The sequence below is a fragment of the Streptomyces sp. NPDC043861 genome (assembly GCF_056435905.1).
The window spans coordinates 8,322-65,992 of sequence record NZ_JBWKDP010000015.1 but is presented as its reverse complement, the minus strand read 5'-3'; the positions used below and the strand labels follow the sequence as shown (position 1 = coordinate 65,992).

Genomic DNA, 57,671 nt, shown 5'->3' with positions numbered 1-57,671 from the left:
GCGCATCGTCCCCGACGAATCCGGTCAGTCGCTGCGCCTGGGCCCCTCATCTCTCACTGGTGCGGACATCGACGGCGCCGAGGCCCGGATCGACCAACAGAACGCTCTTGGCTGGTTCGTCAGCGTCGACTTCAAAGGAACAGACACCGACAGGTGGGCCCATTTGACCGGCAAGGCCGCCTGCGCCCCCGTCGGCGATCCCGCCCGACGGGTTGCGATCGTCCTGGACGACAAGGTCATCTCCTCCCCTCAGGTCGATCCCACCGTTGCCTGCCGCACCGGCATCACCGGCGGCTCCACCCAGATCACCGGCAGCTTCAGCGCCGAAGAGGCCCGGGACCTGGCCCTGCTCATCAACGGAGGTGCTCTGCCCGTACCTGTCGACACTGTCGAGCAGCGCACGGTCGGTCCCACCCTGGGCGCGCAGGCCATCGCATCCAGCGCCCAGGCCGCCGTGATCGGCACCGTGCTCACATCGCTCTTCATCATTGTCGTCTACCGGCTCATGGGCGGCCTGGCCACCCTGGCCCTGACCTGCTACGGGCTCATCTCCTACGCCGCACTCGCCGCCCTCGGCGCCACCCTCACCCTCCCCGGGCTGGCCGGATTCGTCCTCGCCATCGGCATGGCCGTCGACGCCAACGTGCTGGTCTTCGAACGCGCCCGCGAGGAGTACACCGCCCGCCGCCACAAGAGCCTGCGCTCCGCCCTGACAGCCGGGTTCCGCAACGCCTTCAGCGCCATCGCCGACTCCAACATCACCACCCTCATCGCCGCCGGGCTGCTGTTCTTCCTCGCCTCCGGGCCTGTCCGCGGCTTCGGCGTCACCCTGGGCATCGGCGTCCTCGCCTCCATGTTCAGCGCGCTGGTCATCACTCGCGTCCTCGCCGACTACGCCGCCGCCCGCCCCGCCGTGCGACGACGCCCCCACCTCACCGGCGTCGCAGGCACCGGGGCGGTCCGTGACTGGCTCACCCGCCGTAATCCCGACCTGATGCGCCACCGGCGGCGGTGGCTGGCCGCCTCCGCCGCCACCCTTGTCCTCGCCGTCGCGGGCATCGTGATCCGGGGGCTCGGCTTCGGTGTGGAATTCACCGGCGGCCGGCTGATCGAGTACTCCACCACCACACCCGTGAATACCGACCGAGCCCGCGACGCCCTGGCCGATGCCGGCTTCCCCCGCGCAGTCGTCCAAACCGCCGGCGACGGGAACCTGACCGTTCGCACCGACCAGCTGTCCAACGCCGAGGAAGCGAAGATCGGCGAGACGGTCAGCGACCTCGGAGGCAAGGCCGAGAAGATCCGCGACGAGCTGATCGGCCCCACGCTCGGCGAAGAGCTGCGCCGAGGAGCAATGGTCGCCCTCGCGGTCGCCCTGGGCGCCCAACTGCTCTACCTCGCCGCCCGCTTCCGCTGGACCCTCAGCACATCGGCAGTCGCCGCAATGACGCACGATGCGCTCATCCTCATCGGTGTGTTCGCCTGGCTCGGCAAACCCATCGACGGAGTCTTCCTGGCTGCCCTGCTCACCGTCATCGGCTACTCCGTCAACGACTCCGTCGTCGTCTTCGACCGCATCAGGGAACTCGGCAGGCGCGCCGAGAGCCGCAAGACAACCTTCGGGCGCATCACCAACACCGCGATCGTGCAGACCATGCCGCGCACCATCAACACCGGTATGGGCGCCGTGTTCATCCTGTCCGCCCTTACCCTGCTGGGCGGAGAGTCCCTGACCGACTTCGCCCTTGCCCTGCTCATCGGCATCGTCGTCGGCACCTACTCCTCGATGTTCACCGCAGCGCCCCTAGCCATCGAACTCCACGCCCGAAGCACCCGTCCACCCCGCACCGCACCCCGGACCACTCCACGCCGCGCGGAAGCCGGCTAGAGGGCAGCAAGCCCCGCCCGACGCCACAGCAGATCCCGGCCCTGCGGCGGCGTCGGGCCCGTAAAGCCAACTGTGTTTCTGGGGTGGTTGGGGAGCGGCGGGCGGGAGCGACTGTCGGTGCGCGTCAGGAAGGACGCGCGGTCGCGGGCGGGAAGGAAGCGGGCTCCAGGCGGACGCAGCAGTGACCGGGGCTGGGCGCCAGGCACGCTCGGAGGCCGCCTTCGTCGAGCCCTTCAAGCACGCCGCGGAGCAGGTGGAGATTCATGCCGCACACCGTCTGGGTGTGTTCGCGGGCGAGCGCATGGAAGGGGCAGTTGCCCAGGACGATGGCTTCACCGTCATAGCGGGGCTCGAATCCGTACCGCTCCAGCAGGTTGAACACGCCTGCCTGGTCCTGTCCGGCGAGCTGTGTGCCCAGCTCGTGGGCCTTTCGGTGCAGGACGGTCCGCACCGGTTCACTCGTGGCTTCCGATTCCTCCAGGGCCTGGGCGAGGAGCCGTCCGGCCAGTTCGTAGCGCCGCTCGGGCAGGCTGACGGTGACCTGCTTTGTGGAGCGCATGTAGAGCTTGGCGGGCCGGCCCGCTCCCGGACCGGTGCGTCCGCTGCGCCGCTCGTAGACGACATCGAGCAGCGATTCGTCGGCCAGGCGGTCCAGGTGGAAGGCAGCAGTCTGCCGGGCAAGGCCCAGGGCCTCGGCGGCTTCGTCGCGGCTGACCGGTCCCGGCTGGCGCACGACGTGGTCGTAGAGCCTCCTGCGGGTCGGCTCGTCCAGAGCGGCGACGGCGGAGACGTCAGTGCGGGGTGCTTCCTTCGAGTGGTCCACGAACGTCAGTGTAAAACCCACAGCCATTGACTAAAGAGAGATCAAGGCGCTTCTATTACTAGTGAGAGTTGTCGATAGAAGGAAGCGTGTCATGTCGTCCGCACCCACAACCGTCACAGCACAGCGGGCCGCACTCACCGATCCCGCCTACCAGGCGTTCGTCATTCTGCGCACCGGGTTCACCGTGGCGCCGATCCTGTTCGGGCTGGACAAGTTCACCAACCTGCTCGTGGACTGGCCCACCTACCTCGCGCCGTGGATCAACGACGTTGTTCCAGGCAGCGCCCAGGCGGCCATGTACGCCGTGGGTGTCATCGAGATCGTCGCCGGCCTCGTCGTCGCAGTCGCCCCGCGCTTCGGGGGCTGGCTGGTGGCCGGATGGCTCGCCGGCATCATCGTCAGCCTGCTGACCATCCCAGGACACTACGACATCGCGCTGCGTGACTTCGGTCTCCTGCTCGGGGCGGTCGCCCTTGCCCTGCTGGCCCGGCGCTACCACGGCAAGCGGCAGCCGCACTGACAGCCCGTACACGGCGCAGACTGCGACAAGGCGGGTGAGCGCCAAGGGGCTCACCCGCCTCGCACCTGCCCGAAGACCCGCCCCGCGGCGTTGGCAGCGAGAGAACCGGCGTGCGGGACTCGGCAAGTCCGTCGGAAACCGCAGGTAGGAGCTGTGGACCCGTTCCGTCCAGGCGCCGCACCCAGGACAGACCGCACTTGGCGGCGTGCACCGGGCCTCGATGTGTATCGCATCTCCATCGGCATCCACGGTTACGGCTGCGATCCCGGACGCCGACGGGAAGAACAGGTCCGGCAGCGAAGGTGACTCCTCGTTCACGGCGACCGAATGTCGGCCGTACCACCGAGACGAGGAACGATTTCAAGGCAACTTCCCCGCCGCCTGCACGACCCTCAACTGTCACGCTGCGTGTCCGCGTGACGGAACTTGTGCCAGACCCCACTTCACACCGTTGACGCCGGCAGCAGGGACCACGGTCCCGCCACTGCTTCGGTCACATGCTGCGGCGCTGCTCCTGGACGGCCTTCATGAGGTCCTCGATGGCGGACTGGGCGTCGCGGTCCTGCCCGTCATCGATCGCTTCCAGAGCGGCGGCCGCGGCCTCACGAATGTGGTGGGGAAGCCCGTCGGCGGCCGTGACGTGGTAGGCGGCCTTACGGCGCGCCATACGCTCGGCGGGGTCTATTGCGTCGGGGCTGGACAGCGGAAAGGCAGAGGCCTTGTATGCGGAGATCCCCAGCACCACCATGTCCGTGATTCCGTCGGCGTACCCGAGAGCGGCGGCCTTCCCCTGGCCTTCCCGCATGGTGGCGACCATTCGACGGCGGGACAGGACGGTGCCGAGGGCGGCGCCGCCTCCCAGGGAAAGGGCACAGGTGACGGCGAGGAACGGTCCGTCCCAGGCCAAGCCGGTAAACCCTCCGAGGACCGCGAGCGCGACGGTCCATCCGGCCGCAGTCCGGGAGCCTATTTGCTCGGGTGAGGTGTCCATGACGAAAGTGTCCCAGCCGGTACCCACAGCACCGGCGCGGGGTGAACCTCCGGCCTCGGGCCTCCCATTGACGCGCCGTGAGCGGGGCGTGCGCGGGATCTTCGTGGCTCGACGGCGTGCTGAGGGGGCAGAGCGGCGCATTCGACACCGATGTTCCGTCGATGCCACCTCCGGCGTTGGCGAGGGTCTGGCGTTGTCGCCCGACCACAACATGTGCCGCATGTGGAATGGTCCTCCACGGCCCAAGCGTGCTCGTCCTCGCCGAATGCCCCCGCTGAGCGGGGCACTGCGCCGAGTGCCTGACCGACGAGCCGGACCCTGGTGTGCGGCGGTCATGGACCCCATGAGCATGACCGCACGACGCCTGCTCAACCCCCTGCCCAGGCTTGCCATCACGCGGTTGAGTCGGCCCGAGACGACGCTGGGCGGTGGTGTGCGGCGGTCAAGGGCTCGGAGCGCAGTTGCCACGACCTCCTTGGGGGACTGGCGTCTGGAGCCCCCGTCCTCGGTGTGGTGCCGATGACGTCGAAGAACTCGGTGTTGGTCGCGCCCGGAGACAGTGCGAGCACGCGCGCCACTCCGAGGATGCAGGCCGTCCCGCCGTCATGGACGGCCGCTTCCCCGGCTGTGGTCGCATCCAGGTCTACGCCCACTCGCGGCTTCACGAACTGTGCGGCAGCGGCGACATGAGGCCGCTCTGCAACCGGCGCCCCCCGGCGTGAAGACATACTCGAACAGCAGATGGCAAATCAGTAACGACTGTACGTAACTGGTTGGTAACACAATACTCTCGGCCTCTCTGTGTAGTAGCCAGGAGTACGGCGGGCCGAAGCAGGCTCTGCGCAACACCAGCCTCCCGATGTCGTGCAACCCGTGAAAGGGCCCTGCTTCATGGAAAATTCGCGGCGCTGGGCCTATCCGGTCGCGGCTACTGCGGTGCTCGGAGTGGCTGCGGCCGTGTGTGTGGCCGCCTACGAGCACCGGCTGGGAGCCCTCTACTTTCCTGACGCCGGAATCTCGGTCTCGTTCGCCGCAGTCGGAGGGTTGCTCGCACACCGGCTGCCGCGCCACCCGCTGGGATGGCTCATGCTGTTGATCGCGGAGAGTGGCTCTCTGGGCGCACTGATCCACCAGCTGTGGCCCCTCGCAGTCAGGGCGGACTGGCCCGGCACCGCAGTTCTGGGGTGGATCACCGCGTGGGTGTGGTGGCCGGCCTTCGGTACGCTCCCGCTGGCCTTGCTGCTGTTCCCGACCGGACGACTGCCAACACCGCGCTGGCGCCCGGTCTGCTTTCTCTTCACTGCTCTTGTGATCCTGCCGACACTCGCCCTCTCAGTGGTCGGCGCCATGCATCCGACCGCCGGCGTGGTCGATCCCGCCGACATCGAGCAAAGTCCCCTCTTCCCTGTCAACCGGGTCGCCTTTCTGACTCTGGGGGCCTGCACAGTGATCGCCCTGGCAGCGGTGATCGCTCGCTGGGGGAGAGGTACGCGACTCGAACGAGACCAACTGAAATGGCTCACCTTCGCGGTGCTGTTGGCTGTCGTGTGGCAGACGTTGCTGCAGGACGTGCTCATCAACGCGCCCGTCGTGCTGAACGTCGCGAGCATCGGCATCGATGCAGGCGTTCCGATCGCCGTGGCAATCGCAGTGCTTCGCTATCGACTGTGGGCAATTGACACCATTATCCGCCGTTCCCTGGCCTACGCCGGACTGACCGCGAGCGTGATCGTCGTGTACATGGGGGTGGTATGGACGATCAATGCCGTGTTGCAACGCCAGGCGACATTGGCGGCCTCCCTGGTGGCGACCGGCACCGTTGCGGTCGCCCTGCAGCCCCTGCACCGACGATCGCAAGGGGCCGTGAACCGCATCTTCTACGGTGACCGGGACGAACCCCACACGGTCATCGCCCGATTGGGCGAACGATTACGCTCGTCGGTTGAGCCGGATTCGGCCCTGCCGATGGTTGCTGCGACGGTCGCCGACGCACTGCGCCTGTCCTACGTCGTGATCCGGGCCCACGGAGGCTTCCACACCCAGTGCGGAGAGCCCACCAGCGAATCGGTGATCCTCCCTCTCAATTACCAGCATGCAGTCGTCGGCGAGTTGGTGGTCGGCCCCCGTCTGCCCGGCGACGACTTGTCCTCCGCCGACCGGCAGTTGCTCGATCAGGTCACCGTACTTGCGGCCATGGCCGTTCAGACGGCTCGCCTGACCGCCGATCTGAGACTGTCCCGCGAACGCCTGGTACGGGCCCGGGAGGAAGAGCGGCGCAGACTGCGCCGTGACCTGCACGACGGCGTCGGGCCGGCCCTGGCCGGACTCCGACTACGGCTCGCGGCCGTCGAATACCTCGCCGCCGGCAGCCAGCCGGCCCTGCACCAGCGGCTTCACGCGCTGAAGGACCTCGTGGACGGCATCACCGCAGACGTCGCCCACACCGTGGAAGGCCTGCGCCCGGCGGTCCTGGACGACAAGGGTCTGATCCAGGCGCTCCACCTGCATGCCGATCGCCTGTCGTCCCACGACGGCGTCCGCATCACCGTCCACGCTCCCTCGGCCACCCCCGAATTGCCTGCCGCGGTGGACGTGTCCGCCTACCGCATCGCCACGGAAGCCATGACCAACGTCGTCAAGCACGCGTCCGCCACCACATGCACCGTAACCCTCGAAGTGACCGACGTCCTCCGGCTCTCGGTCACCGACAACGGAACGGGCCTGCCCCAGGATCCCCCACCGGGAGTCGGACTGACATCCATGCGCGAGCGCGCCGAGGAACTCGGTGGAAGCCTGGAGCTGGAAACCACCTCGGCGTTCGGCCTCACCGTCATTGCGCGACTTCCTCTCAGGAGCCCCGAGTGACTCCGATCCGGTTGGTCGTCGTCGACGACCATCAAGTGTTCCGCAACGGTCTGCGTGACTATGCGGAGGTCACCGGAATGCAGGTGGTCGGCGAGGCCTGCAACGGCCACGATGCGGTGGAAGTCGTCAAGGATGTCCGGCCCGACGTCGTCGTGATGGACCTGGAGATGGAGGACGGCGACGGCCTGACCGCGATTCGGACCCTTTCCCAGAACCGGCCCCATGCACCGATCCTCGTGGTTTCGGGCTACGACGACGCCGCACGGGTGACCGAGGCCCTGTGCACGGGCGCCGCCGGTTACGTGTCGAAGAAGTGCTCCGCCGAAGCCCTGTTGGCTGCGATCACTGCTACCGCGCACGGGCTCACCGTCCTCGACCGCAGCGTCCACGACCACGTGCGAACGGCAGTCGCCGATTCCGCGGCACGCCGGCCGACAACCACATACCCATTCCCCTCTCTCAGCAAGCGGGAACGACAGGTCCTGGAACTCCTCGCCCAGGGCAAGGAGCCGGCGCGGATTGCCCGCGAACTCGTGCTGGAGTCCCACACCGTGCACAACTATGTGTCGTCCATCGTGCGCAAACTCGGTGCGGAAAGCCGCGAAGTCGCCACAGCCCTCGCACGGAACCAGGGCCTCGGACTCTGACCGTCCCACTTCGCCGACCAGAACCAAGGACGACAGAGGAGGCGGCGAGGAGTCCTCCCGGGATACCTGGGAGACCAGGATGGAAGGCACCAGCCCAACGAGAGCCGGTCATTACAGCGGTTCAAGCGCCGCCTCGCGATGAACGCTCGCCAGCTCCGGGAGATGACCGCTCGGACACGTGAAAAGGAGTCGCCATGACGAAGCGATCGGTCCGGCGCCATGCCAAGGCCCTGTTGATTGCCCTCACCGTGGTGGGAGGCATGGGCGTCGCCGGCTCGGCCCAGGCGTCCCCGCACCCCACTGCCGCTCCTGTCGAACAGGCCGCCCACCCCAAGGCCAAGGCTGCCCCGTTGCGCGCCACCGCCGGGCCCGCCTACCTGCCCTACTACGGCAGCAACGCCGACTTCCCCACCTGGTTCTTCGGAGCGACTCGTCTCTGCGTGAAGAACCTGGGCACGCAGTACGGCGAGGCGCGCGTACAGACCAGGCTCAACGCACCGCCCGAGTACGTACCCGTGCAGGCCGGCCGGACGCTGTGCGTAAGCCGGTGGTGGGGCGGGGTTCCGATCAACGTCAGGAACAACGCGCAGGCGCCGCTGTCCGTCACCGCCAGCTAGAGCATCCCTGAGCCGGCTCCCCCTTGCAGGCGCACAGGCGGGCCGGACATCCCTCGGAGCGGGCAGGAGCGAGCCGATCGCCGACTCGCTCCTGCCCGCTCCGCAAGCGAGCGATACAGGAGGAGACATGACAGCAGTGCGGAAGAGGGCCAGAGCCTTGGCCGTCGCCGTGGCGCTCTTGGCGCTTGGCGTGGTGGTAGGCCCCTCACAGAATGCCAGTGCCGATCCCGCTGGTGTGCAACGCACGCTCGACTGGGAGCAGTCGGCCGACCGCACCCTTCCCGCCGCAGCGCCGCCCAACCTGAACAAGCAGTGGGCGACATCGTACGGCGCCACTAACGTCACCAGCCCCACACGCGACGGTTCCTACGCAGCCCGCTTCGAGCTGAGGAAATCCGACCCGGTCGTCTCCGGCAGCAAGCGCGCGGAGATATCGCAGCGCGACGAGCAACCCCCAGGCGCTGAGCGCTGGTACGGCTTCAGCATCAATCTCGCGACGACATGGGCCTACGACACCTCGGCCGAGATCGTGAGCCAGTGGCACCAGTGCGACGTCGGCTGCCCGGGCGGCTCACCACCCCTGGCACTGCTGACCGATGAAGGGCGCTGGAAGATCGACTTCCGTGGCGAGTCCATCGATCTTGGTCCCTACACCACGGGGGTCTGGGTCGACTGGGTCTTCCACGTGACCTGGCGTACCGACAGCACCGGCCTGCTGCAGGTGTGGAAGAACGGCGAGCGCGTTGTGCACCGGAGCGGCGCCACCCACGGCGGGGGCCCACGATCCCCCTACTTCAAGCTCGGGATCTACAAGTGGGACTGGAACACCGGAGCCCCCTCCAGCACCACGCAGCGAGTGATGTACCACGACGCTCTGCGCCTGGGTGACGAGCGGGCCGTCCACCGGGACGTCGCGCCCCAGCGGGCCTGTACGCGAGCAGCGTCGGTGGCGTCCGCGTCCGCCACGACGTACGAGCCCACGAACCCGCCCGCCAACGCCATCGACGGCAACCTGACGACCCGTTGGTCCGGCCAGGGATTCGGCGCCGCACTGATCCTCGACACCGGCGCGCTACGCCAGCTGTGCGGCGCGACGGTGGCCTGGCACCGCGGTGACCTGCGGTGGAATGACTACACCATCCATGCTTCACAGGACGGCGTCTCTTACACGAAGGTGTGGGAAGGCCGCAGCTCCGGGACGACCACGGCGCCCGAAACCGTGCTCTTCACCACGGGATCCACGGAGGCCCGCTACCTCAAGATCTCGTTCTGGGCGAATCCCGAGAACGACTGGGCCAGTATCACCGAAGCCGGGCCACTGGGCCTGTAGCCACAACCGGGCGAGCAATGGCCTCGGGGCGCAGCCGACCGGCTGCGCCCCACCCCTGGTGCCGAGGCCGGCGCCCTGCACCTCGCCCGGCCGGGGACCGTGACGCGGACCTTCATCACCGTTGCCGCCGGCGACACCGTGCTCGCCATCACCGGAGCCCTCCAGCTCGAGGCCGGACACCTTCCCGCACGGCGACCACGCAGCGCCTGACGGGTCTCGCCGTGCCCGGCAACGCCCTGTACGTGCCCGTCGCCTCCAACGTCAAAGCCGTCGTGGGGCCCGTGGAGTCGGCGCGGCTGCCTGAACGGCTCTTGGAGTTGGGGGCGCCGGCCGTCCCGCTCGCGGGTGACGAGGTCCTCGGCCGCCTCTCGTACCCGACCGGATCGGGCACAGGATGTCGGGTCCGGCAGGGTGGTTCCTTCCTAACGTGAGTGATCGAAAGGGAAGGAGGCCGGGGTGCTGGAGCGGCTGAACGAGGCCATGGAGCACATCGAGTGCCACCTTGATCGGCAGATCGAGGCAGCCGACCTGGCGCGGATCGTGGTGACTTCGGAGTACCACTTCCGGCGGCTGTTCTCAGCGCTGGCGGGAATTCCGCTGTCGGAGTACATCCGGCGCAGGCGGCTCACGGTCGCTGGCGCTGAGGTACTGGCCGGGGACCGGACGCTGTTGGAGATCGCGGTGCGGTACGGCTACACGTCGGGGGAGGCGTTCGCGCGTGCGTTCCGCGTCATGCACGGCGTCGGCCCCGGCGAGGCCAGACGGTCCGGCGCGAGTCTGCAGTCCCAGCCACGGTTGTCCTTCCGCCTCACCGTCGAAGGGAGTAGCAGTATGCGATACCGGATCGTGGAGAAGGATGAGTTCCGTGTGGTCGGCAGGAAGGCGCGCGTCCCCCTCGTGTACGAGGGGGTGAACCCTGCCATCGCCGACTTCATCCGGGGCATCGGGCAGGAGACGCTGCAACGCATGCAGAGTCTGTCTGATCAGGAGCCGCAGGGGATCGTAGGGGTGAGTGAGAACCTCGACCCGAGTCGGGCTGAGGGAACCGAACTCGACTACTACCACGGGGTGGTGACCCGAGTCGCCGTGCCCGAGGACATGGATGCGCTCACCGTGCCGGCCGGGACGTGGGCCGTCTTCGAGAGCTCCGGGCCGTTTCCGCAGGCGCTCCAGTACCTCTGGCGGGACGTGTTCACGCAGTGGTTCCCGTCCAATCCGTACCGGAGCCGGCCGGGACCCGAGATCCTGCGGACCCGGCTGTCGCAGGATGCCACGCAGGCGGATGCCGAGCTGTGGATCCCCGTGGAGCGGACTGCGGTCTGAACGACAGCGTGCGGCGGCTCAGGGCCGCCGCACGCTGGTGACGTTGGTCTAAGCCGTGAAACGATCTCGGAATGGTTCGCGGGGGCTCGACGTGGCCCGGAACCGGTCTGATGACACAGTGGCTCACCGATCCCGGCCAGGCTCCCGACGCCTCCGAAGTTGTCGCAGGTCTACGCGCCTTCACCGGCATTGTCGACGTTCACGAGTAAAGGAGACGTAGCACATTGGGGTGGTGGAGGTCGCCGTAGGGGAGCCGGCTAGCCGACGGCTGGCCGCGGCGATGGCCGTCCGGTGTGAGCCCTTCTTCTTCAAGGCCCTCACGTGTGAGCGATCGACCGCCGCGTCGTCCAAGTCCAGAAGGCCGGCCCCGCCGCAGCTGCATCAGAAGGGCCACGCGCAGGCGGGCCAGACGCCTGCCTCAGCCCAGTTCCGCAGGGCAGCCCGCTCGTCCACCGGCAACCGCCCCGGGTATCGCCAGCGCCGCGGTGGACGGGTCAGCAGCAGCGGAGCGACACCCCACAGTTCATCAGGCACAAGAGCATTCGACACTCGCAGAACACTGCCGTCGGCAACCTCAACCGCCAACGCTCTGCACGCAACTCATTCCGAGATGATCAGTTGGCCAAAAGAGTTGGCTTCTCACTCTCAGGGTGAGTCTCCGTAGCGCGTGGCAATCGCGGCGGCGCGGTTGTGTAGGCAGGTGCGCAACGACTGCGGGGCCAGGGCTTCCGCGTCCGTGCTGAGCTGCCACAGCGCCCATTCGGCGTGTCGGGAATCCTGGAAGGTCACCTCGAGACGCAGCCAGCCGTCTGCGTCGGGTTCTTCTGCGCGGACGGCCAGCGCGGTGTCCAGCAGGTCCTCCCGCCGCGCCGGGTTCACCCGTACCAGGACGGTGATGTGGTCGCCGCCGGAGAGGAACTGCGCGGAGCGTTCCCGCCAGATCCGGTCCAGATCGACCCGGTTTGGTCGCTGTGCCGTTTCGGGGAGTTCCTCGGCGGCCAACACCCGCGACAGCCGGTAGGTGCGGTCCGCGCCGGATCTCGTGGCCAGCAAGTAGCCCCGGTCGCGTACGGTGACCAGGCCGATCGGATCCACCGTGCGCCACTGTGGTGTCCGGCCTGTGGCCGCGTAGTGGATGCGCAGCTTGTGTCCGGCGAGCACCGCACGCCGGACCTCGATCATGGTGGTGTCGGGTACCTCCTCAGTGACCAGCCGCCGCGAGAGCAGGTCGGTCTCCGGGTCGACGAGAAATCGCTGGGCCGCGTCGCTCGCGGAGGCCCGGTGGCTTTCGGGCAGGGCATCGACCACCTTCCGCATGGCCGAAGCGAGCGCCGAGCCGAGGCCGAACACCTGCTCGCCGCGTCCCGATCCGGCGGTCAGCAATGCGAGGGCCTCGTCGTGGTTCAGTCCGGTGAGCTCGGTCTGGAAACCGGGCAACAGCGCGAAACCGCCGTGCCGGCCGCGTTCGGCGTAGACCGGGACGCCGGCTGAGGACAGCGCTTCAATGTCGCGCAGCACGGTGCGGGTGGACACCTCCAGCTCGCGGGCCAGCGTGTCCGCTGTCAGCCGACCGCGCTGGCGCAGCAGTAGCACCAGTGAGACCAACCTGTCGGCACGCATACGGGAACGCTAACGGAATACATGACTGAGGGTGTCGTGATTTGTTGGGAGGCTCGTTGACGCGACGTCAAAACCGGCGGCTACCGCGCCGATGGACGTACGCACTACCGATGAATCGAATGGAGCTGATGTGGCAGTGGAACGAATGGCGGTCAACCCGGTTACGTGGTCGGTGGAGATGGGATTCAACCAGGGTGAGGTCGTCTCCGGGCACACACGGACCCTGTACACCTCGGGGCAGACCGCGATGAGCGGCGACGGCAAGCCCCAGCATGACGGTGACATGGCGGGGCAGTTGACGCTGAGCATCGACAACGTGCAGGCCGTGCTCGGCGAGGCCGGCATGTCTCTCGCGAACCTCGTCCGGCTCAACGTCTACACGACCGACGTCGATCTGCTTCTCCAGCACTACGGCGTGCTGGCGGCGCGGTTGGGTGCCGCCGGGGTGGCGCCGGCCTCCACGATGCTCGGGGTGACGCGACTGGCGATACCCGGCCAGATGGTCGAGCTCGAGGGGACCGCCGTCGCGTGATGCGACCTCGCCGCCCCTGCTGCTCGTGCCGGTTGAACCGGCGCGAGCAGCAGGCAGCTGGCGGCGATGCTCCATGTCCAGGTAGGGCACCTCAAGCCCGGTGGCGGGGCCTTCGGAGGCCATGGTCCGGGCATCGACTGGGGAATTGACCGCCGCTGCCTTGGGCTCGGATCGAGGCCGGCTGCCGGGACTGGGCCTTGCTGGCAGCCGAAGCAGCCGAAAAGGTTTCGGATCGAGTGGCGACCATTTGCTGGATCGACGCATCGGACCTGCAACGGTCCCCGGCCCCATCGACAGCCGACGCCAACTCAGTGGGCCGGAAGGTCAATTGCACCACCGCGGATGGCCGTGAAGCATGCCGCTGCCGAGGGCGCACGTCGGGCCTGGGCGACCGGCGAGGCGGCCGCGGGCTACCGAACTCGTCAGGCACGCCCGTGACATGGCGGGCATAGGGGCCACTGTCGAATGGGCGCCCGGACCGAAATGACTGCAGGCACCCCGCCGGTCCTCGCCTCTGATCGACCTGGACAATGTCACGGCATGAACTCTCAGTCCCTGTGGGGCCCTCTGGACGGACTGCTGCGCGCTCTCCGGGGGTATCCGCGCCGTGCGCCGCTGACCCTCGCCTATGTCTGCCTGCTCCTGGTCGGCCACGCCTGGGTCGGCAACGGGTTGTCCGCCGACCGAGCAGCCACCCTGTTGGGCTACGTCAGCACCAACCTGGACAACCTGCAGGACCATCCGGTCACCGCGCTGCTCGGCAGCGTGCTGTTCTTCGACGGCACGCTCACGGATGTCACCTCGCTCGACTTCGTGGGTACCTTGATCACCCTGGGCCTCGGTGTCTGCTGCTTCCTGGCCTGGGCGGAGCACCGGTGGGGAACGCTGCGCGCCGTGGCCCTGTTCCTCGGCGGGCATGTCGCAGCCACCTTGCTCACCGCTGCCGTCGTCACCATCGCACTGGACAACGGCTGGTACCCAGCAGCCGTGCGACATGCCTCGGACTACGGGGTCAGTTACGGCGCCCAGACCCTGCTGGCGGTGGGCACACTCGCCCTGCCGCGTCAGGGCCGCATTCCCTGGGCGGTCTTCGTGCTCGCCTGGCCCCTCGGCGGCGCCGTCTGGACCGGGCCGCTGCCGGACTTCACCACAGTCGGCCATCTCATCGCAGCGGCCCTTGGCTTCGCCCTGTTGGCTGTCCCGGCCTTCAGGCGGCAACGGGGCCGTGCCGGCGGGTCGTCCTTTGCTGCTCGCGGCGTCGGACCGGACCGAGACGGCGTTCCGGAATCGACGTCACCGGCGCCCGAAACAGAGACACCCCCATTGGTCTGACCCCAGCGACGACGAGAGTGAGGCCGTCCTGTGACGGGTGTCCAAGCCCGCCGACGCCGCTGCCGGAAGAGGGTTGCACCCGAGTTGCCTGCACAGTTGTCTGTACTGGGGGATCCACGGTTGCACCGGAGGTACTACCGGAGGTGTGGGGGTTCTTGACGATCCCTGCGGCACCCGGGCGGCCCCGCAGGGCGATCTTCAGAGAACGAGGTTGTTGACCGTGAGGACGTGCGCCCGGTGACGCGGCCCGAAGGTCCCCTGAGCTGTCAACCCTGACGATCGTCGGGGTCCGGTGTTGCCGTTCGGCCCGGGTTTTCGGCTGTTCCCGCTTCTACGTTCAGGCCTCATGGAACGAGAATCGCGAAAGAAGACCTGGACCGGTCGAGTGCTCGGCGCCTTGGGCGCCCTGGGTGCGGGGGCAGGAGTCGTCGTTTGGCTGTCCCCCGGGGGGCTGGGCGAGGCTGGTGCGGTCGAGGTCACGAGTGGAGCTTCGGCGTCCGCGTACCGTGCGGTGACCGGGGCGGTGGCGGACGCACCCTCGTGGATGGGCCCTCTCCTGGAGGTGGCAACCGAGGGCACTCTTGTGATCTTGGGGATGTCGCTGGTCTGGATGTGGTGGACAGCGATCCGTCGCCATGACACACGAAGGGTCGCCGGATCCGTACTGACTGGCCTCGGCACCGTCGCAGCCTATGCAGTGAGCGAAGCGGTGAAGCTGGTAGTGGACGAGCAGCGGCCTTGCCGTGCGATACGCGCAGGGGCGGGCCTTGTCGCGGAATGCCCCGGAGCGGGGGACTGGTCGTTCCCGAGCAACCACTCCACCTTGGCCGCCGGGCTGGCGGTCGGTCTGGCCGTGATGTGGCCTCGCCTCGCTGCGCTCACGCTGCCGCTGGCCGGGGCCGCTGCGCTGCTGCGCGTGATGGTGGGGGTCCATTACCCGCACGATGTCCTCGCCGGCGCGATGCTCGGCAGCGCTGTGGTGGTCGCCGTGCTGCTCGCGTTCATGCCACTTGCTCAGTGGGGGGTATCACGGCTGAGGAGGCGGAGGGACGATCCCAGCCTCGTGGGCCACGACCGCGGCAGCAGCCCGGTTGTCCACTTCCAGCCTCGCCAGGATGGAACTCACGTGGGCTTTGACCGTTCCCTCCACCACATGCAGCCGCCGGGCGATCTGCCCGTTGGACAGGCCGCTCCCGAGAAAGGCGAGTACCTCCCGTTCCCGGGCCGTGAGGGCGGCGACCCGGTCACGGGCGGCGGAGCGCCGACCGGCCAGGGCGCCCGCACCCGTCGCGGCGAAGTGTGCGACGACCCGGGCCGCGACTTTCGGTGACAGGTAGGCGGCGCCTTCGGCAACCGCGCGGACTCCCGCGATCAATTCCTCGGGTTCGCCCGACTTGACCAGGAAGCCTGCTGCACCACCGCCGAGTGCCTGAAGGATGTAGTCGTCCTCACCGAAGGTCGTCAGCATGACGATGCTCGTGCCCGGCACTGTGCTGCGGATCTCCGCCGCCGCGTCGATGCCGCTGATCCCCGGCATGCGGATGTCGAGTACGGCCACCGTGGGACGGTGGCGCCGGACCAGTTCCACGGCGTTCTGCCCGTCGACGGCCTCGGCGACGACTTCGATGTCCGGAGCGGTGGCGAGAACGGCACGCACCCCCGCGCGGATCATCGGCTCGTCGTCGGCGATCAGCACCCGGATCATCGATCACTCACGAGGTGAGTGTGTCCAGGGACACCAGGGTGTCCTCCCGGAAGCAGAGCCGGTAGGCGTCCCCGGACCGGTCGTCGAACCGGTCGGCCGTCATCGCGTAGTACTCGCACGTTATGCCCTCTCCTGTCGGCTCGGGGGTCAGCGGTCGGTAGTTCGCCTGCCGGTCCGGCAAGAAATGCTCCACCTCGGAACGATCTTGCCCCACGTACAGGCGGGCATAGTCGCCCGGGTCCAAGACCGACTGTGACGCCGACAGCATCTCCCACCCCATGAGCGCTCCGCTCAGCAACGCTCCCGTCACCAGGGGCACCATGACCGCGGCGACCAGGGCCCAGCCGACGCGGCGTCGAGCACGGCGATGTTCCTGCGGCAACTCGGCACCGCGAAAGGCCGCAGGAGCGAGCGGCGGTGGCGGGGATGTGTGCGGGATCCGCGCGACGACTGCGTAACCTCCGTTGCGTGGCCCGTGGTCGAACGAACCGCCGGCCAGCCGCGTGCGTTCCTCGAGGCCGATCAGGCCACGCCCCCCGCTCCGGTGCCGGGGGCGCCGGATGGCGGCGGACGAAGGCGGGCCGTTCTCCACCACGACACGTGTTTCTGTTTCCGTATGCGTCACGTGCACAGTGGCTGCTGCGCCAGGTGCGTGCTTGGCGACGTTGGTCAGCGCTTCCTGCACGACCCGGTGAGCCGCCTGTTCGACCACCGACGGCAGGTCGTCTGCGGTGCCATCGATGCGCAACTCCACCGCGAGCCCGGCCGTGGAAGCCTCGGAGGTCAGGCCTGTGAGGCTGGAGCCGCTGGGGCCCATCGGAGTGTCGTCGGTCTCCTCCTCCCGCAGGATGCCGATCACCTCGCCGAGACGCTCCACAGCGGCCGCAGCTCTGGCCCTGATGTCGCCTGCGGCGCTTCGATGGTGTTCTTCAAGGCCCGGCGCGAGTTTGAGAGCGCCGGCCGACAGGGCGATCAGGCTGAGGTCATGGCCGAGTACGTCATGCATGTCCTGGGCGATACGCGCCCGCTCGCGCAGCCGGGCGTGATCAGCGATCAGCCGCTGCTCGCGTTGCAGTTGCTCGGCACGCTCCCACCCGGCCCGGACAAGCTGCTGATACTGGCACCAGAACCGGCCCGCGAACCAGGGCAGCATCGTGGCGACAACCACCACGGTCACAAACCGGCTGGCCAGGAGGAGCCAAGCAGGCACGACGGAGAGCGCCACCACGCCGGCGGCGAGAATCGCGACCAGCGCGAGCGCTGTCGGTGCGGTCCTTCCAGGCCGCCGCCCTGCCAGGAACGAGGCGATGGCAGCCGGGAAAGCCCACCACAGGTTCACCATGCACAGGCCGGCGGCCACCGCAGCGACCGCTGTCAGCATGGTCCCTGGATCAAGTGCCCGTCGCAGAACAGGTGTCCCGGTCGCCGTCCCACTGTTGATCGTTGTGCTGTCCACGAAGGCGACGGTACGGACTTCGGGAGCCGTCCGACACTGCCGGAAGCCCGAGGCCGCGCTGCGTGCTGGTGGGCCATAGCGGTCTCCTGGGCGGGCATGGATGCGGGCGGATCGCCTCCGAACGAGGCTCACCAGAGCACCGCTGCGCCCGGCCCGTCCAGGCGCTGTGCACGTGTCGTTGTCCGCTCCCAATGCCCGGCACGGGGTGACTGTGCTGATGCCCATTCGCGCGACCGTCGGCGGACGTGGAGGGCCGCGGTCCCGGCCCCGGGCCAACAGGCGATGGTCGGCCGCCCAGGGGTCAGGAGGGGTCAGGCAGGTGACGGGCGACGGGGTCCGTCGTCGGTGCCGAATGCGACAGCGGGTCCGAGCAGGCGGTGGGCGTCGAGCGCGAGGGTGAGTCGCACCAGGTCGCGAGGGCGGGCGAGTGCGAGGCCGGTCATCTGCTCGAAGCGGCGCAGACGGTTCAGCACGGTGTTGCGGTGGCAGAGCATACGCCGGGCAGCCTGGACGGCGGAGCCGCCGTTCTCGATCCAGACGTCGACGGTGTCCAACAGCGTTTCGCGGTCGGCGGGTTCCAGGTCGTAGACGGGCCGCAGCACCCCGTGGGCGAGCTCGGCGGACAGATCAGGCCGTGAGATGAGCAGACCTTCCGGCAGGCGGGAGTCGAGCCGGGCGATCTCACCGTCGCGTCGGCAGGTGCGAAGGGCGAGTGCGGCCATGTCGCGCGCCCGTGCGAGGCCCTCCAGACCCTGGACGACCGGACTGATCCCGATACGGAGCCCCGGACCCGCGTCCAGGCCGGAGGCGAGCACGTCCAGTGGGCGGTCGCCCAGGTGGGCCACGAGTACATTGCGCTGTCCGCACTCCTGCCGCAGGATCCGGATGCCGCCGACCTCGGGAGTGGTCCGGGGCATGTGGCCGTACGGCGGTGTGGCGCCCACCAAAGCCACTGCGAAGCGTCCGTCGAGCGGCAGATCGAGGATTGCCGCCGCGTTCCGGGTGAACTCGGGTTCGCTGCGTGTCTCCAGCAACGCGGCGAGTATCAGACGGACGCGTTCGGAGTGCCGGCTGGCCACGCCTTCGACCACCTGCCGGTAGGCGTCGGCGACCAGGACGGCGTCGCGGTCGTTGGTCTTCCACACCAGTTCGGCGACGTGTACCAGCCGGCGAGTGTCCAGCCCGTCCCGCTCGGCCACGCCGATGATCCCGCTCCAGACCTCGGAGCCGGCGACACGGAAGGCGTGCAGCACCTCGTCGAGGGGGCGGCCCTGCTCCGCCCGGCGTATGCCCAGCTCTCTGGTGTACCGCTCGACGTCCACGATTCTGCTCGGATCGACCCCGGCCTCCAACGCGTGGCGGATGCCGGAGGCCACGGTGCTGCGTACGTCGGGCGGAGCGAGTACCGGGTCGGCGTAGTACGGCACTTCGGCACGGATCCTCTCCACGACCGAGTCCGTGAGCTCCGTGCCGAGTCCGAGCAGGCGCCGGCATGCGCGGACGAAGAGCTCGGGAGGTGAAGGGTCCGCGCCGCCGCAGGGCAGCGGAGTGCTGATGGCCGCGTCACGGCCGCGAGGCCGGACGCTGCCGGGGGCGGGACTGTCGGACATGGACCCTCCACGTGGACGGGGCGTGCGGGAGCACCGCGCGAGCCGCCAGGTGTGAGCCACCGGCGCGGTGAAGTTCCTCCCCCCCGTTCGGGCGCAGGGCGTGGAAGGCGCGCCGACGCATTTCCCGGGGATCGCCATGCTAAGCAGTCGCTTATGGATGGGTGTGGTCTCAGCCAAATCGTGATGTTTCCGGCCAGTAGGGATTGCGCACCGTCCGCGCGCGGCGCCGTGGTTGTTCCAACGGTCTCCGGCGGCCGCCCCACGGCGGGCGATCACCCGCTCCGGTGTCACAGAGGGCCTCGGGGTATTTCTGCGCACGCCAGGCCAATGCAACATCGCGTCGAGATCCACGGCGACGTCGTGCCGTCCACGGAGCGGCACTGGATCGGCACGGTCGACCTGCCCATCGCGCGTCAGCCGGCTCCCCAGACCTGCCCACACTCGGCCTGAACAGCCGAAACGGCCCGCCGAACACCCGACGGACCGCCATGAAATGCCGAGGTCAACGTGCGCTTACGTAGGTGAAGTAGGTGGTTTCACCGATGCGCCCGGACGTTGCTCTGCGAAAGCGTGAGGGCGTTCTGGGAGGCGTGAAATTCCGAGGCTCTCGTCGTGTGACGTGACGGTGGAGCCGAGGACTTCGCGTTCCCGCGGAAGTCAATCTCACAAGGTGAGACTTCCTCAACTAGCCTCGTGGAGACGAATCATGCGCTTACCTGCCCTGTCTGTCACCGTCGCGGTCGTGGTCGCGACGGTAGCGGGAGGAACGGCTCCGGCCGCTGCCGACACCCTGGTCAGCATGGTCAACCTGGACGCCGGTGCCGGCCTCCACCACAGTTCCGCGACTGTGACCTACGAGCACGTCGACGGCGCGGTGAACTCGGTCAAGATCATCTCGCTGGAGGCCTTCTCCAGCGAGCGCGACTGCGTCTGGGTGGAATGGAACGACCCGAAGGACGTGGGGGACGGTTGGGCCGCCCTCAACTCCGAGCCCCCGTGTTACGGCGGCAGCATGGGGGAGACGCTCAACCGGATCATCAAGGCACCCAAGGGCCATCAGCTCAAGGTCCGCCTGGCCGCCTACCACGACGGCGGGATCGAAGTGATCCACAAGGACATCGCAAAGCTCTAGCCGGACCGTGCGGCGACACCGGATACCGGAGGTGATCCGGTGTCGCCGCGCCACCGGAAGACACGGCCTCCCCCCCCCCGACGCCCAAGCGCCGATATGCGGACGCCCTTTGAGGAATCCAGCGCCAGCGCGTACTCCAGGCGATCCGCAACACAGCCCGTGGCCATCGAGGTCGCGGATCGCAGGCATCTCCCGCACAACCTCGCGGCGACGGTGGAGAGGATCTCCCACCAGCACCGCGTCTGCCTGCGCGAACACACCGAAGATGCACAGTCCCCACCACCGGAGGCCGGTCGTGATCGAGCTGCCGCCCCCATGCCATGACATGGTCCCCGCCGGCGTCGCCGTCATCAGGCATCGGGCCGCTGTTACATGCGGCGGGGACCGCGTCCCCGAGGCAGCCCGGCGAACACCGTCCCGCACCCACTCCGACCTCGCTGCACTCCCGGCTCGCAGGCTGTTGATCCGCCGGAATGGACGACTACGGCCGGAGTGCTAAGCCCGATGAAGGGGCACGCCTCGGTCCTTGGGCTGATGGCGGCACATCAGCGCGCGGTTAGCGTCAGGTCTCATGAACATCGACGGCACGCTCGACGAGGCTTACGAGAGGTTGCACCGGACGGGACCGGAGTTCGAAGGCTGGCTGACAAATCATGGTCCCATGGCGGTTGAATCCATGGTCAGGCGCGGACACACGCGCGAGGTTCATCGCTGGTTGGACCGCTACATGCGTCGGCTGGACGATCTGCCACGCGGCACCTCGCCCATCACCGCCGACGGATGGCGCGCGGCGCTTGGGGACCCTCATCGTCTCGGCGACTGGCTTGCGTTCTTCGAACGCGAGGTGACCGAACAACCCTGGCGTGCCGTGCTGGAAACCTGGTGGCCACGGCTCCTGCCCGGCATCGCGGCCGGCGCCACCCACGGAGTGATCCGTACTGGTCACGCGGTCCATGCTCTGCTGGACCGCCAGGACGGGCCGCGCTTGGCCGAGTTGGGCCAAGCCCTCGGCTACTGGGCGGCGCGCTGGCAGCAAGTCCCGTTCGTCATCCCCTCCGGAACCGCTGACCCGGCGTCCGCCATCGCCGGCGTTCCGCGCGTCCTCGACCAGAACGCGGGCATCAACCATCGACTCGACCAGCTCACCGAACTGCCCAGTTGGCCGAATGCCCTGGCCTCGCTTAGACCACCCACAGACGCCGAGCAGGCCCGGGACCTACTGGCCGATCTGACGTCCGCCGCCGCCGTGCACTACTTCCCGAGTGCGCACGGCTCGGCCGTCATGCTGGTTCACGCCGTGACCGCACCCATGGCCGTCCTCCGCACCCTGCCTGCACTCCCCGCCAGCCAGTGGGTCATGAGCCTGCACGCGGCCTGGGCCGCCAGCGCGGCGGTGACCGCGGCCTACGCCCCCGCCACACCCGCAGCCCCGCACAGCCTCCCCACCGCCCCCGAGTCGGCGGACGAGGTGTTCGCCCTGGCTGTCCGTCACCAGGACGAACATGTCATCAAGCTCGCAGACACCTGCCTCGATGTTCACCACCGCACGAGCCGTCCCGACGCGCTCGCCGCAGTGATCCGCGCGATCGAGCTGATCGACGAGCCTTGACGACACACCCCAGGAAGGGACCCTGGACGGCCCGCGCCAGGACCGGATCCTCAACGACGCGTTCCACTCCGCATACACGCTCTGCATGCTTCCGGCTCGTCCGCCACGGCAACTGCGCTCCCATACCCGAGGAGTTGGTGCCGAATGCGACGCACGAACAAACACCTGCGCGGCGCCTCCCCCGAGTGCACCCGTCGGGGGTGGCACGGTGTGTTGAGGAGTTGCCTCACCGGTGTGTCGCGGTCGTTTTCTGCGACAGGGCGCGGGCACGCTGGCGTGGCGGCCTGCGGTGAGCAGCTCATTGGGTTGTGTCACCGATGTGACCTGGCAGCAGAGCTGGGTGCCCGCGAACGGTGTCTCGTCGTTGAGGTGTTCCCACAGTGGCATAGGCTCATGTGTGTCGTGGCGGAGCCTCAGTGGGGGAGGGGGAAACAGTGGCGTTGACCGGCCGATGGAGTCAGGACGCGGCCTGCGGGAGTAGCGACCCGGAGGAGCTGTTCGCCGACGCTGAGGGGCAAAGGCGCGCCAAGGCCGTATGCCTGGGGTGTCCGGTGCAGACCGAGTGCCTGGCCGAAGCTCTCGACAACCGTATCGAGTTCGGCGTGTGGGGCGGCATGACCGAGCGGGAACGGCGGGCACTGTTGCGCCGCAGGCCCGATGTGACGTCTTGGCGGCAGGTGCTGGAGACAGCCCGCGGCGTGCGAGAAGACCAGCGTGCCAGCTGACGATGTGCTCCATGACCGCAGTCACGCGCGCGGCGCGGAACTCGGTTCGCCGGCGGCACCCGCGCCAACCGCACAGGCGAACGGGATGCGCGCCGCGGTGCACATCGGCGGCTCCTGGAACGGTCAGCCAGGCCCGAGGGTGGGACAGGGATGCCGAGCCGCACCCGACGCTCTGCGAGGACTGCGAGCGCACGTCCATGGACAGCGACCGTCTCCAGACCGAGGCCTCGAAGCGCGGACAAGCAGAAGAGCCTGACCCTGCGGGGGGCTGCATGCGGGAGACCTGTCCGCAGCTCCTGTTACGCGATGTGGCCTTACGTACTATGTATGAATTCAGGTGGGTCATAGCGTGGCAGCGTTGGCGGCGGGCCGGCCGGGGGTGACGCTGGTGGTATGACCAGCCAGGCGAGACAGGGTGACGCTGCGGGCCCGACGGGTGCGGCCGGGACTGCGGCAACGGAGGGAGTCACGGTCGACGGGCAGGGCAACGGGCGCACGCTTGATTTGTTCCCGGGTGCGATCCAGAACGATTCGGCGCGTTGGGCGCTGGAGTACGTGGGCGAGGGCGCTGACGTCGGGCAGATTCTCGCCATCGCGAATGACATGAGGGGCGACGACGACGGGGCGTTCTACGACGCCTGGTACGGTGCCGCGACCCGCTATGCGGGGTACGCCAGGGACGCCGAGCGTCAGGGAAAGAGGGACACCGCTCGCTATCACTATTTGCGAGCCACGGTCTACGCCGGGGTGAGCTACCGTCCGCTGTACGGGAAGCCGGTCGATCCCCGCCTCGTGACCGCCTTCAACACCCAGTTGGGCTCGTTCGGCAAGGCGATGGCCCTGAGCGACCGGCCCGCGGAGCCACTCGATGTCTCCCTCGACGGCCATAGGATGACGGTGGTGTTTCTGCCCGGTGCGGGTACATCGACCGCCCGTCGCCCGGTCGTGGTCATGAACAACGGCTACGACGCTGCGGTGCCGGACATGTACTTCGCCATGGGCGCGTTCGCGATCGCGCGGGGCTACCACGTGGTTCTCGTGGACGGCCCCGGCCAGGGGGCACCGTTGATCTGCGACGGGTTGCCCCTGATCCCGGACTGGGAGAGGGTCATCCGACCCGTGGTCGACGCCGTGGTCGCCCGCCCCGACGTGGACCCCACCAGAGTCGTCCTGCAGGGGTGGAGCCTCGGCGGCCACCTGGCCTTGCGGGCAGCGGCGGGCGAGCCCCGTCTCGCCGCGATCGTGTTGGACCCTCCCGTGTGGTCGATGCTGTCCAACATGCCTTCGGCCTCGGCGCTCGGCGTCACGTCCGAGGCACTGCAGCGCCTCCCGGAGGTCTCAGACGCTGACCTGGCCGCGATGCAGGCAGCCATCGAGACGAACCCCCGCTTGAAATGGGGCCTGGTCGACCGCGGGTTCTGGGTCAATGGCGCCCACGACCTGCGCGACTACTTCCGGAAAATCGTCCCGTTCACCCTGGAAGGACACAGCGACAACATCCGCGTTCCCGTACTCGGAACCATGGCCGACGCCGACCCCCTCGCCCGCAACGCCGAGGCCACCCTCTCCCGCCTCAAAGCCCCCACCACCGTCCGGAAGTTCACTGCGGCCGACGGCGCCGGAGACCACCAGGAACAGCAGAACCGCGCTCTCGCCGAAACAGTCATCCTCGACTGGATCGATGACACCCTCGCGGACTCCTCCCGTTGACCGTGTCACCGGTCAGCGAAACTCAGCAGAGACCAGGGGGATGATCTCGGGTGACAGGGCGAGATGACGTCGTCCTCGAGCACTGCCAAGCCGCCCCACACCGATGGGCTGCGAAAACCTCGAGAGGACACCACCACGGACCTGGCACCCTGGTGAGATGCTGCTCAAACTGACCGGCTCCAGCTGTTCGGGCAAGACCACGCTCGCTTACTCCGTGGGCGAGCGGGTGGGGCGACTCGCCGTGCACGACTTCGACGAGCTCGGCGTACCGGAGGGCGCCGATCGCCGGTGGCGCAACCGCATGACCGAGATGTGGGTGCGTCGTGCGCTGGAGTACCAGGACCGTGGAGTCGACCTCCTGCTGACCGGGCAGTCCCCGCTGGGAGAGGTCCTGGCCAGCCCCTCCGCCCCGTTGCTGGAGGGAATCGCGGTATGTCTGGTCGACGTGTCCGACGAGCTCCGGCGCGGCAGGCTCACCATGCGCTACCCGGGCCGCTGGGACGCCCCGGCGGTCGACGCCTTCCTCGGCTGGGCAGCCTGGCACCGCAAGCACGCCGAAGATCCCCGATACCGGCCCGACGTCATCACAGACAACAGCGGGCCCGAGATGGCATGGCGCCGCTGGACCGGGTGGACGACCGACGACCGGCGATGGTCCACCCACCTGCTCGACACCACGGACCAATCCATCACGGACTCCATCGGCCAAGTCGAACAATGGATCGCCGACCAACGCGAAGCCCTCAGGGCAGGCCGCCTCGCCCTGGCACGTGGATGGCCGGATCAGATGCCAACGTAGACACCTCACGTTGCTGTGCCGTCAAGTAGGGGACCCTTGGCCCGTGTAGCGTGACCTGCCAATTCGAACGTGTGGGGTGGAACGTTGGTCGACGTGGTGCGTGTCATGGAGGCGCTGGCCAAGCAGGGCGTCACGGTGTTGTTCAAGGCTGATGCGGAACGCATGCGTGACGGAGTCAGGCCATGGACCTTCGTCGCAAGCGGTGCCCCCATCCATGAGGACCTGCTCGTGCGTACTGATGCGGCCTCGGTGCAGGCATGCCTGGAGATGTGTCTGCCGCAGCTGCGTGACCGTGGTCTGGTCATCCCTGAGTGAAGGGGAGACAATCCGGGCCCGCCCACCCGAGGCCAGAGACACCCCGGAGGGCCCGGTTCAGGCGAGGCAGCCCATCTGAGGCAAGGGGGACACAGCCGTGGCTCCCGTCAGGTCTGGCACGCTGCTGCCATGACTGACGATCTGATCGGCACGCAGACACCAGTGCAGCGCATCACACATCCGGAGCAGGCGATCGAGGCACTTGAGCGCGCTGTTTCAGGGCTGACTGATCACCGCCGGCCAGAGCGTGCCGTTATCGACTGGGCAGTGCTCGAAGACGGCCTGAGCACTGCCCTGCCAGACGATTTCAAGCGCCTCGCAGAGAGATACGAGGCCTTCGCCATCGGGGACTTTCTGCTCGTGGGCCTCCCTGATCCGGGCGGAGAGCATGACAGCCTTCGCGGTATACGTGATGATCTAGAAGGAGTCCTTCAGGACTGGTGGGAGGCAGACATGTCGATCGGGCTGCGGCCCCATCCGGCACCGGGCGGTCTCCTGCCGTGGGCCGAGTCGAACGAAGGCGATAAGTTTCTTTGGAACACCACGGGTGACAGCCCGGAACAGTGGCTCGTCACCATCGCCTCCCGGAACGGAGGCTGGTGGCACTACGACGGCGGTGCTGTCCAGTTCCTCGCCGAGTACTGCAACGGCACTCTGGCCCCCTGGGGATTGCCTCCGATCGACCCCGAAGTCACTCCTTGCTGAGCGCGGCTCGGCTGGCCGGTCTATGCGGCAGCGGCTTCTGCGACTCCTGATGAGGCCGGAAAGGCCAGGCTCTCGTCAAAGCGTCGGCGGTGCTGGAGGCAGTTGTAGAGCTGGCTGATCATGCGGTTGAAGAGGTTCGTCGGTTGCGCGCGACACACAGCACGGCCAGGATCCCAGTCCGCCCCCGCGCTCCGACTACGGTCTCGCCCTCGACCGCACGTCGAAACAGGGGTTCGGCACCCTCCTGGCTCGCCTCCCAGGGCACGCTCCTGGATCCGGCGCCCCGGGAGGGGCGCGTCGCCGAAGGTCAGCCGGCCGGGGCAGGCTTTGCGTCCGGTGCCTCGAGGAGAGAGCACGGCAGAGCGATGTACGCCGTGACTCCGCCGGGCCGGTGACATGCAGGCCGGCTGCGCTGCAGGTACACCCGCTCATCAGCCGCCGCTGGGGCCCGTCAAATGGGGCCCGACCGGCCCTGCCGACCACGCCCCCGGACGGTCCCGCGGCGGACTGCCCATCAAGATCCAGCTCGCCGCCAACAGCCGCTGCCAGCAACTGGCCTTCGTCATCCCGCCCGGCCAGGAGCCGTCTGCGTCCAATGACCGTCCGGCTCCTCACGGCCGGGCTGAACCTCTGAAGATCCTCAAGTCCCTTGGCAGTAACAGAGCGTGGCATTGACGATGACCTGCATGGCATGGATCAAGGGACAGGACTCGAAGCACAACTTCGTACTGATGATCCGGGACGCGGACACGGTCGCGGCGTCCCTGCGTGGGGCGTTGACAGAGGCGTCGCCCGAGGAGCATCCGGGTCTGGAACGCGCCATCGAACTCGTCGAGTCGGCAGCCGCTGCCACCGAGATCCAGATGCGCGCCAGTTGGACCCGCTCCCGGCTCGCCTCTGTCGGCTTCACGGGGGACATCGCCTCGGTCGCAGCGGTGAAGGCGCTGCGCGAGGCGGAGCCGAAGCTGAGTCTGCTGGCAGCGGTGCAACTGCAGAAGGACGCGGTGGCCCATCCGGAGTGATCCACAGCGGCCGTCGCCCCAGGTGCGAGTGAGGGTCGTCGCACGCCACCCAAAGCCTGTGACCGTTCCTGGGTGGTGGCAGCGCTGAACCGCGCCAGCGTCACCGACGTCCGCCGGGACTCCTTCGCCCACAGCGCCCGCGCGGAATACCAGGAGCTGGCGGGAGACCACACCGTCGTGCCGACTCGCACCATGGCTCTCACCCAGCAACGACCTGGAGACGGGCAGCCTCTACCATCCGCGAAACCTTCGGTGTGCTGCACCGGTTGTGCCCCTCCTGATCGGCCAGGTCTGCCCGGCCTGCCGGATCTGGTCCCCCTTCCGCGCCGACCGTGTCCCCAAGGTGCGGTTGTCTCCAGGAGCCTCGAGCACGGCCGTAGTTCGACGACACATCTCCTGACACGCGCCGTCTGTTGAGCCACGTCGGTCTCGTGCGAGATCGCAGGCCAGGCGGTTGTGCGACAGGCTGACGGGCAAGCAGCTCGGCGGCCGGGCCAGGCCCTCGTGGGTCACGGCTGGCCGTACGAGGGCGTTGTCCTGCCCGTCGATGAGTGCTGCTGGTCGTCCCTAACGAAGGCGCGTCGTGGAGGTACGCTGAGCGGGACTTGGCCGTTGTCGAGGAAGGGGCCTGGCCTCATGGAGCTCGTCTTCGCCAGCCGGGTGATCGAATGGCGTGGGCCGTCGCCGTACTATTTCGTCCCCGTGCCGGACGAGCAGTCCGCCGACATCCGCGAGGTGGCCGCGATGGCCACGTACGGTTGGGGTGTCATCCCGGTCCAGGCCCGGATCGGTGATGTCGCCTTCCCGACGTCGCTCTTCCCCAAGGACGGCGTCTACTTGCTGCCGCTCAAGAACGCCGTGCGCAGGCCGCAGGGCCTCTCACCGGGTGACGATGTGACGGTGGAGATGACGGTCCGCCTCTAGAACTGGGAGACTCCCTCGTGACCGGACCACACCGCACGGCCGGCATACTCATCTGCTTCATGGCGGTCGGTGTGGCGGGCTGCACATCCCAACCCGATGCGGACCCGGCACCGCCCGTGCACTCCAGCACCCCGACCACCGCACGACCCACGGGCAGCGCGGACGAGGCCCAGGTACGCCTGGCGCTCGGTGACGGTTCAACCGATGACGATCCGAACTTCGTCGCCATGGCTTTCGAACGACTGACTGACGGTGCGCACACGCAGACCAGCCTCGACCGCGGGAAAGCCTACAAACTCCAGGTCGTCTGCGTCGGCCCCACGACCGTAAAGATCACAGGGACCGGCTTGAAGCCCTCCACCACCGCATGCGACGGCACGGTCGTCAGCCAACACATCACCAGCGCACCAGCGGTCTTCTCCCTCACCGTCGAAGCTGCAGGCAACGAAAGCACGAGCGGGGCGATCGGCTGGCGCCTGAATCGCCGCAGCCACTGACAGCCCCATGCCGAGCCAGGCCGCAAGGCTGTGCTGTGAAAGTTGGCCCCGCTCCTCATCGCGCAGGGTGATGATCTCGATGCGGGACGAGGAGATCTCGCTGACGAGCAGTGGGCGGTGCTGGAGTCGTTGCTGCCGGTCACTGTGTTGGGCAGGCCGGCGGCGGGCCGGAGGAGACTGATCGACGGGATCCGGTGGCCGAGTGCGGCCGGCCCGGAAAGCGAACCAGGCAGACACCGACTTCCGGCCCCGCAGGCAACGTTCGCCTCGGTCTCGCCGACGGGCGGGGCCTGGGTCGGCACCCGTTGTCGCGGGGCGCGTAGTCTCGCGGGGTGCACTCTCATCTGCGCTTTGAGAACCCTCCCGCGCTGCCTCATCCTCGTCGCCAGTCTCGGCGTGGGTGGCGTTGATCCATACCGCCTGGTGTGCTCTCGCTGACACCGCTGTACCAGGCGTTCCGTCGTGAACTGACGCCGGGGAGGACTGCGCTTGCCGGAGATGAGCGGGCGGCGCGGAACTCTGGGAGAACCGCCCAACGCGAGAAACCGAGGCTCTGGAGCTTGTCCGCCTGGCATGCTCGAGCCGCCAGGCGGGTCCGGATACCGGATCCCGGTGGATGGCCTGCTGCACGAATGTGGTGGCAGCCCAGCCGGTCTGGGGAAGCGGCTGTAGGGAGACAGGGAGTCGCCGTGCGCCGTACAACAGGTGGCGACACCGATCAGGATTCGAGAAGCGCTTGTCACCGAGCCGCAGCTAGCGTGAAGCCATGACTTCCATCGAATGCATCACCCTCGAGGTGGGCGACCCCACGGCCGCCGAGCGCTTCTACACGGACGCCTTCGGCCTGGACAAGCAGGTGCGCCTGCGGCCCTCGCAGGCGCCGTCGTCTGGCTTCCGCGGGTTCACAGTGTCGCTCGTGGTCTCCCAGCCCTCGATCGTCATCGGTCTCGTCGGCGCCGCCCTGGACGCCGGCGCCAAGGTGCTGAAGCCCGCAAAGAAGTCGTTGTGGGGCTACGGCGGCGTCATTCAGGCCCCGGACGGGACGATCTGGCAGGTAGCGAGCTCGTCGAAGAAGGACACCGGCCCGGACAGCCGACAGATCGACGAGGTCGTTGTTCTGCTGGGCGTCTCGGACATGGCTGCGACCAAACGGTTCTACGTCGACCGGGGCCTCACGGTGGCGAAGAGCTTCGGCAGCAAGTACGTCGAGTTCGACGGTACGTCGAGTCCCATCAAGCTGTCGCTGTACGGGCGTCGCGGACTGGCCAAGGTCGCAGGTGTCCCCCCGGAGGGCAGCGGATCGCACCGGATCACGATCGGCAGCGACGCCGGCGCCTTCACCGACCCGGACGGATTCACGTGGGAGCCCGCAGCATGAAGTTCCGAACCCGTGGAACTCTCGGAGCCCATGAAGGGCCTGGAGGCCCCGCCCGAGGTGGCGGAGGCGCTCGGCGACGGTAAGCGGCCGCCCGTCGAAAGCGGCGACGAGGTCGGGCTGGGGCTCGAACCCGGGCCCCGTGTCGTGGTCGGGCCCGAGGACTTCGCCCGCGCGCCCCGGCGCCGACCCGGCCGCCCCCGCCGCCTATGACCACCTTCCCCAGGGCCGCAGGCAGCGCGTGCTCGTCAGCGACAGCGTGAAGAAGCCCAAGACGTACGTGCGGGCGAATCGCGAATGCCCTGGCGACGCTCCGGGATGAAGCCGTCCAGTAGCCACTGATCGGTCAGGTCCGATCCGCGATCGTCCATAACCGGTTGATCACCAGATGGGTCGAACCCGCCGCACCTCCAGGCCTGCGGACGAGCACTCGCTCACGTGGAGCAAGAGCGGTCGACCTCGTGCGGCGGCCGGTCAGACGTGGTGGACGGGGGCGGACGTCTGGGGCGACACACTTCCTGGCGCCCGTCGGCCTCGCCGCTGCTCTGATCGGCTACCGCCGTCTTGCAAGGTGGAAGGCCCACCAGTTCTTCAGGATCCCGTTGCAGAGAGCCGTTCTGCTAATAATCATGGCTGTCATGGCGCGACCGAGGCAGATCATCGAGTGCCGAGACTTCGTCCTGCGAAGCTGGCGGGGACAGAGCGATTTCGCTCCGGCATTTACGTTGATCGAGGAGTCTTTGGATTACCTGCGCCCCTGGGAGCCGTGGGTCGCCCGTCACAGCGAGGAGAGCACGCGAGACTTCCTGTCGAAGTCCGAGTCGAAGTGGGCAAACGGTGACGTGTACAACTACGCCATCGTCAAAAACGGCGCCCTCATCGGCATGTGCCAGACCTACCGCTGGGCTGAACCTTGGGGCCGACGCATGGGGTACTGGCTGCACCCTGCCGCCACTGGCCAGGGCATCGCCACGAGAGCGACAGCGGCCATGGTCACCGAGATGTTTGCCCTGCCGGATGTGGAGTACCTGGAAATCGCGCACGATCTGGCCAACACCTCCAGCGCCTCTGTACCGCGCCGGTTGGGCTTCACCGAAGTCCGCCGTGAACAGGCAACACCGCCCGCAGCTCCCTCTGGCAGCGGGATCGACGTGGTCTGGCGCCTGAACCGCCCTGCACCGCCTGGCAACGTCGCTCTCGCTCCATGAACATCTGGACCGAACGGTCTCAGCTCCTGCTCCTTGAGCAACAATCGAGACGACGCCTCAAGGAGCGTTCTGTTCCGGTGTGGGTGTTTGGTATCGGGGGTGCCGCCATGCGGTTGCGGCAGCGACACCAGAACCCCATCCGGACCATCCCGGGCCGTCCGCTTCCACCGCACCTCCTAGTCCGCCCCTCGTGTCGACGCCCAGGGCGATCAGCACGTCGGCACGTTCTGCTGCTGTACTGCAGGTATGGCGTCATGCCTGAAAGGGAATATGAGCACTGCTTGACCTGTGGGTTCCGTTCAGGGAGCTCGTGGAGGCTGTCGAGTTGCAGAGTCAGCAGCCTCTTCGCGTCGTCGGTATTCCACTGGATCGTCGCCCACGGCCCGTGGCGAACCAGGGCGGTCGGCAGCCAGGCGGCGGTCGCGGGGCGGATGTCGTTGTCGAGCCGGTCACCGACGTAGAGGACTCCTCGACCGGGAAGGGGACGACCTGGGCCACGCGGACGAAGAATTCGGGGTCGCGCTTGCTCGCGCCCCAGTCGTCCGAGGTGCCGATCAGATCGACGCCCTTGGTGACAACTCGCGCAGCAGTCCGCCGACGCGCACCGTCTGGTTTCCGGCGGTGCCCAACCACAGGCCGGCCCCTCGCAGTGCGGCGAGCGCCGGGCGGACGTCGAGGTGGAGGTCGTCCTCACCGAACCACTCGGGCTGGTCGGCCGTGGCGCGGGCGTCGCGCTGCTCGGAGAGGTCGAACCCGGGCTGGAACTCCTGGAAGGTCTCGAGACAGTCGCGGCCTTGGGCGATGACGGCGCCGAACATGGCGGCGAACGTGTGCCTGGGGACCTGCAGCCAGTCGGCCCAGGTGCCGTACTCCCGGGTCTCGTCTACCCGGACTCACCGATGTCGAAGACCACTGTGCGAATCACGGCCCTGACCGTAGGTGCGGGCACTGGCGCGACGGCAGGGGGTTGTCAGATGTGGCCGATGTCAGCCGGTGCGCACTGCCGTAATGGTGAACCGTTCGACGTCGGCGATGTGTCCACCGGTGGACGCGACAACCGTGAGCACCGGGTCCCGGGCGCCGGAGAACGGAACCGTCACGTGCCAGGGCTGCTTGTCGCCGCCCGCCGATGTGCAGCAGGGTGAGGTGCCGAGCGGCGCGGTCGACGACGGTTGGCGCACCTGCACGCGGATGCTCTCGTCCACTCCGGAGATCCGCCCGCCCGTCTCGAGCGGCGAGCGACGCACGAGCGATCCGTACGCTGGTGTGGTCAGGGAGAACGTTGTGTCGTCGGTGCCCACGACCTCCCACGGGGCATTCTGCCCGTCGCCGAACCGCACGAGGTGAATTACAGCCGCGGTACCGCCTTCGGGCCCCGTCGATGCGACGCCGATGCGGGCGTGCCGACCGCTCACGGTGCGCGAGGTGATCCGGTCGATCTCCGTGAAGTCCAGGTAGTCACGGGTGAAGGACAGCGCGGTCTGGGCTGGGTCGAGATGCCAGGGTTGGTGGCCGCCGGAGCGGTAGGCACGCTCCCACGCCTGAGCTTGGGCGAGCGTGGTGAACGGCCACACGGGCTGGAGGCTCCAGGAGTCCAGCGGTGGTGTGCCGCTGGGCGTGGCTGGGGTCTGCGTGGCCGAGGTGGCCGGAGTCGACGGCGCGGGTGCGGGCGCTGTGCCTGCAGGTTTGGGTGTTGCCGACGTGGCGGGCGGCGATCCTGCTGTGCGCGTGGATTCGCCGGAACCGCTGCAGGACGTGAGTATCAGGCCGGCCAAGGTGGCTGCGGAGAGGATTCGGAATGGGAGCCGGATGTTCATGGGTGCCCCAGGAGAGGTGAAACCGACCGCCAATCGGCCCGTCCGGCTATGGTCCCACCAGTCCGGCCTGTGTCGCAGGGGCTGCGTCGTGGTTCGCCAGATCAGCTGCACAGCCGATCGGGCGTACGATCACGTGGCATCGCCGCCTTCGGACCTGCTCGAGCGGGGAGCCGTACGAGCTGTGGACCGCCTACGTCCGCCGGCGCAACACCCGCGCCGAGCCGAAGACGAACCTCGCCCCCGACTCACCGATCCGCACCTGGACCGAATACGCGGCCCGGGCCGGGTGAGCGCGTTCACGCCCCGGGTTCCTCCACGATCACCAACGTGCCGTGGCTACCCGGGCCGACAGCGTGTCGAGCGCCCGCCGGCACCCGGTACATCTCGCCTGTCTCCACGGTGACCTCCATGCCCTCCACCAGCAGTGCCAGTCGCCCGTCGAGCACCAGCAGCACCTCATCGGCCCCGTGAGCCTCTTCCTGGACCGGGCTGCTGTCCATACGCAGGACTTTCACACAGGCCGCCCCTGCCTTTCCCAAGGAGGAGGAGTTCCACGCAGCCGGCAGCGAGGCTGCTGTCTCCACGACTCCGGCTCAAGGCTGTGCTCACCGAGCACCAGGGCGGACGGCTACCACCGTGGTTCGATGCCGTCCGCCAGGACGACCTGCCCAGCCTCCCAGACTCTCGCGGCAGGCATCGACAGAGATCGCGACGCGGTCATCGCCGGTCTCGCCCTGCCGTGGAACTCCAGCGTCGTCGAAGGGCACGTCAACCGCATCAAGATGCTCAAGAGACAGACGTTCGGGCGGGCCGGCTTCGCTCGCTTACGCAAGCGAGTCCTGTTGGCCACTGAACGATGTCAGATGCCCGCTGTAACTTCCCCGTATGGGTGTGTACCTGGTGAGCGTCGGCGCGGAGGAATGGTTCGGTGAGGAGGAAGGTGGATGGGGCGAAGTTGCTTCAGCGCTCAATGCTGAACTCAGGCGGCGGGGCCTGCAGCCCTACGAGGACGTACCCTCGGAGACGGACTTCGCAGCCGGCTCAGGGCAAGCCTTCGAGGAGAAGCTGGCCCCTTCGATGACCGGGTTCCTCGCCCTGTGCGAGACGCACCTGTCACAAGAGGAGTCGGAGACCCTTTGCGGCTGGACCGTGCTCGTGCCCTTCTCGCTCGATGAGGAGATCTGCTTGCCCATCGACTCCGGCTACTGCGAGTCGACCACGGTCGTCGGTGCTCCCCAGGTGCTACCGCTCGCGGAGAAGCTGGCGTCTGTCATCGAATTGCCGCCCGAAACCCCGGCGACATGCGGCAACCTCGACCTGAGCATGTGGTTCAGGGACCAAGCAAAGAAGCTGGCCACTATGCGAACAGGACTGTGGGTCACGGACCTGGACACAGCCTTCTACGTCGCAGTGTTCCTGCGCGCTGCCCAGCACTCGATTCGGCGTGGCTGCCCCATCATCTACAGCTGAGACCCATCCTTCGATCCGGCTGGTCTCCCAGCGGATATCACTCACCGCGCACGCGTCACGGGGGGCCGAGCCTGAGCCGAGGACGGGACAGCATTTGTTCACTGGTTCAGGAGGCAGTCGTCAGAAGCGAGTTGAACCAATGTGATCTTCCTCGGCCTTGGACAGGACCCTCGTCAGCTCGGGGTGGGGTTGCCTCGTCGGCTGTTCATGCGTGACTGGACCGGTTGGGTCTGCCCTGTTGAGAGAGCTGTCGCTCCCGCGCCCGTTTGGTTGGCAGGGTCCGTGTGAAGTCCGAGGCAGAGCCGGTTGAATGCCAAGAGCACCGCTGGTGCGACTGCGTCGCGCGCGCGTGCGGGGGGTTCGCCGGACATGACGCGTCGTTGGATCTCGCGCAGGGCTGCCCGGTGCGTCCCGGCGATGGCGCCCGCGAGGAGTTCGAGCATCAGGAGGTCCGCGTTGTTCGGCGTACTGGCGGTGCGCGGCGGATGCTCAGCCAGGGCAGTCGCAAGTGCGGCCTCGGCGTGTTCGCCTATCTCGCGTTCGCGTGCGCGCAGTGCGGGACTGTCGTGGATGACCTTCCAGAACCTGAGCGCGCCGGGGTGGAGTCCGAGCATGGGGTCGTCCTGTTGCAGGGCAGCCAGCAGGTCGTCGCGGATTGTCTCCACCGGGCAGGCGCCGGGTGCGCGGTCGCGCACCAGTGTGGCGAGATGGCCTTCGGCCTCGGTCTGGCGGTCGAAGAAGAGGCCTTCCTTGGTGGGGAAGTAGTTGAACACGGTGTTGGTGGACACGCCCGCGTGCCGGGCCACCTCGGCGACGGTGACCTGATCGAAGCCGTGCTCCTGGAACAGCTCCAGCGCCGCGTCGGCGATCGCGGTACGGGTCTGTTGTTTCTTGGTCTCTCGAAGGCCCACCCCTGCATGATAGTGTCACTCCAAATTTGGAGTGACACCAAGTTTTTCGGGGGAGCGACGACCATGGCCTTCACCTTCGGCATCTATCCCGGCGGACTCCTGGGCGATGACAAGGGGATCGTCCACCCGGTTCGACCGGACCTGCCGGACCGCATCATCGAGGCGCTCGACGCGCTGCAGGGCGACACCGCCACATTGTCGGTCCGTGCCTACCGTCCGTTCGCCGCCACGGTCATAGCGCAGGAGCCGCCAACGCCCGCCGCCCCGGAGGCCTACCTTCAACGTGGACGTAAACTCGACCTCGTGTTGCCGTTCCGCGAGCCGTCCGGCCGACTGGAGGAGTGGCTGGAGTTCGTCCGCGAAACCGTCCGGACCGGCGGACCGCATCTGGCGTCGCTCCAGATCTGCGAGGAGCCCAATGTCGACCTTCCCGTTCTCGACGGCAGCACCCCCAACATCCTGAACGCGCTCGTTCAGGGAGTCATCGCAGCCAAGCAGGAGGCCCGGGCCCTGCGCCACAATCTGGCGGTCGGCTTCAATGCCGTGCCGACCTTCAGCCCGGCCGACACCTTCTGGTCCGACCTTGCTGCCCTGGCCGACGCGCGCTTCTTGCAGAGCCTGGACTATGTCGGCCTGGACTTCTTCCCCGACGTTTTCCGTCCCATCGCCGCCGACCAATTGGCCGGAGCGGTTACCACAGTCCTCACAGCCTTCCGGCGTACCGACCTGCCGAAGGCCGGCATCCCAGACACCGTTGCTATCCGCGTATGTGAGAACGGCTGGCCCACCGGCCCTGACCGCACCGAGCAGCGACAGGCCGCGACTGTTGAGACCGTCGTCCGGACCGTGACCGCACTCGCCGCCGAACTCAACATCGATGGCTACTCGTTCTTCGCCTTGCGAGACGCCGACAGCGGCGCTGAGGGCCTCTTCCACCGCTTCGGTCTCCTGCGCGACGACTACACCCCCAAGCCGGCCTTTGAGACGTACCGGCAGCTCATCAACGAACTCGGCAACCCACCGGTCGTCTCAGCAGGCTGAGGCCTCCGCCCGCGGATGCGAGGGAGGCGGCGCCGAGCCCTGCAAGCCGGTTCCGGCCCTGCCGGATGGCGAGGATCTACTGGACCGCCACGCCGACGACAAGCTGGACGAGGGCCGCCTGACGGTCCGCGAGGTACGAGTCCTTCGGCACTGTTGGACACGCGGGAGCACCGCCCCGGCCCCCGCCGGGGGCGGCTCAGCCGCGAATTCCGGCTTGCCCCCAGGCGCGGCTGGGCCCTCGCCCGGAACCGGCAACGTGAAACCATCGAGAGATGACCGAAACGAGCAGCGAAGAGGGCCGCACCTTCCGGCGCGATACCGAGCAGGTCGTCAACGAGATTGCCCAAGGTCTCCGCACGCTGGACGCCGGTGCGGCCTGGTTCTCCGGCCTCGCCCCGGCACGCCAGCAAGAGGTATTGCGGGAAGTCGCCGGTTACGCGATGCAGGCGCACGTCACAGCTGCGGACGGCCGCGCCGGGGTGGCGCGATCCGGGGTAAAGCCCACGGCCAACCCCTCGGTAATGATCTGCATGGACCCACCCCGCTACGGGTTCGCAGGCCTCCCCACCGCCGAATTCGTCAGGGCATTCCGTGTCCTCGTCTCCGTATTCGCTGTCGCCGACACCCGCCGCCGCGAGGTGTATTGCAAAGGCACCTGCGGACATGCATGGCACAACCTGCCAGCGGCGAGCGAGCGGTCGTGGCATCAGCCGCTCGTACCCGTGAGGCCACCGGAAACCGGTAGGAACAGCAGGACGCGGGCCAAATAGGTTGCCTGGGCGGCCCTTTCCAGGGCACCCGCGGCGGCGTCCCACCGACCGACAGTTGGTCGACCACCTGCGCAACGAGCACCCGCTCACGCCACTGTGGGGGATGGTTGCCGTCCTCAGTAGCCTCGGTACGCTCTGCCTCGGGGTCGCGCTTCCGTTCGCCCTGGCGGACGGCGCCGTACTGGCCGGTGTACTCCTGGGGACCGGGCTCGCCGTATCCCTGGCCACCCTCGCCTTGGCAGTGTTTGGTATCCGCCGCGCTGCCCGCCAAGGCTCCGAGGACCGAAGGCGGCGTACCGAGCTGTGGTCCCTGCCCACTGCCGTGGAACGCCGACTCACGATCCCCCTTCTCGGTGCCGGTGACGGGGCACACCCCGGTGCCTGAACACACGGCATCCGCTGCCCCCGCGACGAGTACGCACGGCGCCGCGAAGGCGCAGCGGGCCCAAGGCCCAGATCACCGAGATCCGGGCCAACGCCTGCTGGGTTCTCGTGGCGGCCTCCGCGAGTTGTGTTGGGCTCCGATGCCATTCCCGACGGGTGCCCCTCCCGCAGCACGGAAGTGAGCGCCCAGTTGGCCCGTGAGTGTTCTGGTTGGCCGGGTTTCGGGCAAGGTCGCGCCCGGCGAGAGGGGCGAGTTACGGGTGGGCGCGGACGTGGGCGACGGGGCCGGTGCCGAGCGTTGTTGGGGATGAGAACCGGGCGTGAGGCTTCGGTGCACTTCTCCTCGCGGGTGCCGCGTGGCAGGGTGGCGGCCATCATGTCGCTGGGGGCGTCCAATGCGAGGCGGTGCCATCGGCCTCGTGGCACGATGGCCGCGGTTCCAGCACCCAGTTTGATCTCCTCCTCGTCGTCTCCCGGCTGTTCCGGTCGGAGCCAGCGGTCGAGCAGGAGGATGCAGAGGCTCTGGCGCCATCCTCAGAGCCTGTCCCAACAGCTCCTCCAGGGCCGCATCCGCGCCCGAAGGGATAGTGTCATTGGCACCTTTACGGCGTGGGTTGATAAGAATTTCCCGCCGGGCGGTAGGTGAGGTACGAGGACATCCCCTCCGGGCTTACCCCTGGATCGAAAACTGCAGGTCATCCTCGAGCCGGCCCTCACACAATGGGACGCTCATCTCCACACAGCAACGCCCTACTTACGCAGACCGCTCAAGTCCTGGCCGTGCCGCGCCGAACGACGTCTCCGGCCTCGCCCCGTCGTGGAGAGCGGAGGACACGGGCCAGCATGAGGGCGATGTCGTCGCCCCGGTGCGCGGGCCGCCAGACATCCGCCAGGAGTCGATCGGCCAGAACCTCAAGGTCGGCAGTCGAGGCTCCTGTCAATCCGTTCAGAAACACTTCGATGCCTGCATTGATGTCTCCGTGCGCTGCCTCCAGGAGACCGTCGGTGGTGACGGCCACGACGGTGCCAGGGCTGATGGGTACCAACTGGCTCGCGTAGTGGGCGTGAGCGTCCACCCCCAGCGGCAGGTCGGCGGGAACGTCGAGAAGGCGGGGATGTTTGCCCGGAGGAACTACGACCGGAGCCGGGTGGCCGGCCGTGCAGACCTCGAGCGTCCCATCGGCAGGGCGAATCAGCAGATAGCAGCAGGTGGCAAACATCGCTCGGTCCGGGTCGGGACCGAGTTCGGCCATGAGCCTGTTGGTTCGTGTCAACACGGCTGCCGGGTCGTGCCCTTCATACGCATAAGCGCGGACGACCATGCGTAGTCTGCCCATGAGAGACGCGGCGTTGACGCTGTGGCCCTGAACATCACCGATGACCAATGCCACCGTGCCGTCTGCGAGGTGGATTGCGTCGTACCAGTCCCCACCGATCTGCATTCCTGAGTTGGCCGCCCGGTAGCGAGCGGCAATGGTGAGTCCGGGGGCGGTGAGAGGGCCTGGGGGTAACATACCGTGCTGCAGTTCGGTAGCGAGGGCATGTTCTGCCTCGTACATTCCCGCCCGTTCCAGGGACTGGGCCAGGAGGCCGACGACGGCGACCAGCAACGCCCGCTCCTCATGTCCGAACTCCCGGGAGGTGGGAAATCCAATGAGGCAGACTCCAGCCGCCCCTTGGGAATCAGCCATGGGAATGGCTGCCAATGCATGGCGATGCAGTGATCCGGTCGTCCGGGTCAGCTGTGGGTACGCGGAAGTCATAGCGGCGGGGGACCCCAGGAACACGGGAACCTGGCGGGCAAAGGCGTCTTGCACCGGCGAGCGCACGGCTGGAACTGGACTGCAGAGGGCGGCTACTTCTTCGGCGGGATATCCGCACGAGGCCACGCATGAGACTCCGCCCGGCCGGGGCCCCATGACGGCGAAGCCGTCCGCGCCGAAGTCTTTCAACCCGAGCTGGGTGGCAGCCATCATGTCCTTGACTGTTACAGCCGCTGCCAGGGAAGCCGTGAGCCGCTGCATTCGCCGGTTGCGTTCCGCCCCTTCACACAGCCGACGCTTTTCTTGTGCCCGACGTTCATGTGCAGCCGTGGTGTCCATTACCACCCCCACCATCTGGGTGGGCGTGCCCGTCGCATCAGCCAGTACCCGCCCGCGTGCTTCCAGGGAGCGCCACAGCCCTTCGCCGGCCGCGACCCGGTAAGCGATCTGGTAGTTGCCGCCAGAGGCTGCCATCGACTGAAGGGCGGCGGCAAACTGCGGCAGGTCCGCCTCTGGAATGCGCGACAGGAAGGTGTCCAGATGGGGCGGGCTGTCCGGGGAGAGCCCGTGGAGCTGGTAGGTGAGGGGATCGCAGTAGATCTCGCCGGTGGCGACGTCCCAGCAGAAGAATCCCGCCTGCACCGCGTCAGCGCTCGGCCGGAACGGGAACTGCGAGCCTGGATGCCCGTTCACGCCCTCGTCCGTGGGCGCGGTGATCTCCCGGGAGGCCGGTCTGGAGCTGGGGCCGTGCTCGATGCTGCTGTGAGCACCGAGCCAGGACAGGAACCCGACCTCTGTCACTGGTCACTCCTCGCTGTGCGCAACGACGTCTCATGTGAGTGTGCCGACGGCGTGTGACGAGGGATCCACGTTAGATGCTCGACGTTCCCTCCGGCTGGCGTGAGGCAGTTGGCCACCTGAAAGTGTGACCAGGCCAACGAACGTGGACCCCGTCCTGCGAGAGCGCTCGGGTGCCCTGCCGGTGCCACCATGCCCCTTGGTTGCCTACCTGCGTCAGAGCTGTTCGAGCGTCAGGAGGCGTCGTGCCGGCGCCTCTCGCATCTGCGCCTGACCGAGCAGCAGGGGCCGATGCACCGGCCCCTGGCCGCGTACGGGATTTTCTGGTAGTGGTATCGGCGGCTAACGGCAGGCCTGTCCGCGGGCGCAGGAATTTGGTAATCCAACACGAAGATCCAGGGCTGACGAGGGTGTTGCCATGCAGGAACTGTTATTCGATCTTCCGTTTCCGTCGCGGGTAAGTACTTGCGCGGAGTCAGCAGCAGTGCATCATCTCAACTGGATTCAACGGCACGGGCTGCTGAGCCGGAAATCGCTTCGCGAGTACGCGCGATGGGACGTGCCCGGAGTCGCCGCCCGCTTCTGGCCGCATGCACAAGAATCGGATCTGGAGCTGGGGATGGACCTCGCAGGGTGGTTCCTCCTGTTTGATGACCAGTTCGATGGGCCCCTGGGGCTGCAGCCACGACGGGTGGCTCGAATAATCCAGCAGCTCATCGATGTCGTGCAATCAGCCCCCGCGGCAGCACCACCACACAGTCTTACGCCTGCCGCGAGCGGCCTGGTGTCGCTCTGGAATCGCCAAACCAGCGGGATGTCTTCTACTTGGATAGGGCGCTCGGCCCGAAACTGGGCAGATTTTCTCAGCGCCTACATCAGTGAGACGTCGAACCGCCATGCCGGCAGAATTCCCGGGATGGAAGCCTATCTGAGCCTTCGTCATAAAGCAGGACTTGAAAATGTGCTGATCGACTACGCCGAACGCATCGGGCGCTACGAGCTCCCTGAAGCCGTCTTCAATATGCCGGAGATCTGCAGGATGCGCAACGCAACGGTCCAGGTCGTCAACATCGTTCAGGATGCCTTCTCGGTAGAGAAGGAGGAGGCTCGAGGAGACTTCCATAACCTCGTTCTCGTGCTCGAGCACCACAGGGACTATTCCCGACAGGAAGCACTTGCGGAGACCAAGACGATAGTGCGCCACCACACCGATGAATTCCTTCACTTGAAATCAAAGCTCCCGAAACTCTTCGACGCCACTGCTGTGCCGCCGCCCCACAGGGATAGCGCCTACGTATTCGTCGACGACCTCCAGTCGCAGATGAGAGCATGCTACGACTGGTGCCGTACCTCCGACCGCTACTCCCGGGTGATCTATGCGCAGCCCGACCAGCCCACATATCTCGAAGACATGCGTCTAGACGGCGAAGAATCATGGTCAGGCGCTGACGTGAGGGCTTAGTACTCCAGTGTGACTTCGCGATCTACGGGCTGGAGGGGGCGGAGAGCCGCTGCCGGTAATGGCTGCGACGTGCCGAAGCTTGGTGGCTTCTGCGCCAGTTCGACCAGTGCAGGAGTGCGTTCAGGGCTGTGATCGGCGGGCTGAAAGTGCGCCGATCAGGCGGCGGATCTCCGGGACGGTCAGGTCGACCGGATCTCCGCTTCGGGCCGGGCAGTTCGGATCCGCACGTCCGGTCGGCCTCGCGTCATCGACTGCCGCGGCAAGGAACGCGTCGCGTCGGTGCGGCGTTGCTCCGTTGGCTGTTATGCGTGGCGCCTGTGTCACACCAGTGCCGCGCCGCCGTCTATCGCGAGTGTGGTGCCGGTGACGTAGGCGTTGGACAAGACGAAGAGATAGGCCGCCGCGGCTTCCTCGGCAGTGCCGACACGCCGCGTGAGCAGCTCGGACCCGGCGCTCTGGAGGAAAGCCTCGGGGTTCGGGACACTGCCGTCCCACAGCTCGGTGCGGATCACACCGGGCTGGATCACGTTGACGCGCAGAGGGGCGAGTTCGACGGCGAGTGCCCGGGACAGGGCCTCGATGCCGCCGGTGATACCTGCCGTGAGCGCGGTTCCGGACAGGGGGCGGATCGCGAGGACGCCGGAGCTGAAAGTGATCGAGCCGCCGTCGCGCAGTCGCGGTGCAGCGTACTTGGCGGAGAGGAACGCGCCCCAAAACCGGCGCTCGAAGACGGCCTTGGCCTTCTGCGGGGTGGTGTCGACCAACGGCTTGATCAGCAGAGATTCGCCCGCGGTGTAGACGAGGTGGTCGAACTCCCCGACCTGCTCGAAGAACGCGGCGATGGCGTTGCCGTCGGCGACGTCCAGGCGGCGGCCTTCGGCTGGCTCGCCCAACCGCTTCGTCGCAGCGTCCACGCGGTCCTGATTGCTGGAGGCGACCACGACGTCCGCGCCAGCCGCCGCGGCCTGTTGGGCTACCGCGAAGCCGATGCCGGAGGTTCCACCGATGATCACGATCTTCTTGCCGGCCAGAGACATGGGATCCATTCCTTCGTCGATGCAGTGCCGGGGTTCGGCAACCGCCATGGCAAGAACGTACGCCTCCATATCGAGACGGTGAATGACTTGAAATCTCGATTCCCTGTCATATCGTCTCGCCATGCAGGCACTAGAGTGGCGCTATGGACATCCTGAGCGACACCCTCGAAGTCCTGCGCACGGGACGCCCGATGGTGACTCGCACCGACGCGCACGCCCCGTGGGCCCTGAAGTTCCAACCCATCTCAGGAGCCGGATTCCACGTGGTCGTGGAAGGACACTGCCACCTGCTGCCACCGCACGGCCCGCCGCTCGCGCTCGGACCCGGCGACATCGTGTTCCTGCAGCGCGGCAGCGGACACACCCTGTGCGACGTGCCGGGCCGCGATCCGGTGGACTTCGTACCGGAGCGCGTGGACCGTTCCTCGCCGATCGGCCAGGTCACCGTGGACGGACCGGGGCCGCACACGGTGCTGGTGTGCGGCGCGTACGCGATCGATGTTGATCGCCCGCATCCGCTGTTCAGCGATCTACCGGAGGTCATCCACCTCCCCGCGGTTCCGGGCCGCCACCCGGTGCTGCGCTCGGCGGTCGATCAGCTGTGCGCCGAGTTCCACGCGCCGCAGCCGGGCTCGGACGCGGTCGTCACGGCGCTCATCGATCTGCTGCTGCTGTACATCCTCCGGTCGTGGTACGCCGAACTGCCGAAGGAGCGGACGCGGGGTTGGACGGCCGCGCTGACTGACCCGGCAGTCGCCCCGGCCCTGAAAGCGATCCACGACGATCCCGGCCATCCCTGGACCGTGGAGTCGCTGGGCACCCGCGCCGGGCTGTCCCGCGCGGCGTTCGCCCGCCGCTTCGCCTCGGTGGTCGGCGAGCCGCCGTTGACCTACCTGACCAACTGGCGGATGGCCACCGCGGCGCGGTTGCTGCACCAATCGCCGGCCCCGCTGAGCACAATCGCGCAGCACACGGGGTACACGTCGGAGTTCGCCTTCGCCAAAGCTTTCAAACGACACTTCGGATCGCCGCCGGGGGCCTACCGCAAGCAGGTCAAGACGGCAGGCGACGAACCACGCGGATACAACTGACGGTGAGGGCCAGGACATCCCCGCAGCGATTTGGGAAGCGGTGGTCGCTGCCGATCCCGGCCTCGCGGTGGCCCCGATGTGGTGGAGCGCCGGGCGGAGCGTGTCCAAGAACCCGAGCTATGCGGTGATTGCGACGATGCGCGAAGTGGCAGATGTTCTGGAGGCGAAGGTCCAGGGTGACGACGGCGAGTACTACGACGCCTGATGCGTGTGGCCACCGCGAGATGATCAAGGGTTTGTGTGGACTCTTGAAGATCGCGCGGTGGCCGCGGGCCGTAGCGTAGACCCTGCTCGATGGCAGGCGTTGTTCGACCAGGCCATGGCTCGGATTGCGGGCCTGTTCGGGCAGTGGAACCTCGGGCCTCGGCCCGCGCCTATCTGCTCGGGTTGCTGTCCGGGGCCGAGCGCAAGAACTGCTGGCAGCTGGCGGAGCACGCCGGCCATAGCCGTCCCGGTCCGATGCAGCGGCTGCTGCGGTGCGCCTCTTGGGACGCGGGTGCGGCACGCGACGAGGTCCGCCGCTACGTCGTGGACCATCTCGGCGCCGGTGACGGTGTTTTGATCGTGGATGAGACGGGCTTCCTGAAGAAGGGTCGTGGTTCGGCGGGTGTCCAGCGGCAGTACACCGGAACCGCCGGGCGGATCGAGAACAGCCAGGTGGGCGTCTTCCTCGCCTACGCCTCCAGTAGAGGGCGGGCTTTGATCGACCGCCGTCTCTACCTGCCCGAACACACATGGAGCCGGGACTCCGAGCGGCGCCGCAAAGCCGGAGTACCCGAGGACGTCGCTTTCACGACCAAGCCCGTCTCGCCCTGCAGATGATCGAGCAGGCGTTGGACGCCGGAGTGAACACGTCGTGGGTGACCGGCGACGAGGCCTACGGTCAGGACCCCGGCCTACGGTCAGGACCCCGGCCTGCGGGCCGGGCTGGAGGCCCGCGGGGTCGGCTACGTGCTGGCGGTGTCCTGCGCGACCAGAGTGCGGATCAACCAGGGCCGCACGGCGATCCGCGGGGACGAAGCCGCCTTTAGAGGTCATCTCATTTGGGGTGTTCGATAGACTCGCAGGTGTGGGGATCGTTGAGCGGCTGGTGCCGGATGAGCTGTGGGAGTTGTTCCAGCGAGTGGTGCCGGAGGCGCCGAGTCGGCCTCAAGGAGGCGGCCGGCGCCGACATGGTGACCGTGAGGTGCTGGCCGCGTGGCCACGACTTGATATCGACTTGGGTGATGCGGCACGGACCTCCCGCGCCACACAGTGCCCTGTCCCGACCATCCGCCGACGCTGTTCGGGTATGCCAGGGACGGCGTGGAGGTCTGTGGCTTCGGACTGGGTGAAGAGGTCTGGCGATGGGGTCGGCAGCCGGATCGGCTGCTGCCTGAGCTGGTCGAGACAGGCGTACTTCATCCGGATGGCGAGTACGCGCCCCCTGAGGCCGAGCCCTATCAGGACCGGCACTGTCGCACTTTGGCGATCATAGAGAAGCGCTTCGCTCTCGGCCTGCCCGCGAGGAGGTGGACACTGGGCGCCTGTCGGCCTTTGTCGTCCGCTGAGGGGCAAAGGGCATCCCGCTCGCACCGCTGCTTGCAGGCATCGTCGTTCTGGGCACTCTCCCTTTTTGCCTGCCGGCGGAACGACCTCTAGTGGACGACTCTGAGACCGCTCAGCTGGTCACGGGCGCGCTGCCTCGCACACGGGCGGTTAGGTCATGCCCGTTCGCGCATGAGTGCCGGGATCCGACACCTATGCTGTCAGTGATCACATGCGGTCAGTCCGGGGGCGTTCATGTGTGCTGGGAGAAGGGACGGAAGAACCGTGCCGGACGAGGCGGACGAGGCTTCGTGTCCAGAGGACGTGAGTGACACGGACAGCGGCTCCGGATTGCGGCGGTTGGCCTCTGTGGCGGTCGTGGTGTCGGTCCTGGTGGCGGGAGGCACGGTCTGGCTGTTCCGGGACGAGTTGTTCCATCCGTTCGGGGACGCCCGAGCGTGTGAGGGCAGCGACATGATGCTGCCGGAGGTGATCTCGGCCGGGGGCGTGCGTATACCCGCCGACGCCTCGGACATCCACTACACCACCGCGAACGGCAGCGCCCAGGTCTCCTTCCTGAGCGATCAGATGCCGGACTACCTCCGCAGCGCCGGCATCGTTCCGGAGGGGGAGTCCCTGCTCGACGAGAACTACGGTGGCGCGTACGCGCTCGGTGAGGACGACGGCGAGCTCCCCGAGGGGCTGTGCGGACCGGCTCTCAAGGGACCCGCATGGACCTACCGGACGACCGGCCCCGGCCCGGGCGTCAACGTCCTGGTCGAACGTTCTCCCACCGACTCCGGCGACTTCCGGTCCCCGGCCCGCGTCATCGCCTCCTTCACCATCCGCTGAGCGGGAGAGACGGATGGTGTGGCGAGTGACCAGCGGCTTCGTCCGATCTCCGCGGATAACGTGCGACTCATGAACGCTCGACAGAGGACCTCTCGGCCGTCAACTGAGGCTTTGCCAGGAGCGCGCGTGCCGTGGGCACGACTTCGTGAGCGAATCGGTGGATCTGCTGGGCAATGGGGCGTTCGGGCCAGAACACGATGGCCGGCCCACTGGCCGGGGGTGCCCCGGACCGGGGCGGCGCCGGTGCGGGCCCCATCGGCGTGCCGCTCGGTGATGGTGCCCACGATCTGCGCCATGCGCATGATGTCGCCGGGCTTGCGAATCGATGTCTGTGCGGCGGTGTCGATGCGGTCGTGGGCCTCGGCCCACTTCTCATAGGGCAAGTAGCTGGGAATCGGTGCGCCGCAGCCGTCGGCGATCCGCCCGGTCTGGGCAAGTGCCCTGGGCGCCGAGCCAGATCCCGATAGGGGGCGCGGGTGCGGGGCCGGCCTTGACCCCGTGCACCTGGTAGTTCCGTTGCCGTCTCTCCCGCCTCCGAGGCGGTGGCCAGCCTGCGCATGATGCAGGGACCCGGGTCTGCATGCTCTGCACCTGCCCTGGATTCGTGCCGTGCGGCGCCTGTTTGGTGAACTGGACCTTGAGCTGCTGTTCGCGCTCGCGCCACGTGGCCCGTACATTGCCGCCTTCCTGACTCCACCGCCGACCAGTCCGCTGCCGGACATCGGTGCCGAACTCCACTTGGTGGCCTATGCGGATTCCGACAAGGCCGCGGCCGAAGCGGCACGGGTTCCGGCCCGTCCGGCCTCGGAGTCCACCTGCACCCTGACAAGCCCCTGGAAGCCGTTGTCCGACTTCTCGTGGTTCGGATCGGCCGCCAAGGCCGCGTACTGGTTGGGGAGCTCAGGCATATACGGATGGTGGTCAGTTCGACGTCCAGCGACGTGGGGGCTGGGAGGACCTCGGGGTACTGTCCGCTTCAGCGCGTCGCAGAGAGGCCGGCGTGCGGCCGATGAAGTCCCGTGCAGTGCGGGTGAGATGGGCCTGATCAGCGAAGCCTGCGGTGGCTGCGGCCAGGGCGGCAGTCGAGCCCGGCAGGTCGGCGATCGCCGTGCGGAGTCGGCCCCATCGGCGCAAGCGCGCAAGCGTGATGCCCACGTCCTGCCGGACCAGGGCGCGCAGCCGCGGGGCCGACAGGCCGACCTCGATGGCTATGGAGGTGAGGGGCGTGTCGGGATCGCGCAACGCACAGAGGACAGCGTGGGCGACTCGCGGATCGAGTCGAGATGGGCGCCCAGCGAGTGTCAGCAGCTCGGCGTATCCGGCGGCCAGGTCCACGCCGGTGCCGGGGCCGTCGGAATCAACGGTACCGAGCGCGGTGAGCAAGCGGCGGACCTCGCCTGCACCGAGCCGTATCGGCACCGGGCGGGAGGGCAGCAGCCAGGAGTCGATGAACAGGGCGATGTAGGGAGAGGTCGCCGCACAGGCGTGGGCCAGCTGAGGCGGAACGATCAGCCCTGACGCCGCCACCATGGGCCGTCCAGGCTCAAGGAGTTCGGCGCGGCCGCCGATCGGCAGTACGGCTTTCCACGCGGGCAGCCGGTGTGGGGCGACGCGGAACGGGCGGGACTCGGCGAACATCGTCGCCTCGGGGCCGGAGGCGAAGACGATGCGGCGATCGTTTTGTTCAAGCGCCCAGGCACGAGGTGAACGGATCATCGTGCCATGCACGCTATCGCTTCCGTTACCTTGGCAGTGTTCCTGGTCGTCACGGGACTCGCACATTTTCTGGCCCCCGGCTACTTCCGGACGCTGGTGCCCGCGTGGCTCCGCCGGGAGCGGCTCCTCGTTGCCGTCAGCGGGGCGGCAGAGGTCGTAGTCGGTGCGCTGGTGCTGGTTCCGTGCGGCAGGCGGGCCGGGGGCTGGGCCGCCGCCGTCCTGATCACCTGCTACTTGGTGTCCCACGTGGACGCGCTGCGCCGCGCGCGCCCGGACCGGCCCCGGCTGCTGGAGCGGCCGTTTGGTGCGGTGGCTCGTCTGGTGGTCAACGTCCTGTACATCGCCTGGGCGGTTGCCGTGGCCAGGTCCGCGGCCTGACACCGATGCGCGGCGACCGATTGTCCGAGAAGGCGCCGAAGCCGTTCGTGGTCCCGGAGGAAGTCATGCCATAAGACCGTGTCCTGTGATCGGTCGTTGGGCTGTTCAAGCGGACGGCGTGACCGAGGACCACACGCCGAACCACTGCTCGGCGCCGAACTCCTCGAACCGCTCCACCTCGGCGAACCCCAGCTTCGCCGCGAGGCGCATCGAGCGGTCGTTGGCGGTCTGGGTGCACAGCACCACCGGCTCAGTGGGGAGTACGTCGGCGAACCAGGCGAGTGCCGCTGCGCAGGCCTCAGCGGCGTACCCGCATCCCCATGCCTTGGGCAGGAACACATAGCCGAGCTCGGCCTCCCCGGCATCCGGACGGACGTGACCCGGACGCTCTGTATCGCGCCGATCGAGCGAGACCGTGCCGATCATCTCTCCGTCGAGATCGATCACGAACAGGCCAGGGCGCCGCCCGGGTACCTCCGGCACCGCGCGTTCGAGTTCGTCACGCGGTCGAGGGCCTCCGAGGTAAGTGCGCACTTCTGACGATGCGAACAGCTCGATGAACGCCGCACGGTCTCCAGCCTTGGACTCGCGGAGCACGAGTCGTTCGGTCCTTATCGGGGTAGGTGGCCAGGTGACGGGTTCGAGTCCGGTCATGGCGGGCAACCTATCGCACGCCCGCGAGGGTGATCCGAAAGAGAAGGCCGAGGCGGCCTCCTTGACTTGGTGCAGAGAAGCTCCATCCGTTTCAAGGGCTGGGTACTCGACAACTGAGCCGCTGCCGAGTTCGGCGTGTAGCTTCCGCCGCGTCATCGGCTACCACGCCGACGAACTCGGCCGCGCAGAGAAGGACACGGCCCGGCGTGCGCGAGCTCGCCGAGCAACAGCCGAGCGGTACGGGCTGCGTTTCGTTGCCGTGGACTCCGGCGGCGGCCTGCTCGGCCTGGTGGAGAAGCGGGGCGTGTTTCCCGACGCAGCCCGAAGGCAGAGCATGCGGCAGAATCGAGTATTGCTCTTCGCCACCAACTTCCGCTGTCCATCGGCACCCGGACCAGCAACGGCAAGCGGCTGGTGCTGAAGTGGCACCCGATCTTCACCCTGTCGAACGCGGAGGTCTGGGAAGAGATTGCCGCCGAGGGTCTGGAGTGATGGGGCTGCATGGCCGTCGGGGGTGCAGGACCAGCGGTCGCGAATGTCCGGCGGTGGCGATGCAGGATGCTGATGCTGGCGAGGGGAGTGAGGCTGCCCAGGAGCTGCGGGCGGCGAGGGGTGCTGCGTGCGCCGGTCCGCCCCCTAGACGGGCGTCGTGCCGGCGGTGCGGCACACGCTGTCGGCGGCTCGTGGAGCCCGTACAGCCCGCTGAGGGGGTTGTACGTTCGGGGCATCGCCGTCAGGTAGTAGAAGACGTCCTGCGCATCAGGCCGTACCGGCGCAGACCACTGATGAGCACCGCGATCTCGTACGCGAACGCCGGGTCGTAGTTCGTGAGCCTCTCCTGCGGACCCCAGGACCGCGGTGATGCTGCCAGGTGTCCTGCTGCCACCCTGCCTAACCTGTAGGAGCGCCGTGGCCTGCGGCTCCGGTTTGGGTTCGGCGCCGGGCGGCGCCTGGGGAGGCATCCGCTGGCTGGTCGACCTGGCGGTGCGCTCCGATCCGCCAGAGGTGTCATAACCGGCGTCGCCCTTTTCCTGCCCAGGGTCTGCGCGGTCGTGTACGGCTTCGACGAGGACAAGGGTCGCCAGCGACCTGAAGAGCCTTTCGGCCAGCGATTTCGGGTGCGCGTGGCATCGCGTAGGACTTCGGCGTCAATGTCTGATTCGCCTCCGCACCCTGAATCGAACCGCACGCCGAACGCACCACAAGTGTCCGGCGCTGCACTCCTGGGGGCGGAACTGGACACGTCTGCTTGTCCGTCCATTCCGGGACTGACCAAGACCGCGCCCGGCCTGACTGTGGTCATCGTGGACTTCAGACCTCGAGGCCAACGCACTGCTGACGAACGCCGAGGGCAGGTCGTTGGCGACGGCAACTTCGTCTTCTTCAACAACCCCGAAGAGCGCGGGCGGCCCGGTCGAGCACACCGGTGACAACCTCACCGGTGAGGGCGAGGGCGACGACGAGTAGACAGGGTAAACCCGGCGGGGGCCGGGCGACGTCCATGACCGGGCGCGCAACGCGTCCATCTGCGCGGTCAACCAGGGCGCGGGGGGCACCGAGCTCGCCCACTGCGACCGGGCTTCGATTGAACAGGGGGCGCGTTCCGGGCCCTGGGGCAGGGGTACGCGTCGCGCGCTGCCTTCTGAGGCCTAGCATCCAGAGCGTTCAACTCCGCGTGCTGCGCTTCACTTTGAGCGTTGCCCATGGAGAGCGGGGAGCCCTTGCTCGGCCTTGCCGGCAAGCATCGGGCCGAGGGCCCCCCGCCTGGAACCGTCCTGTCAACCCTTAGGAGGGAGGCTCCAGTGCAGGAGTCTACGGACCACGAGAAAACGCCGCCGGACAGCAGGCCTCGGACTGTATGGCGGCGCCATACACGGACCGGCGTTCGCGTAGTGACTGAAGGGGCGCTGCGAGGCGTCGCGTTTGCTGCAGGCAGTGCGGCCTTTAGCCTGCTCGTCGTGTGGTGGCAGGCACACCACTAGACAGCGCTTGATCGATTGGTAGAGGCGCGCACCATGCGCAAGGAGGCGGTGCCCGGGCAACCCTGGGTACCGCGCGACCCTCAGGGCCGCTGGGCCGACCGGTTCGTCCGCTCGCGGGCGGGGTGCCCGCCGGCCTACGGAGTCATGTGCCCTGGCCGGCGCGGTCAGGGGCGGTCGGCGGGCGGCGAGCAGGACCTTGGGAGCCAGCGGGGCAGGCGGCGAACGGTCGTCGGCGTCTGTCTCGCCAGCCGTCGAAACAGTCCGACTCCCTAAGCCCAGCCCCTCCCTCGAGTGCACTGAACGGGTCCGCCTGGCCGGCGCTCACCCTCCGAAGATCCGCAGCTACGACCGGCGGAGCCCTCCGCGATCAATCGCGCTCGCCAACGCCGCCGACTCCCGTGTGAACCTCGGGGACACTGGGCTGGGCTCTTACGTTCGCCCTCTGTTGCGAGTTGATCGCCGACGCGAGAACAGGCTCCGTGATGAACCGCGGGCGAGGGAAGGCTGTCGTTCAAGGCCCTCAAGGCTGTCCCTGTCTACCACGACTCTTCTGATAGGAGGTCGGCGCGCGAAGCGCGGGGAAGCCCTTGATCGAGGTCGAACGTGAGGTCGTACTCCATCCATGGCAACACCGCTCACACACCGAATCGATCCGGAGATCGTGTAAGCGCGAAGAGACGGGTGGGTGCGTGTGATCTCCAGAAGTCCCGAAGTTGCGGTCGCTGAGGAACTCGGAAACGAACTCTCCCTGGAACTGCCCGTCCTGACTGGACCCCAGGTATGAGAGACCGACATCGACTGCCAGTGGCCGATCAGCGCCTCCGAGATCTGTTCCTGGCCCCGCATCGAGGCGTTCCGCTGGCTACGCCGATACAACACTCGACGCTGTCACTCCCGCCTGGGACATCGCAGCCATCGTTTGCGAGACAGCGTCCGAACGCGACATCAACTGCGCTGGCCAGCCGCATAACCCGTGTCCAGGATTCTGGGTCAAGGCTCAAGCGGCTTCGGAGACCGAACTACGGGCGATCGTCCGTGACGCTCTCGGCGCCTGCTACTTCCGCCGAGACCGGCCCGCTGACGCACAGGAGTGGGGTCGCACTGGAACGCATCGGCTTCCTGGAGTTCTACTACTGACAGATTTCCGACGAGACCACGCCGTGCGACGGTACTGCGCAAAGCACCGTCCGGCAGACATCCCAGCGACTCGAATCTGACCAGGCCGAAGCGCTCTGCGTTCCGGCTTGAGGCGTTGGAGTGCTACAGCCGAGTGGATGTATTCCCTCCTGTCGAGTGGTCGTGGCGCCGATCGGGCGGGCTTTCCTGCTGCAGGCTGTGGCGATCCGAGTCGTGTGAGAGGTGCTCTGTCATGTCTGAGCAAGCTTTTGACCGCAAGCCGCGCAGCAGGGATGTCACCGATGGCATGGAACGTGCGGCCGCGCGAGCCATGCTGCGGGCGGTGGGCATGACGGACGAGGACTTCGGAAAGCCTCAGATCGGTATCGCGTCGTCGTGGAACGAGATCACTCCGTGCAATCTGTCCCTGGCCCGTCTGGCAAGGGCCAGCAAGGAAGGGGTACGGGAGAGAGAGGGTTACCCGCTGGAGTTCGGCACCATCTCGGTGTCGGACGGCATCTCGATGGGCCATGAGGGGATGCGTGCCTCTCTGGTCAGCCGTGAGGTGATCGCTGACTCGGTGGAGACCGTGATGTTCGCCGAGCGGCTGGACGGGGCTGTGCTGCTGGCCGGCTGCGACAAGTCACTGCCGGGGATGCTGATGGCCGCGGCCCGCTTGGACATTGCGGCGGTCTTCGTCTACGCAGGCACTACCCTGCCGGGGCACTGGCAGGGGCGGGACCTGACGGTCATCGACGCGTTCGAGGGGGTCGGCGCCTGCGCGCTGGGAAGGATCACTCGCGACGAGCTTGACGCGATCGAACGTCATGCTTGCCCGGGCGAGGGAGCCTGCGGTGGGATGTTCACGGCCAACACCATGGCCAGTGCCGCGGAGGCGATGGGCATGTCGGTTCCCGGCAGTGCCTCACCTCCTGCCGCCGACGCGCGCCGTGACGAGTTGGCTCGCGCCTCTGGCCAGGCAGTGGTGGAGCTGATCGATGCCGGCGTCACGGCACGTCAGATCATGACGCGCCCGGCCTTCGAGAACGCCATCGCCGTGATCATGGCACTGGGTGGCTCGACCAACGCCGTGCTGCACCTGCTCGCCATCGCGCACGAGGCAGGGGTGGACCTCGCCCTCGAGGACTTCAACCGCCTCGCGGACCGCACCCCGCTGCTGGCTGATGTGAAGCCGTTCGGCAGGTACGTGATGGCTGACCTGGACCGTGTCGGCGGCGTGCCGGTGATCATGAAAGCCCTGCTCGACGCGGGCCTGCTGCACGGGGACTGTCTGACCGTCACTGGCCGCACGATCGCCGAGAACCTGGCCGCCCTCACCGTGCCGGGCCCCGACGGGGATGTCCTGCGCCCGCTGGCCGACCCGCTGCACCCGACCGGCGGTCTGACCATCCTGCGCGGTTCCCTCGCCCCGGAAGGCGCGGTCGTCAAGAGCGCCGGTTTCGAGGCTCACGCGTTCGAGGGCACCGCCCGTGTCTTCGACGGCGAGCACGCCGCAATGGACGCCCTGACCGCGGGAGCACTGCGGCCCGGCGACGTCGTTGTCATCCGATACGAAGGCCCGAAGGGCGGGCCGGGCATGCGGGAGATGCTCGCCGTCACCGGTGCGATCAAGGGAGCCGGACTGGGCAAGGACGTACTGCTGCTCACCGACGGCCGCTTCTCCGGAGGCACGACCGGCCTGTGCGTGGGGCACGTGGCTCCGGAGGCCGCCGCCGCAGGACCGATCGCGCTGGTCCGTGAGGGTGACCGCATCCGTCTCGACATGCCCGCCCGCCGCCTGGACCTGCTGGTCGACGACCAGGAACTGCAGTTGCGCCGTAACCGTTGGCAGCCCCACCCTCCGCGCTACACCAAGGGCGTCCTCGGGAAGTACGCCAGACTCGTCGGATCACCCGCCTACGGCGCCATCTGTGAGTAGATGCCCGTGAGGCGTCACCCTGCCGAGGATGGCGCAGCACGGGCGACCGCCGCCGCGGGGATGCCTCTATGGTGTGCCCATGCTCTTCCGCGTCTGCTTCGGATGTGAGGGTGTGTGAGGACGACCACGAGACCGTCCGCCTGTGCCCACCCTGCGCCACCGCGCGGTTCGAGGAGAGCTGACCGCTGCCCGTCACTCCCACGAGGCCCGGCCTCCAGATCGTGATGACGACGAGGACCTGCTGGACCGCCATGAGGCCGCTGCCGAGGTCGGCGTGGCGCCGGGCAGTTGGAACAAGTAGAAGAGGGAACCGCAGCTGACTACGCATGTCGTTCTGGTTCGGCCGGCGGAGGCGGCGCCGAGCACTGGCCGCGCCACATCGTCCGCGAGTTCAATGCCTTTCGGCCCGGCATGGGTGCCGGCGGCGGCGGCCGCCGCACCGGCAGCGGCGACATTATTCCGCGCGATGAGATCCTGCACCGGATCGCCAAACTCCTCGACGACAACCCGATCGTCACGCTCACCGAAGTGGCCGACATCCTGGGCATCGCGATGAGCGCGGCCGCATGGCACCCCGGCGCGTGCGGCGGTCGCCTGAGGTGCCAGATGGTCTATCGGCAGTCACGGGATCGGCCGTGGCGCGTTGCGTTCGGCCGTGCCTGGGGGAACCTCGGTAGTCATGAGACTTCAGGGAGGCGGTTGTGGCGCGTGAGCGGATGGGGCTGGTCGAGGTTCTCTCTGCGGCGGAGGACGCGGCGCCGGTGGAGTCCCTGGATGTGGTCGCGCGGAATCTGCGTGACCGGTTCGGTGCCCGCTACGTGTCGTTCCTGTTCGTCGACATCATCGGCCAGAAAGCGGTGCGGGTCAGTGAGGACTCCGAGACGCAGCGAGGTCTTCACGCCGACCAGATCCCTCTGGCCGGCAGCGTTTACGAGGAGGTGCTGCGGACCCAGCGCCTGGTGCAGGCGACCGGCGGCGGGCAAGGTCATCGGGTGGTCGTTCCGGTCACCAACCGCGGCGACACCATCGGGGTGCTGGAACTGACGCTTCCTCACGTGAGCGAGGAGGTTCTGGAGCAGGTCGAGGAGGCCGCGCACGCGCTGGCGTACATCGTCATCGCCGACCGTCGTTTCACCGACCTCTATCACTGGGGCCGGCGCACGACGCCGCTGACGCTGGCGGCCGAGATCCAGAGTCAGCTGCTGCCCTCTGCACCGTGCTGCGAGGCGGCCCAGTTCACTCTGGCCGGAGCTGTAGTACCGGCCGATTCCATCGCCGGCGACACCTACGACTACACCCTCGACTACGACACTCTGCATCTGTCCATCACTGACGCCATGGGCCACGACGTCAACGCCGCTGTCCTGGCCACCCTCCTGGTCAACGCATCCCGCGGCGCCCGCCGTGACGGATGCGACCTGGTCGAACAGGCTCGCCGGATCCACCAAGTCCTTCTCGACCACAGCCACGGCGCCCTGGCCACCGGGCAACTTCTGCGCATCGCCCTGGACGACGGCAGCGCGCAACTGCTCAATGCCGGCCACCTCTGGCCACTGCTCCTGCGCGACGGCAGCGTGGCAGCGGTCCGCGTGGACGTTCACCTGCCCTTCGGAGTCCCCTCACCCGAGCCATTTCGCGTCCAGAACCTCGACCTGCGACCCGGGGACCGGCTCATCCTCTACACCGACGGCATGCAGGAACGCCAGGCAGAAGGCGTCGATCTGCTCGCCCTCATCCGCGACACCGCCACCGAACACCCGCGGGAAGTCGTGCGCGCCCTCACCGCAGCGGTGACCAGCGCCTGCGAAGGCCACCTTCAGGACGACGCCAGCGTCCTGTGCCTGGACTGGCACGGACCCGACACTGACGGCCGTCACGCACACGCCGGAGCCGACGAAGTCCGCTGCTCATGACAAGCCTCGAGAGACACCGCAGGTGGCCGATACACCGGCCGCCCCTGGCAAGGCTGACCAGGGGCCGACGCGGCGGGTTGATCTGCAAGTCAGTCGACGAGCAGTCGCGGAGTTCTCAAGGGGTGTCAGGCGGGGTTCCGAACGGGTAGGGGTCGCCCCCGATGATGGCTTCGGACAGGGTCGGAGCCTTCGTGGGCGCGGGGTACTGCGTGTAGACGCGGGATGCGATGTCGAACACCATGCCACCCCCGCCACCGAGAACGGTGTCGTCCTTGCGGATGGCCGAATGTCGTGGCGTGGCGACCACAGCACGGCGGCGCGCCTGGGGGGCGTGTTCAGGGTCCATTCCTGTGTGCGCTCCTCGAACTGGGTCTTTGTGTCCTGCCTGCTGTAGCCCAGCTCATTCGTCGTGTCGGTCTTGACCGAAGCTCCAATCCCCCAGAACGAGACGCCTGCTTCGGCGCCGATGGTGATGCTGGTGCGCTCGCTGAACTCTTCGCTCTTGGCGTCGCTGATGCCCGTCGTCACCGACTCTGAGGGATTCTGCTCGGCCTCTCCGAGGGAGTTGTCGTAGTGCATCTGCCAGTAGAAGCTGACGCGGCGTTCCAGCGTGTAGAACGGCGATTCCCTGGCCTGCCGCTCCACGGTCCAACGGGGGTCGGGGTCGGAGATGAGCGTGAAGGGCACCTTGACGATCCGATCGCTGACCTTGAGGGTTTCCCGGGGGTCCGGCGCCGCGCTCGAGGTGAGGACGGGTACCGGGGGCGGATCGCTCTTGACCACGCAAGGGGGAAGGTCCAGGACATGGACCCGGCGTCCGGGGTCGTTGTAGTGGCCCTCAGCCAGCAGGAGATCAGCTCCCAGGATGAGGCGCTCGACGCTGTCGACGGGATAGCTGGGAGGGACGATGCTCCAGGTGGAGACGTTCGCGTCGGCCCCTGACTTCTTGTCCCACCAGATCAGGTCACCCACGGTGGCTTCACATACGTAGCTGCGGCCGGCGAGTTCCCTGCGGATGCAGGCGTACGTATCCGTCCGCGGCGGGTCCCAGCTGTCCCAGTCGCCCCACACGTCACCGAGGGCGACATACCCCTCCGGAGGGATCGGACGCCAGACGGCACCGTTCTTGTCCGCGCCCGACCCCTTGTCCTTCCAGATGAGTTCGAACCCGTCCGGAGGCCTGATCATCTGATCCGAGGCGTTCACGCCCCGTACCAGGATCGTCGCCCGCTTGCCTGTGATGTCCTGGTGGTCACCGACGTGGCCGAGGCTGCCGAGGTACCGCCAGCCCTCAGCCGCCATCTGCGACGTGAGCTCCGGATTGAAGAACGCGCCGTGCAATGAGGCACCCGACCCCCGGTCGTCCCACCGGCGTGAGAACCGGTCCGTCACCGCAATATCCAACGCTCCGCACCTGATGCTCTCGACCACAACGCCTCGCTTTTCTCACCGCGTCCTCGGATCGGACACTTTCGAGGTCAAACCAACCACGCTTGAATACACGGAGCCATGAATCACTACGCTGAGTAGTCGAGCGTGCGGGGGTGTTACCGGCGCAGTCGCAGGGCGCACGCCAACCAACGCACCCACGCCGACGAGAAGACCCAGTCCTGCGACATCCGAACACCCGCGTCGAGCCTCGGGATTCCTACTGGATCCTTGCCGATGCGGGGATGTTACCGGCGCAGTCGCAGGGCGCACGCCAACCAACGCACCCACGCCGACGAGAAGACCCAGTCCTGCGACATCCGAACACCCGCGTCGAGCCTC

General features: G+C 67.7%; 49 protein-coding genes and 5 pseudogenes (1 of these 54 only partly in view). 36 read left to right on the top strand and 18 right to left on the bottom strand.

All coding sequences use genetic code 11. The features are described 5' to 3' along the window. Window positions 1-1,888, top strand: partial view of a protein translocase subunit SecD gene (gene secD, locus AC068D_RS28690; protein WP_478825993.1) — the 3' portion only. Its footprint begins 401 nt before the window's first position; 1,888 of the gene's 2,289 nt are visible here — the last part of the coding sequence; its start codon lies off the left edge, out of view; the stop codon is at window positions 1,886-1,888. 124 nt (window positions 1,889-2,012) lie between these two features. Here the strand turns inward: secD and AC068D_RS28685 are convergent, their stop codons facing one another. Continuing rightward, entirely contained in the window at window positions 2,013-2,738 is a 726-nt protein-coding gene (locus tag AC068D_RS28685) for a helix-turn-helix transcriptional regulator (protein WP_478825992.1), read from the bottom strand. Window positions 2,739-2,802: 64 nt separating this feature from the next. Here AC068D_RS28685 and AC068D_RS28680 point away from each other — a divergent pair, with 64 nt between their 5' ends. Beyond that, window positions 2,803-3,231, top strand: a complete 429-nt coding sequence (locus AC068D_RS28680; RefSeq protein WP_478825991.1) for a hypothetical protein — start codon at window positions 2,803-2,805, stop codon at window positions 3,229-3,231. Between the two features lie 493 nt (window positions 3,232-3,724). Here the strand turns inward: AC068D_RS28680 and AC068D_RS28675 are convergent, their stop codons facing one another. After that, window positions 3,725-4,222 carry a hypothetical protein gene (locus AC068D_RS28675; protein WP_478825990.1) on the bottom strand — a complete coding sequence of 166 codons (498 nt, stop codon included), beginning with the start codon at window positions 4,220-4,222 and terminating at the stop codon, window positions 3,725-3,727. 1,086 nt (window positions 4,223-5,308) lie between these two features. On the opposite strand from AC068D_RS28675, the gene AC068D_RS28670 reads away from it, so the two are divergent. The 5 genes from AC068D_RS28670 to AC068D_RS28650 all read left to right on the top strand — a co-directional run bounded on the left by AC068D_RS28670 (window position 5,309) and on the right by AC068D_RS28650 (window position 11,004). After that, a complete protein-coding gene (locus tag AC068D_RS28670) occupies window positions 5,309-7,087 on the top strand; it encodes a sensor histidine kinase (RefSeq protein ID WP_478825989.1) in 1,779 nt (592 codons plus the stop codon). Next, window positions 7,084-7,734 (top strand): response regulator, encoded by a 651-nt coding sequence (locus AC068D_RS28665; RefSeq protein WP_478825988.1) that lies wholly within the window; start codon window positions 7,084-7,086, stop codon window positions 7,732-7,734. The genes AC068D_RS28670 and AC068D_RS28665 overlap by 4 nt, the downstream gene beginning before the upstream one ends. 194 nt (window positions 7,735-7,928) lie before the next feature. After that, on the top strand, window positions 7,929-8,351 hold the full coding sequence (locus tag AC068D_RS28660; protein WP_478825987.1) for a hypothetical protein: 423 nt from the start codon (window positions 7,929-7,931) through the stop codon (window positions 8,349-8,351). Between the two features lie 235 nt (window positions 8,352-8,586). Next, complete coding sequence (locus AC068D_RS28655) at window positions 8,587-9,681, top strand: heparin lyase I family protein (RefSeq protein WP_478825986.1); 1,095 nt, start codon at window positions 8,587-8,589, stop codon at window positions 9,679-9,681. 456 nt (window positions 9,682-10,137) lie between these two features. Next, on the top strand, window positions 10,138-11,004 hold the full coding sequence (locus tag AC068D_RS28650) for an AraC family transcriptional regulator (protein WP_478825985.1): 867 nt from the start codon (window positions 10,138-10,140) through the stop codon (window positions 11,002-11,004). Between the two features lie 303 nt (window positions 11,005-11,307). Here AC068D_RS28650 and AC068D_RS28645 read toward each other — a convergent pair. Next, window positions 11,308-11,553 (bottom strand): annotated as a pseudogene (locus tag AC068D_RS28645) (IS5/IS1182 family transposase); the annotation flags it as partial. A 96-nt stretch (window positions 11,554-11,649) separates the two neighbouring features. Then, window positions 11,650-12,624: a helix-turn-helix transcriptional regulator gene (locus AC068D_RS28640; protein ID WP_478825984.1), complete on the bottom strand. Its 975-nt coding sequence runs from the start codon at window positions 12,622-12,624 to the stop codon at window positions 11,650-11,652. 136 nt (window positions 12,625-12,760) lie between these two features. Between AC068D_RS28640 and AC068D_RS28635 the strand changes: the two genes are divergently transcribed. The 3 genes and pseudogenes from AC068D_RS28635 to AC068D_RS28625 form a co-directional block, all read left to right on the top strand. Then, window positions 12,761-13,156, top strand: coding sequence for a RidA family protein (locus AC068D_RS28635; protein WP_478826128.1), 396 nt, complete (start codon window positions 12,761-12,763; stop codon window positions 13,154-13,156). 540 nt (window positions 13,157-13,696) lie between these two features. Continuing rightward, complete coding sequence (locus AC068D_RS28630) at window positions 13,697-14,488, top strand: rhomboid-like protein (protein ID WP_478825983.1); 792 nt, start codon at window positions 13,697-13,699, stop codon at window positions 14,486-14,488. Between the two features lie 346 nt (window positions 14,489-14,834). After that, window positions 14,835-15,533: pseudogene (locus AC068D_RS28625) on the top strand (phosphatase PAP2 family protein); the annotation flags it as partial. Here the strand turns inward: AC068D_RS28625 and AC068D_RS28620 are convergent. The 3 genes from AC068D_RS28620 to AC068D_RS28610 form a co-directional block, all read right to left on the bottom strand. Beyond that, window positions 15,516-16,193: a response regulator gene (locus AC068D_RS28620; RefSeq protein WP_478825982.1), complete on the bottom strand. Its 678-nt coding sequence runs from the start codon at window positions 16,191-16,193 to the stop codon at window positions 15,516-15,518. The pseudogene AC068D_RS28625 and the gene AC068D_RS28620 sit on opposite strands and share 18 nt — an antisense overlap. Before the next feature lie 7 nt (window positions 16,194-16,200). Beyond that, complete coding sequence (locus AC068D_RS28615; RefSeq protein ID WP_478825981.1) at window positions 16,201-17,574, bottom strand: sensor histidine kinase; 1,374 nt, start codon at window positions 17,572-17,574, stop codon at window positions 16,201-16,203. A 386-nt stretch (window positions 17,575-17,960) separates the two neighbouring features. After that, window positions 17,961-19,259 carry a PucR family transcriptional regulator gene (locus AC068D_RS28610; RefSeq protein WP_478825980.1) on the bottom strand — a complete coding sequence of 433 codons (1,299 nt, stop codon included), beginning with the start codon at window positions 19,257-19,259 and terminating at the stop codon, window positions 17,961-17,963. A gap of 706 nt (window positions 19,260-19,965) precedes the next feature. On the opposite strand from AC068D_RS28610, the gene AC068D_RS28605 reads away from it, so the two are divergent. The 13 genes from AC068D_RS28605 to AC068D_RS28545 all read left to right on the top strand — a co-directional run bounded on the left by AC068D_RS28605 (window position 19,966) and on the right by AC068D_RS28545 (window position 31,280). Next, a complete protein-coding gene (locus tag AC068D_RS28605; RefSeq protein ID WP_478825979.1) occupies window positions 19,966-20,391 on the top strand; it encodes a hypothetical protein in 426 nt (141 codons plus the stop codon). Between the two features lie 571 nt (window positions 20,392-20,962). Further along, on the top strand, window positions 20,963-22,000 hold the full coding sequence (locus AC068D_RS28600) for a questin oxidase family protein (RefSeq protein WP_478825978.1): 1,038 nt from the start codon (window positions 20,963-20,965) through the stop codon (window positions 21,998-22,000). Window positions 22,001-22,434: 434 nt separating this feature from the next. Beyond that, window positions 22,435-22,725, top strand: a complete 291-nt coding sequence (locus AC068D_RS28595) for a WhiB family transcriptional regulator (RefSeq protein WP_478825977.1) — start codon at window positions 22,435-22,437, stop codon at window positions 22,723-22,725. A 393-nt stretch (window positions 22,726-23,118) separates the two neighbouring features. Beyond that, complete coding sequence (locus AC068D_RS28590) at window positions 23,119-24,435, top strand: alpha/beta hydrolase family protein (protein WP_478825976.1); 1,317 nt, start codon at window positions 23,119-23,121, stop codon at window positions 24,433-24,435. A 157-nt stretch (window positions 24,436-24,592) separates the two neighbouring features. Next, on the top strand, window positions 24,593-25,234 hold the full coding sequence (locus AC068D_RS28585; protein WP_478825975.1) for a hypothetical protein: 642 nt from the start codon (window positions 24,593-24,595) through the stop codon (window positions 25,232-25,234). Window positions 25,235-25,327: 93 nt separating this feature from the next. Then, a complete protein-coding gene (locus AC068D_RS28580; RefSeq protein WP_478825974.1) occupies window positions 25,328-25,549 on the top strand; it encodes a hypothetical protein in 222 nt (73 codons plus the stop codon). Window positions 25,550-25,678: 129 nt separating this feature from the next. Continuing rightward, entirely contained in the window at window positions 25,679-26,254 is a 576-nt protein-coding gene (locus tag AC068D_RS28575; RefSeq protein ID WP_478825973.1) for an SMI1/KNR4 family protein, read from the top strand. Between the two features lie 686 nt (window positions 26,255-26,940). After that, window positions 26,941-27,276 carry a hypothetical protein gene (locus AC068D_RS28570; RefSeq protein WP_478825972.1) on the top strand — a complete coding sequence of 112 codons (336 nt, stop codon included), beginning with the start codon at window positions 26,941-26,943 and terminating at the stop codon, window positions 27,274-27,276. A gap of 636 nt (window positions 27,277-27,912) precedes the next feature. Then, complete coding sequence (locus AC068D_RS28565) at window positions 27,913-28,200, top strand: DUF1905 domain-containing protein (protein ID WP_478825971.1); 288 nt, start codon at window positions 27,913-27,915, stop codon at window positions 28,198-28,200. Window positions 28,201-28,217: 17 nt separating this feature from the next. After that, complete coding sequence (locus tag AC068D_RS28560; protein WP_478825970.1) at window positions 28,218-28,697, top strand: hypothetical protein; 480 nt, start codon at window positions 28,218-28,220, stop codon at window positions 28,695-28,697. Window positions 28,698-29,463: 766 nt separating this feature from the next. Beyond that, window positions 29,464-30,075 (top strand): VOC family protein, encoded by a 612-nt coding sequence (locus tag AC068D_RS28555; protein WP_478825969.1) that lies wholly within the window; start codon window positions 29,464-29,466, stop codon window positions 30,073-30,075. 12 nt (window positions 30,076-30,087) lie between these two features. After that, a complete protein-coding gene (locus tag AC068D_RS28550) occupies window positions 30,088-30,285 on the top strand; it encodes a hypothetical protein (protein ID WP_478825968.1) in 198 nt (65 codons plus the stop codon). Between the two features lie 416 nt (window positions 30,286-30,701). After that, window positions 30,702-31,280 (top strand): GNAT family N-acetyltransferase, encoded by a 579-nt coding sequence (locus AC068D_RS28545; protein ID WP_478825967.1) that lies wholly within the window; start codon window positions 30,702-30,704, stop codon window positions 31,278-31,280. Between the two features lie 301 nt (window positions 31,281-31,581). Here AC068D_RS28545 and AC068D_RS28540 read toward each other — a convergent pair. The 3 genes and pseudogenes from AC068D_RS28540 to AC068D_RS28530 all read right to left on the bottom strand — a co-directional run. Further along, window positions 31,582-32,205 (bottom strand): annotated as a pseudogene (locus tag AC068D_RS28540) (HAD family hydrolase); the annotation flags it as partial. Window positions 32,206-32,266: 61 nt separating this feature from the next. Continuing rightward, the gene (locus AC068D_RS28535) at window positions 32,267-32,854 is read right to left on the bottom strand and encodes a hypothetical protein (protein WP_478825966.1); all 588 of its coding nucleotides are present in this window, start codon (window positions 32,852-32,854) and stop codon (window positions 32,267-32,269) included. Between the two features lie 539 nt (window positions 32,855-33,393). After that, complete coding sequence (locus AC068D_RS28530) at window positions 33,394-33,597, bottom strand: cupin domain-containing protein (protein ID WP_478825965.1); 204 nt, start codon at window positions 33,595-33,597, stop codon at window positions 33,394-33,396. Between the two features lie 385 nt (window positions 33,598-33,982). On the opposite strand from AC068D_RS28530, the gene AC068D_RS28525 reads away from it, so the two are divergent. Then, window positions 33,983-34,567, top strand: a complete 585-nt coding sequence (locus tag AC068D_RS28525) for a hypothetical protein (protein WP_478825964.1) — start codon at window positions 33,983-33,985, stop codon at window positions 34,565-34,567. A gap of 173 nt (window positions 34,568-34,740) precedes the next feature. On the opposite strand, the gene AC068D_RS28520 is transcribed toward AC068D_RS28525, so the two are convergent. Then, the gene (locus tag AC068D_RS28520) at window positions 34,741-35,478 is read right to left on the bottom strand and encodes a TetR/AcrR family transcriptional regulator (protein ID WP_478825963.1); all 738 of its coding nucleotides are present in this window, start codon (window positions 35,476-35,478) and stop codon (window positions 34,741-34,743) included. A 63-nt stretch (window positions 35,479-35,541) separates the two neighbouring features. On the opposite strand from AC068D_RS28520, the gene AC068D_RS28515 reads away from it, so the two are divergent. The 3 genes from AC068D_RS28515 to AC068D_RS28505 all read left to right on the top strand — a co-directional run bounded on the left by AC068D_RS28515 (window position 35,542) and on the right by AC068D_RS28505 (window position 37,674). Continuing rightward, on the top strand, window positions 35,542-36,519 hold the full coding sequence (locus AC068D_RS28515; RefSeq protein ID WP_478825962.1) for a hypothetical protein: 978 nt from the start codon (window positions 35,542-35,544) through the stop codon (window positions 36,517-36,519). A gap of 272 nt (window positions 36,520-36,791) precedes the next feature. Then, window positions 36,792-37,289 (top strand): DUF5958 family protein, encoded by a 498-nt coding sequence (locus AC068D_RS28510; RefSeq protein WP_478825961.1) that lies wholly within the window; start codon window positions 36,792-36,794, stop codon window positions 37,287-37,289. 55 nt (window positions 37,290-37,344) lie between these two features. Beyond that, complete coding sequence (locus AC068D_RS28505) at window positions 37,345-37,674, top strand: hypothetical protein (RefSeq protein ID WP_478825960.1); 330 nt, start codon at window positions 37,345-37,347, stop codon at window positions 37,672-37,674. Window positions 37,675-38,440: 766 nt separating this feature from the next. On the opposite strand, the gene AC068D_RS28500 is transcribed toward AC068D_RS28505, so the two are convergent. Next, complete coding sequence (locus AC068D_RS28500; RefSeq protein WP_478825959.1) at window positions 38,441-40,237, bottom strand: SpoIIE family protein phosphatase; 1,797 nt, start codon at window positions 40,235-40,237, stop codon at window positions 38,441-38,443. 415 nt (window positions 40,238-40,652) lie between these two features. Here AC068D_RS28500 and AC068D_RS28495 point away from each other — a divergent pair, with 415 nt between their 5' ends. Next, window positions 40,653-41,696: a terpene synthase family protein gene (locus AC068D_RS28495; protein WP_478825958.1), complete on the top strand. Its 1,044-nt coding sequence runs from the start codon at window positions 40,653-40,655 to the stop codon at window positions 41,694-41,696. 320 nt (window positions 41,697-42,016) lie between these two features. Here the strand turns inward: AC068D_RS28495 and AC068D_RS28490 are convergent, their stop codons facing one another. Beyond that, window positions 42,017-42,733, bottom strand: coding sequence for an SDR family oxidoreductase (locus AC068D_RS28490; protein ID WP_478825957.1), 717 nt, complete (start codon window positions 42,731-42,733; stop codon window positions 42,017-42,019). Between the two features lie 143 nt (window positions 42,734-42,876). Between AC068D_RS28490 and AC068D_RS28485 the strand changes: the two genes are divergently transcribed. The 3 genes and pseudogenes from AC068D_RS28485 (at window position 42,877) to AC068D_RS28475 (ending at window position 46,203) form a co-directional block, all read left to right on the top strand. Then, window positions 42,877-43,824: an AraC family transcriptional regulator gene (locus AC068D_RS28485; RefSeq protein WP_478825956.1), complete on the top strand. Its 948-nt coding sequence runs from the start codon at window positions 42,877-42,879 to the stop codon at window positions 43,822-43,824. Window positions 43,825-44,143: 319 nt separating this feature from the next. After that, window positions 44,144-44,844: pseudogene (locus AC068D_RS28480) on the top strand (IS701 family transposase); the annotation flags it as partial. 831 nt (window positions 44,845-45,675) lie between these two features. Beyond that, window positions 45,676-46,203, top strand: a complete 528-nt coding sequence (locus AC068D_RS28475) for a hypothetical protein (protein WP_478825955.1) — start codon at window positions 45,676-45,678, stop codon at window positions 46,201-46,203. Window positions 46,204-46,949: 746 nt separating this feature from the next. Here the strand turns inward: AC068D_RS28475 and AC068D_RS28470 are convergent. Next, window positions 46,950-47,111 carry a hypothetical protein gene (locus AC068D_RS28470; RefSeq protein ID WP_478825954.1) on the bottom strand — a complete coding sequence of 54 codons (162 nt, stop codon included), beginning with the start codon at window positions 47,109-47,111 and terminating at the stop codon, window positions 46,950-46,952. Between the two features lie 13 nt (window positions 47,112-47,124). After that, entirely contained in the window at window positions 47,125-47,919 is a 795-nt protein-coding gene (locus AC068D_RS28465; RefSeq protein ID WP_478825953.1) for a helix-turn-helix domain-containing protein, read from the bottom strand. Window positions 47,920-47,925: 6 nt separating this feature from the next. Here AC068D_RS28465 and AC068D_RS28460 point away from each other — a divergent pair, with 6 nt between their 5' ends. Then, complete coding sequence (locus tag AC068D_RS28460; RefSeq protein WP_478825952.1) at window positions 47,926-48,297, top strand: MauE/DoxX family redox-associated membrane protein; 372 nt, start codon at window positions 47,926-47,928, stop codon at window positions 48,295-48,297. A 105-nt stretch (window positions 48,298-48,402) separates the two neighbouring features. Here AC068D_RS28460 and AC068D_RS28455 read toward each other — a convergent pair whose 3' ends face one another. Together AC068D_RS28455 and AC068D_RS28450 are read right to left on the bottom strand one after the other, a co-directional pair. Then, window positions 48,403-48,951: a GNAT family N-acetyltransferase gene (locus tag AC068D_RS28455; protein ID WP_478825951.1), complete on the bottom strand. Its 549-nt coding sequence runs from the start codon at window positions 48,949-48,951 to the stop codon at window positions 48,403-48,405. A gap of 733 nt (window positions 48,952-49,684) precedes the next feature. Next, window positions 49,685-49,837 carry a hypothetical protein gene (locus tag AC068D_RS28450; protein ID WP_478825950.1) on the bottom strand — a complete coding sequence of 51 codons (153 nt, stop codon included), beginning with the start codon at window positions 49,835-49,837 and terminating at the stop codon, window positions 49,685-49,687. A gap of 337 nt (window positions 49,838-50,174) precedes the next feature. Here AC068D_RS28450 and AC068D_RS28445 point away from each other — a divergent pair. The 4 genes and pseudogenes from AC068D_RS28445 to AC068D_RS28430 form a co-directional block, all read left to right on the top strand. Further along, window positions 50,175-50,415, top strand: a pseudogene (locus AC068D_RS28445) (TerD family protein); the annotation flags it as partial. A 1,887-nt stretch (window positions 50,416-52,302) separates the two neighbouring features. Then, window positions 52,303-53,988 carry a dihydroxy-acid dehydratase gene (gene ilvD, locus AC068D_RS28440; protein WP_478825949.1) on the top strand — a complete coding sequence of 562 codons (1,686 nt, stop codon included), beginning with the start codon at window positions 52,303-52,305 and terminating at the stop codon, window positions 53,986-53,988. A 142-nt stretch (window positions 53,989-54,130) separates the two neighbouring features. Next, complete coding sequence (locus AC068D_RS28435; protein WP_478825948.1) at window positions 54,131-54,289, top strand: hypothetical protein; 159 nt, start codon at window positions 54,131-54,133, stop codon at window positions 54,287-54,289. A 415-nt stretch (window positions 54,290-54,704) separates the two neighbouring features. Continuing rightward, entirely contained in the window at window positions 54,705-55,901 is a 1,197-nt protein-coding gene (locus tag AC068D_RS28430) for a SpoIIE family protein phosphatase (RefSeq protein ID WP_478826127.1), read from the top strand. On the opposite strand, the gene AC068D_RS28425 is transcribed toward AC068D_RS28430, so the two are convergent. Beyond that, complete coding sequence (locus tag AC068D_RS28425) at window positions 55,896-57,332, bottom strand: Vps62-related protein (RefSeq protein WP_478825947.1); 1,437 nt, start codon at window positions 57,330-57,332, stop codon at window positions 55,896-55,898. The genes AC068D_RS28430 and AC068D_RS28425 overlap by 6 nt on opposite strands. Between the last annotated feature and the right edge of the window lie 339 nt (window positions 57,333-57,671).

Coding starts and splice junctions, on each gene's coding strand:
- AC068D_RS28685 (WP_478825992.1), bottom strand. CDS start 2,738: ATGGCTGTGGGTTTTACACTGACGTTCGTGGACCACTCGAAGGAAGCA.
- AC068D_RS28680 (WP_478825991.1), top strand. CDS start 2,803: ATGTCGTCCGCACCCACAACCGTCACAGCACAGCGGGCCGCACTCACC.
- AC068D_RS28675 (WP_478825990.1), bottom strand. CDS start 4,222: ATGGACACCTCACCCGAGCAAATAGGCTCCCGGACTGCGGCCGGATGG.
- AC068D_RS28670 (WP_478825989.1), top strand. CDS start 5,309: ATGCTGTTGATCGCGGAGAGTGGCTCTCTGGGCGCACTGATCCACCAG.
- AC068D_RS28660 (WP_478825987.1), top strand. CDS start 7,929: ATGACGAAGCGATCGGTCCGGCGCCATGCCAAGGCCCTGTTGATTGCC.
- AC068D_RS28640 (WP_478825984.1), bottom strand. CDS start 12,624: ATGCGTGCCGACAGGTTGGTCTCACTGGTGCTACTGCTGCGCCAGCGC.
- AC068D_RS28630 (WP_478825983.1), top strand. CDS start 13,697: ATGAACTCTCAGTCCCTGTGGGGCCCTCTGGACGGACTGCTGCGCGCT.
- AC068D_RS28620 (WP_478825982.1), bottom strand. CDS start 16,193: ATGATCCGGGTGCTGATCGCCGACGACGAGCCGATGATCCGCGCGGGG.
- AC068D_RS28615 (WP_478825981.1), bottom strand. CDS start 17,574: ATGCTGACAGCGGTCGCTGCGGTGGCCGCCGGCCTGTGCATGGTGAAC.
- AC068D_RS28610 (WP_478825980.1), bottom strand. CDS start 19,259: ATGTCCGACAGTCCCGCCCCCGGCAGCGTCCGGCCTCGCGGCCGTGAC.
- AC068D_RS28605 (WP_478825979.1), top strand. CDS start 19,966: ATGCGCTTACCTGCCCTGTCTGTCACCGTCGCGGTCGTGGTCGCGACG.
- AC068D_RS28600 (WP_478825978.1), top strand. CDS start 20,963: ATGAACATCGACGGCACGCTCGACGAGGCTTACGAGAGGTTGCACCGG.
- AC068D_RS28590 (WP_478825976.1), top strand. CDS start 23,119: ATGACCAGCCAGGCGAGACAGGGTGACGCTGCGGGCCCGACGGGTGCG.
- AC068D_RS28585 (WP_478825975.1), top strand. CDS start 24,593: ATGCTGCTCAAACTGACCGGCTCCAGCTGTTCGGGCAAGACCACGCTC.
- AC068D_RS28575 (WP_478825973.1), top strand. CDS start 25,679: ATGACTGACGATCTGATCGGCACGCAGACACCAGTGCAGCGCATCACA.
- AC068D_RS28570 (WP_478825972.1), top strand. CDS start 26,941: ATGGCATGGATCAAGGGACAGGACTCGAAGCACAACTTCGTACTGATG.
- AC068D_RS28565 (WP_478825971.1), top strand. CDS start 27,913: ATGGAGCTCGTCTTCGCCAGCCGGGTGATCGAATGGCGTGGGCCGTCG.
- AC068D_RS28555 (WP_478825969.1), top strand. CDS start 29,464: ATGACTTCCATCGAATGCATCACCCTCGAGGTGGGCGACCCCACGGCC.
- AC068D_RS28545 (WP_478825967.1), top strand. CDS start 30,702: ATGGCTGTCATGGCGCGACCGAGGCAGATCATCGAGTGCCGAGACTTC.
- AC068D_RS28530 (WP_478825965.1), bottom strand. CDS start 33,597: ATGGACAGCAGCCCGGTCCAGGAAGAGGCTCACGGGGCCGATGAGGTG.
- AC068D_RS28525 (WP_478825964.1), top strand. CDS start 33,983: ATGGGTGTGTACCTGGTGAGCGTCGGCGCGGAGGAATGGTTCGGTGAG.
- AC068D_RS28515 (WP_478825962.1), top strand. CDS start 35,542: ATGGCCTTCACCTTCGGCATCTATCCCGGCGGACTCCTGGGCGATGAC.
- AC068D_RS28510 (WP_478825961.1), top strand. CDS start 36,792: ATGACCGAAACGAGCAGCGAAGAGGGCCGCACCTTCCGGCGCGATACC.
- AC068D_RS28495 (WP_478825958.1), top strand. CDS start 40,653: ATGCAGGAACTGTTATTCGATCTTCCGTTTCCGTCGCGGGTAAGTACT.
- AC068D_RS28490 (WP_478825957.1), bottom strand. CDS start 42,733: ATGTCTCTGGCCGGCAAGAAGATCGTGATCATCGGTGGAACCTCCGGC.
- AC068D_RS28485 (WP_478825956.1), top strand. CDS start 42,877: ATGGACATCCTGAGCGACACCCTCGAAGTCCTGCGCACGGGACGCCCG.
- AC068D_RS28470 (WP_478825954.1), bottom strand. CDS start 47,111: ATGCCTGAGCTCCCCAACCAGTACGCGGCCTTGGCGGCCGATCCGAAC.
- AC068D_RS28465 (WP_478825953.1), bottom strand. CDS start 47,919: ATGATCCGTTCACCTCGTGCCTGGGCGCTTGAACAAAACGATCGCCGC.
- AC068D_RS28460 (WP_478825952.1), top strand. CDS start 47,926: ATGCACGCTATCGCTTCCGTTACCTTGGCAGTGTTCCTGGTCGTCACG.
- AC068D_RS28455 (WP_478825951.1), bottom strand. CDS start 48,951: ATGACCGGACTCGAACCCGTCACCTGGCCACCTACCCCGATAAGGACC.
- ilvD (WP_478825949.1), top strand. CDS start 52,303: ATGTCTGAGCAAGCTTTTGACCGCAAGCCGCGCAGCAGGGATGTCACC.
- AC068D_RS28430 (WP_478826127.1), top strand. CDS start 54,705: ATGGGGCTGGTCGAGGTTCTCTCTGCGGCGGAGGACGCGGCGCCGGTG.